Origin of the sequence: Sediminimonas qiaohouensis DSM 21189 (assembly GCF_000423645.1) — a bacterium.
Classification (GTDB): Bacteria; Pseudomonadota; Alphaproteobacteria; order Rhodobacterales; family Rhodobacteraceae; genus Sediminimonas; species Sediminimonas qiaohouensis.
Genome location: NZ_AUIJ01000004.1, coordinates 1 through 55,785, shown reverse-complemented (window position 1 = coordinate 55,785; position 55,785 = coordinate 1). Strand labels below are relative to the sequence as shown.

The window sequence follows — 55,785 nt, the reverse complement described above, 5'->3', positions numbered from 1 at the left end:
GATCAGAGAGATGAGTACATGGACCGCCAAACGTTTTTGGAAAGTGGCCGAAGCCGCGCCAGAAGGGGGCGGATATTCCGTGCGCCTTGATGGACGGCCGGTAAAGACGCCGGCCAAGGCGCCGCTGATCGTGCCGACCCATGCGCTGGCGCATGAGATCGCGCAGGAGTGGGACGCGCAGGACGAAACGATCAATCCCAACGCCATGCCCATGACCCGGTCCGCAAATGCCGCCATCGACAAGGTTGCCAAGCAGCACGCCGAAGTGGCCGACATGGTGGCGGATTACGGCGATACCGATCTGCTGTGTTACCGCGCGGACGCGCCCGAGGAACTGTGCGACCGGCAACAGGCGGAGTGGGCGCCCTACCTTGAATGGGCACGCGGCACCCTTGGCGTGCAACTGGTGCCGGTATCGGGGGTCATGTATGCGCCGCAGCCAGAGGCGTCATTGGCGCGGCTGCGCGCGATGGTGCACAAAATGAACGCATTCGAGCTAACCGCGTTTCACGACCTCGTGGGAATCTCGGGCTCATTGATTCTCGGGTTTGCCGCGGCGCGGGGCCTGCGCCCGATCGATGAGATATGGGCAAGCTCGCGACTCGATGACATCTGGCAGCAGGAACAATGGGGCCAGGACGCCGAGGCGAATGAGGATGCAATGCGCAAGCGCCAAGCATTCGTTCATGCGAAAGTATTTTTCGATCTGGTGCGCACACCAAATTGAACAAATAGTGCGACCTTCCGTATAGTCACCCTGTTTGGCAGGCAGTTTCCCTAGCATATCATGATCAATCACTTGACGTATTGTGATGAATCCGCCCAAACTCGGCGATACTGAGGGGGCAACCCTTTACAGTATCGTCCCCGGTCTTGCTGGCCGGATGAACCGCCAAGCGAAATGGCGGACAATCAGGAAGAGGTAAACATGAAAACATCCGTATTCTTTGCTGCAATGACGGCTGCTGGCCTATCGGCCGGGGCTGCGGCTGCCGGGACCCTTGACGACGTCAAGGCGCGCGGCACCCTGAACTGCGGCGTAACCACCGGCCTTGTCGGCTTTGCTGCGCCGAACGCGAACGGCGAATGGGAAGGCTTCGACGTTGCGGTATGCCGCGCCGTTGCTGCTGCTGTCTTGAGCGATCCGACCGCCATCGAATTCGTGCCGACCACGGGTAAAACCCGCTTTACCGCGCTTGCCTCCGGCGAGATCGATATGCTGGCTCGCAACACGACCTGGACCTTCACGCGCGACGTCGACCTGAAGTTCGAATTTACCGGCGTGAACTACTATGACGGTCAGGGTTTCATGGTTCCCAAGGCGCTGGGCGTTTCGTCGGCCAAGGAGCTGGACGGCGCAACGGTTTGCATCCAGACCGGCACCACGACCGAGTTGAACCTCGCGGATTTCTTCCGCAAGAACAACATGGACTACGAGCCGGTTCCGATCGAAACCAACGCTGAATCGCAACAGCAGTACCTTGCAGGTGCTTGCGACGTATATACCACGGACCGTTCCGGCCTGGCGGCAACACGCGCGTCCTTCGAGAACCCCGAAGAGCACGCCATTCTGCCCGAAACCATCTCGAAAGAGCCGCTCGGGCCGCTTGTCCGCCACGGCGATCACGAGTGGGGCGACGTCGTCCGCTGGACGCTGAACGCGCTGATCGCGGCGGAAGAGCTTGGCGTTACCTCGGCCAATATCGAGGAACTGGCAAAGGGCACCAACCGTCCCGAAGTGAACCGCCTGCTGGGCACCGAAGGAACCCTGGGCGAGATGCTCGGCCTGGACAAGGATTGGGCCAAGCGCGCGATCATGGTGGGCGGCAACTACGGTGAGCTGTTTGCCAAGAACATCGGTGAAAGCACGCCGATCGGCCTGGCTCGCGGCCTGAACGCACAATGGACTGATGGCGGCCTGCTCTACGCACCGCCGTTCCGCTAAGACCAGATCGAAGGGGCGCGCAATGACGCGCCCCTTCGTTTACGTGCGGCAATACCATAAACGGTCCACGGTGCCTTGTGTGCCGGAAAAACAAAGGGCCGAAGACGGGGAATTCCTAGATGACGACGCTCACCGATCCTCCTGAGGAGTCGTTTCGGCTGTCGATGCTGATCAACGACACCCGCTACCGGTCCTACACGTTCCAGTTCATAGCCTTGATGCTGTTGATCGTTTTCATGTCCTATCTGGGCTGGAATCTCGTGCAGAACCTGGCCGAGCAGGGACAGAACATTTCCTATCGCTTCCTGGGGGAGCCATCGGGCTACGACATCAACCAGACGCCGATTGAATACGACAGCCAATCAACGCATCTGCGTGCCTCGATCGTTGGCGTTCTCAACACGATCATCGTTGCGTTTCTCGGGTGCGTGTCGGCCACGATCCTGGGGGTTACGGCGGGTGTGCTGCGGCTGTCTCCGAACTGGCTCGTGCGCAAGCTGATGGCGGCATACGTCGAGGCATTTCGCAACGTTCCGGTGCTGATCTGGATCCTTATCATCTTCTCGATCATGACCGCCGCCATGCCGGCCCCAAGCGCCTTTCGCGGGGACGCGCCGGACGCGTCGATGGTCTTCGGCGCGGTGGCGTTCACCAACCGCGGCGTCTATGTGCCCTCCCCGATCTGGGGCAGTGGATCGTTGATTGTGGTGCTGCTGTTCATCGCGTCGGTGATCGGCGTATTTGCCTACCGCCGCTACGCGACCAAGCTCCTCTATGACACCGGGAAACTGCTGCCGATGGGATGGCCATCGCTGGCAATTCTCGTTTTGCCGTCGGTCATTGCCTATTACATCCTGGGCCAACCGATTAGTCTGGAATACCCCGAGTTGAAGGGGTTCAACTTTGGAGGTGGCATCCATATTCGCGGCTCCTTGATCGCGCTTTGGTTCGCACTGGCGATCTATACCGGTGCATTCATTGCCGAAAACGTCCGCGCCGGTATTCAGGCAATCTCACGTGGGCAAACAGAGGCGGCGGCGTCTCTTGGCCTTCGCCCACGGCGGATCATGAACCTCGTGATCCTGCCGCAGGCCCTGCGCATCGTGATTCCCCCGGTTATTTCGCAGTATCTCAACCTGACCAAGAACAGCTCCCTGGCGATCGCGGTGGGCTACATGGATGTGACCGGCACGCTGGGCGGCATCACCCTCAATCAGACGGGCCGCGCGATCGAGACGGTGCTGATGCTGATGCTGTTCTACTTGCTGATCTCGTTGGCAATTTCCGGCGTGATGAACCTCTACAACAACGCCATGAAGCTACAGGAGCGCTGAGATGTCTGATACTCATTCACAAACAGCGTTCGTGCGTACCGAGGTTCTGCCAGAGGCCCCGCCGCCGGTTTACGAGCAGGGAATTGTCAAATGGCTGCGCGAAAACCTGTTCTCATCGGTGGCCAACACGATCCTGACACTCGCGGCGATATGGGCGGTGTACTACCTGGCGACGGCTACCGGGCCTTGGATATTGAACGGGGTGTGGACAACCAGTAGCCTGACCGAATGCCGTGATGTCCTGCAAGGGGATGTTGGCGCCTGTTTCTCGGTGCTGGCAGAGCGTTGGAACCAACTGCTGTTCGGGTTCAAATATCCCGATGAGCTGTATTGGCGTCCATTGCTGGCTTTTGCACTTTTGTTCGTGGCGCTGGGGCCGCTTCTGTTCTTCAAGGTGTTTCCGCGCAAGTTCCTGGCGCTGACGGCGGTCTATCCGTTCCTTGCGTTCTACCTGATCTGGGGCGGGACGATCATGGTGCCCGTGTTCGCACTTTTGGGGTTCGTCGTCGGAATCATCGTGTACCGCCGCCTGGTTCTACAAAGTGCGGCGATGGGCCTTTTGGGCGCTGTCATTGCCGCGTTCGCGTTCTGGTACGCGACTGGGTTTATTACCGGCCCGATGGCGAACTTCCTGGCGCTGGAGCCCGTCCCCTCCCGCGATATGGGCGGCTTCATGCTGAACATGATGCTGGGGGTTATCTGCGTCTCGCTGTCGCTGCCCATTGGCATTCTTCTGGCCCTTGGGCGGCAATCGAACATGCCGATCATCAAGTGGATCTCGGTCGTCTTCATCGAGTTCATCCGCGGTGTGCCCCTGATCACCCTCTTGTTCGTTGCAAACGTGGTTCTGGCATACTTCCTGCCCCCCGAAAGCAGCCTTGATTTGATCCTGCGGGTGATCATCATGATCACCATGTTCGCGTCGGCCTATATCGCCGAGGTGATCCGCGGGGGCCTCGCGGCGCTGCCCAAGGGGCAATACGAGGCGGCTGATAGCCTCGGCCTGGATTATGCCCAGTCCATGCAGCTGATCATTCTGCCGCAGGCGCTCAAGATCTCGATCCCGGGCATCGTCAACGTGTCGGTGGGCCTGTTCAAGGATACCACGCTGGTCTCGGTTATCTCGATGTTCGACCTGGTCGGCATGATCCGTGGTCCGATCCTCGGCGCGTCCGAATGGAACGGTGTCTACTGGGAGCTGTTCGGTTTCGCCGCGCTGCTTTTCTTCGTCGTCTGTTACAGCATTTCACAATATTCGCAGTGGTTGGAGCGTCAGCTTCAAACCGATCATCGTTAAGGGAGGGCCGGTTTGATGACCGCCAATGCTCAACTAAAAGTCTCGGACGAGGTCGCGATCTCTATCGAGAACATGAACAAATGGTTCGGGGCGTTCCACGTGCTGCGCGAGATCGACCTGACTGTCTATCGCGGCGAGCGGATCGTGATTGCCGGCCCGTCCGGTTCGGGCAAATCGACGCTGATCCGGTGTGTCAACGCACTGGAAGAGCACCAAAAAGGCCGGATCGAGGTGGATGGCACCGTGTTGTCGTCGGACCTCAAGAATATCGACAAGATCCGCTCCGAAGTTGGGATGGTGTTCCAGCACTTCAACCTGTTTCCCCATCTGACCATCCTTGAGAACTGCACGCTCGCGCCGATCTGGGTGCGCAAGACACCCAAGCGCGAGGCCGAGGATGTCGCCATGCATTTCCTCGAAAAGGTGAAGATCCCCGAACAGGCCGACAAGTACCCAGGTCAGCTATCGGGCGGCCAGCAGCAGCGCGTCGCGATTGCGCGATCCCTGTGCATGAAGCCGCGCATCATGCTCTTTGATGAGCCGACATCGGCCCTTGACCCGGAGATGATCAAAGAGGTTCTCGATACCATGGTCGAACTGGCCGAAGAGGGAATGACCATGATCTGCGTGACACACGAAATGGGCTTTGCCCGGCAGGTGGCGAACCGGGTGATCTTCATGGACCAGGGCCAGATCATCGAGCAGAACGAGCCCGAGGAGTTTTTCAACAACCCCAAGAGCGAGCGCACCAAACTGTTCCTGAGCCAGATCCTTGGCCACTGAGGTCTGGGCCACTGAGCCGCTTGTCAGAGGTCTTTGGGAACGGTGAAATCCACCACTGTGCCGCTTTTCTCGGTCAAGTCTGACCACGCGGGGGCCGCGAAATCGCTGACAAGCGTGGCCCCCGTTGGGTAGTCGTCAAATCGCGGATGCGCGGGCCGCGATTTGACGATGTGCTGCGCCAGCCACGCGATCCCTGGGTTGTGCGCCACGACAAGCACGCAATTGGCGCCTTGCACCGATTTGATTACCGACAGGATCGTTGCGGGCTCGGCATTGTAAAGCTGGCGTTCGTACCGGGTTGCAACGTCCAACTCCAAACCCGCCAACGTTTGCCGTGTTCGCAGCGCCGTTGAACACAAGGCCAGGTCAGGGTGATACCCCCGCGCCCGTATCCAGCCGCCCAGTGCCCGCGCCGCCGTTCGGCCACGCGCATTCAGCGCTCTGTCGTGATCGGGCAGGGATGGGGCACTCCAATCCGATTTTGCGTGCCGCATCAGGATCAATCGCAATGTCATAAGAACGCAGCCATGTGAAAGGCGGATTGCTCTTCAATCCTGCCATGCGCTTGACTGACCGGGCAAGCGCGGCGCACTGCGCAGCCGCGTGTCATGCAGGCGGTGCCGCTATCTGATGCGATGTAGCTCTTGCAGGCAGGGACATCGTACCCGTCCGGCGTCAGCGCCCCGGCGGGGCAGGCGGTGCGGCAGGGCTGCTCGGTGCAACTTTCGCAAGGCGAGGCCTGCGGCGGCGTTGGCAAAGCAAGACGCTCGGGCACCGCGATGGCCCCACGATACGATACGAACAGCCCGGCCGCGTCATGCACCAGCAACCCAACCGGCGAGGACCACGCCCGCCCGGTCCGCTTGGCCCATGCCAGAAACGGGTGATACGGTGGCCCGCCAAAGGGAAATAGCGCCTGCCCGCCCATTTGGGCCGCAAGGGCCGTGATGACCCTGTCGGACCAACGATCCATGGGGGCCGGGTCGCCATCGTTGAATTCCGGACTGCGCGTGAACAGCGGCCAGAACTCTGTCGGCTCCGGCCCGAGCATGACGAGCGTTCCAGCCCCATCAGGCACCTGATCGCCCGCCTCGGGGTGGAACCCGCCCATAACCATCAATCCATGTGCGTGCGCCTCTTCCTGCAGCCTGTGCAGCCCGCCCACGCTCATGATCTAGTCAAAGCTCTTGCGGATCAAGGAACCGGCGCCATGCTCGGTGAATAACTCCAGCAGGGTGCAATTGGGCGCGCGCCCATCCAGGATGACAACCGCACGAACACCGCCTTCTATCGCCGCAAGCGCGGTCTCGGTCTTGGGGATCATGCCGCCGGCAATCACGCCCTGTTCCGTCATCTCGCGGATCTGGTCGGCGGTCAGGTCGGTCATGACCTCGCCCGCGGCGTTTTTGACGCCCGCGACGTCCGTGAGCAGCAACAGCCGATCGGCCTTGAGCGCGGCGGCAATCGCGCCCGCGGCCGTGTCACCGTTGATGTTGAACGTCTCGCCATGCCGCCCCGCGCCCAGCGGTGCAATCACGGGGATTATCCCGGCATCGAACAAGGTATGAAGCAGCGAAGGATCGATCTCCGACGGCGTGCCCACAAGGCCCAGCCGCGGATCGGTCTGATCACAGGTAATCAGATGCGAATCCTTGCCCGACAGCCCGATCGCCCGGCCCCCCTGATCGTTGATGGCCTGCACGATCCGCTTGTTCACACGCCCCGACAGGACCATCTCGACCACATCCATCGTGGCCTGATCCGTGACCCGTTTGCCGTCCACGAATTGGGATTCGATCTTCAACTGATCCAGCATCGCGTTGATCATGGGACCGCCGCCATGAACCAACACCGGGTTGACCCCAACCTGACGCATCAAGACGATATCGCGCGCAAAGGTTTCCATGGCGTCATCATCGCCCATGGCGTGACCACCAAACTTGATGACCACGATCGCACCGGCATAGCGTTGCAGATAGGGCAGGGCCTCGGACAGGGTCCGGGCGGTGGCGATCCAATCGCGGTTCATTTTTTGCGTTTTCATCCCTTGTTCCTTTGGGGCGCATCCCGTGTTAGCGGGTCGCGCGCGCGCTGCCAAGGGTGCTCATCCCATCGTGGCGATGATGCTGCGCAGCGTCGCGATCCCGTCGCCCTTTTCGCTTGAGGTCATCACGATCTCGGGAAACGCGGCGGGATGTGTGGCCAGTGCCTTGCGCACCTGTGCCAGAGTGGCCTCGCGGTCCGATTGCTTGACCTTGTCCGCCTTCGTCAGAACGACCTGGAAGGTCACGGCGGCGCCGTCCAGCAGGCTCAGTATCTCGTTGTCGACGGGTTTGACCCCATGGCGCATGTCAATAAGCACAAAGGCACGGCGCAGGGTCTGCCGGCCCGACAGGTACTGCTTCAACAGGCGCTGCCATTTCTCCACGACGGCCACCGGCGCGTTCGCATAGCCATACCCGGGCAGGTCCACGAGGTAATGACTATCCGCCAATGTGAAAAAGTTGATCTCCTGCGTGCGCCCGGGGGTGTTGGATGCCCGCGCCAGCCCCTTGCGACCGGTTAGCGCGTTGATAAGGCTTGATTTTCCAACGTTCGAGCGACCGGCAAAGCATACCTCGATACGATCGGCGGGCGGCAGGCCGGACATCGCGACCACCCCCTTGAGGAAGTCGGTCTGCTGCGCGAACAAGAGCCGCCCCGCTTCGATGCTTGCCGGGTCGGGATCAGCCACAAGAGGAAACGGCAGTTCCATTTACCACCTTCCAGCCGTGCGCGGCGCAGCGCTACCGTGGATCATTCTTTGTCCTCGTCCGGTTTCTTGCGGAAGCTTGAGATAATATTACCAAACACGTTTGGCTTATAGCCATGACTGCGCATGATCAGGTACTGCTGCGTGAACGTGATGGTGTTGTTCGCGATCCAGTACAGGACCAGGCCACTGGCAAACTGGCCCAGCATGAACATGAACACCCACGGCATCCACGCAAAAATCATCGCCTGCGTCTTGTCCGTTGGTGCCGGGTTCAGCTTCTGCTGAAGGAACATCGAAATACCCAGCAGGATCGGCAGCACGCCAAGCGACAAGATCGCAAGGATCGAATTCGGGTCCGGCGGCGCGAAAGGCAGCAGCCCAAACAGGTTGAGGATCGATGACGGATCCGGCGCGCTCAGATCGCGAAGCCACCCGATCCAGGGCGCGTGCCGCAACTCAAGCGTGACAAAGATCACCTTGTAGAGCGAAAAGAAGATCGGGATCTGCAGCAGGATCGGCAAACAGCCCGAGGCCGGGTTGACCTTTTCTTTCTTGTAAAGCGCCATCATCTCTTGCTGAAGCTTCTGGCGGTCGTCCCCGGCGGATTTCTTTATCTCCTCCATCTTCGGCTGAAGCTCTTTCATCTTCGCCATGGAGGCATAGGATTTGTAGGCAAGCGGGAACAGGATCGCCTTGATCAGCAGCGTCAGCGCGATGATCGCCCAGCCCATGCTGCCCGCGATTCCCATGTCCGCCATCGTCGCATTGAGCCAATGAAGAACCGCGAAGATCGGTTTGGTCAGGAAGAAAAACCAACCCCAATCGATGGAATCGAGGAACTTCTGTACGCCGCCCCTGTTCTCGTACTCGCGGATGGTGGCCCATTCCTTTGCACCCGCGAACAGGCGCGTTTGGGCCGTGGTCGACGCGCCCGGGGCGACGGTTTGCGTGGGAAGAACTGCCTCGGTCTGGTAGGTGTCGCCGGCCTGGTCGTACTTGGCGACGGCCTTGAACGGGCTGCCCGGCTCGGGGATTAGCGTGGTCATCCAGTAGTGGTCGGTAAACCCGATCCAGCCATTTTCACTAACCTGTGTGACGTCGGCGCGCGCCCCTTCACGATCATTGTAGGCGAAATCGGGCATATCCGAATAGCCGGTCTCGGTCAGTTCGCCATCGGACATGGCGATCAGGCCTTCGTGCAGAATAAAGAAATTCTTGAGGTTCTCCGGCTCGCCATGGCGGGTCAGGATGCCGTAGGGCGCCAGTGTCGCGGTTTGGTTGCCGGTGTTCTCGACTGTTTGCGTCACCGTGAACATGAAGTCGCGGTCGATGGCGATTTCGCGCTTGAACAGCAGGCCGCTGCCGTTGTCCCACATCAGCGTGACAGGGGAGTTCTGCGTCAGGACATCGCCGTTTTGCACGCGCCACTCGGTGTTGGCGCCGGGCACCTGGTCCAGGGTGACGCCCGCGCCCGGGGCCCAGCCATATAGCGCGTAATACGGGTTTTCGCTGCCCAGCGGCGATAGCATGTCAACGATTTCCGCGCCCGGCTCAAGCGTCTTGCGGTAATCCTTGAGCGAAAGCTGATCGATCCGCCCGCCGATCAACGAGATCGAGCCAGAGACGCGCGGTGTGTTGATCTCGATGCGCGGGGCATCTTGTGCCGTGGCAACCTCCTGCGCCCCGGTGGCCGCGGGCTTGTCAGCCGGTGCCGATGGGGTGCCGGCCGGGGCTTGCTCTGCCGTGTCCTCGCCTTGAACGCTTTCTACCGGGGCGTTGGGATCCGTCGGCGTGGGTTCCGGCGGCGGGAACAGAACAAACCAGATCAGGATCACTGCAAAACTAAGCGCCGTTGCAAGAATGAGGTTTTTGTTCTGGTCATCCATTTCGGGTGCTGCCTGTCCTGTCCAAGGTCAGGCCGGTTCAACAGAGTGTGCCGCCAAACGTCAAGCGGAATATCGAAAAACAAGGGGCTTTGAAGGTGCATCAAGCGCGATTCATCCCGTTGCGCGGCCAATCCCCGTGGGTTGCCCGAGTTTTCGCTCATGGTGCCTGACCCAGTCGGCTGTTTGATCAAGCGGCATCGGACGGGCAATGCCGAAACCCTGGACGTGGCGGCATCCCAATTGCGCAAGAACCGCGTGCTCTCCCGTGGTCTCCACGCCTTCGGCAAGGGCGTCGAGGCCAAGTTGATCGGCCATCGTCAGAATGGCGGTAATCATGCGCTGTTGCTTGGCATCGCGATCGACACCCGCGACGAAGGATCGGTCGATCTTGATTCGCGACACCTTGAACCGCCGAAGCGATGCGATCGATGCGTGTCCCGTGCCGAAATCGTCAAGGTCGATGGTACATCCAAGATCGGCCAAGGCATTGATGTTGCGCGTAACCACGTCACTGCCCGAGGGGACGACAACGGTTTCCAGAACCTCCAGCGTCAGTCGCCCGGGCGACACGTCGAAGCGGTCCAGCTCCCACGCGACACGGTCCGCCAGCGTCGGATTGCTCAGTTCCGCCGCCGACAGGTTCACCGCGACGCGGGGTACTTTGACCTCCTCGCGATCCCAATGCTTTATCGCTTCCATGGATTGCCTCAGGATCTCATGCGCCAACCATTCAAGGTTGCCGGACTTCTCGAGCACGGGAAGAAACACCGCCGGGGGTATGATACCCTGAAACGGATGCTGCCACCGCGCGAGCGCTTCAAAGCCGCTGACGCGCCCGGTATCGGTGCAAAGCTGCGGCTGAAACCACGGTCGAAACTGCCCCGCCTCAAGCCCCTGCGCGGCTTCGTCGCACAGGTCGCTCGCAACTGTCGCCGGCGCGGGCTGCGTGCCGGTGTGGGCGCGTATCGCCGATGGGCCATTGCGGCGCGCATCAGCCAAGGCCGCCCGCGCCGCCTGCAGCAGGTCCGCACCGTCGTCGCCGGGGTTTCGCGACCCAAGGCAGAACCCAACCGACCAAGACGACGAGACCGCCGTCGCATCGACCGACACGGGCTCTTCCAACGCAGATTGCACGCGCGCCGAAAGCTGTATCAGCGTCTCTAAATCGAGGCGGGGCACCGGGGCGAGGGCGATGGCCGTTTCCTCGTCTGCGACCGCGAACACCTGATCGCCCTGCCGCAAGACCCCGGGCAGGCGCGAAAGGCACCGCTCGGTTACCGTGTCGAGGATGTCGCCGCCATAATTGCGGCGCAGGTGGTTCGCGTCATCCATCGCAACCACAAGGCAGGCCGTCGCCTTGCGGTCGCGGGCCGCGTTTTGAATGGCATGATCGAGGGCGTGCGCCGCACACTCCGGGTTGCCGCCCAGCGCCGCCGCCTCGTCTTCTGCGGTCTGGCTGAAGCTGCCGACCAACGCATAGAGCGCGGGCAAGCCAAGCGCGGTCGCAAGCAGCCACGCCTCCCCCCCGAACCAGAACGCCCCCAGCGATAGCGCCGGCATGAAGGCCAACACTTGCGGCCCGGTCAATGCGGCGGCGAGATACCGGCGCGAACGCCCCATAGGCGGGTTGTAGGTACCCTTCATGAACACGACCCCCAAGATGTCATTCAGGGAACGCTAGAAGGGCACTATCAACGAGGGCTTAACGCAAGTTCGGTATATCCGCTGACTTTTCCTCAAAATCACCGGGTTTCAGGGTCAGGCCCGCAAAATCGAATAGCTGGGGATCCAACAGGTGCGACGGGCGCGTGTTCATCAGCGCCCGAAACATGACCTGCCGGCGGCCGGGGCTGTTCTTTTCCCACCCGTCGAGGATTTGCTTGACCTGCTGGCGTTGCAGCCCGTCCTGCGAGCCGCACAAATCGCAGGGGATGATCGGATACCCCATCGCGCGGGCGAACTTGTCGCAATCGGCTTCGGCGACATGCGCCAGCGGTCGGTAAACGAACAGGTCCCCCTCCTCGTTAACCAGCTTGGGCGGCATCGTGGCCAGCCGCCCACCGTGGAAAAGGTTCATGAAGAACGTCTCCAGGATGTCGTCGCGGTGATGGCCCAGCACCACTGCCGAGCACCCCTCTTCGCGCGCTATGCGATAGAGATGCCCACGCCGCAGTCGCGAGCATAGTGCACAAAACGTGCGCCCCTGCGGGATCTTGTCCATCACGACGCTATAGGTGTCCTGATACTCAACCCGGTGGGGCACCTCCATCTGCTTGAGGAACTCGGGCAACACCGTGGCGGGAAACCCCGGTTGTCCCTGATCAAGGTTGCACGCCAGCAAATCGACCGGCAGCAGCCCACGCCATTTCAGCTCATATAAAATGGCAAGAAGGGTGTAGCTGTCCTTGCCGCCCGACAGGCAAACAAGCCATTTCGGGCGCGGCCCATCGGTATCGCGGTGGGCTGCGCGATCGACCATTCCGTATTGATCAATCGCCTCGCGCGTTGCTTGCACCAGCCGTTTGCGCAGCTTCTTGAACTCGGTGCTGCGCGGCGCACCGTGAAACAACGGATGAATGTCGTCGCCCTGGTCGAGCATCTATGCCTCCTTGCGGCATCATGTGCGGGTCTGGCCCAATGATCAACGCTTGTCCGGGCCGCGCTTCTTGTCGGGGACCGGGTCATACCCCTGACCGCCCAACGGGTGACAGCGCCCGATGCGCCGTGCAGCCAGCCACGCCCCCTTGAACGCGCCATGCTTTTGCAAGGCTTCCAACGCATAGGCGCTGCAGGTCGGCTGATAGCGGCAGCCATGCCCGACCCATGGGCTCAGGAGCAGCCGATAAGCCCGCACCGGCAGGGCCAGGACATGGGCGAGGGGGGTCATGACGATGCCCCATGCAGCTTTTCAAGCGCGCGCACCAGGTCGGCGCGTAACTGCTCGAACGGGCATTCGGCGGTCACATCACGGCGCCCGATCAGGACGTAATCCCATCCGGGGCGCCCGTGCACAGGTAGCTCAAGGCGGGCAACCTCGCGCAGGCGCCGCTTGGCACGGTTGCGCGCAACCGCGTTGCCAACCTTTTTCGAACAGGTGAAACCGACGCGGATGGCATTCGAGTCTTGGCCCGCCTCTTCGGCCTCGCCGCGTTTGCGCGCCTGCACCATCATGCCCGGGCGTCCCTGGCGCGTGGCCCGTGCGGCCCGCAGGAAATCGGCCCGCTTTCGGATGGTCCACAGACATGCGGAAACCGCCGGGGGCACGTTCCCTCGACTGGCGCTGCCATTCGTGGGGGCCTCCGGCGGTGTCATTTCCGTATCCGAACCGATAGCGGCGTTTACGCGCTCAGCGACTTGCGGCCACGGGCGCGGCGTGCGTTGAGGATCTTGCGGCCGGCCTTGGTGGCCATGCGCGCGCGAAAACCGTGACGGTTCTTGCGAACACGGTTCGAAGGTTGAAAGGTGCGTTTCATCGCTCCGTCTCCAGATAATATGGCCGTGGCGCGCGGATTCGCCCTCAGCCGGTAAACTTGAACCCGTCCTATAGGCGGCGAATTGGCATAAGTCAAACGAGCGCAGATGGTTTTTGCAACAAATTCCGCCCACGCACCCGCGCAATGTTTCAGTATCGCACACAAAGGCCGTGATCGGATCACCTTGGATCAACGCAGCGTGATGGCCCTATTATCCCGGTGCGGAACACCGCATGTTCCACGTGACGCAGCACAGGACACGCGCACCGATGCAAAACCGACAAAATACAGACGCATCATCACCCCTTGCAAAGGGGGCATGGCGGCGCTTGCCGTTGATCGTTATTCTCGTGGTTGCGGTGATCGGCGCGGTCGTCCTGCGCGACCATATTACCTTCGAGGTCTTGCGCGAAAACAGGCTGGCCCTGCTGGCGTTTCGCGATGCGCATTACCTTCTGACGGTCGCGATTTTCATGGCCGCCTACATCGTGATCGTCGCTTTTTCCCTGCCCGGCGCCACGATCGCCACACTGACCGGCGGCTTCCTCTTTTCCACCTTCCCGGGCGTTGTTTTCAACGTTGGCGCGGCAACTTTGGGCGCGATCTGTATCTACATGGCGGCCCGGTGGGGGCTTGGCGACAGGCTGGCGGCGCGCATGAATGCAAGCTCTGGAACCATCAAGCGAATCAAGGAAGGCATCGATGAAAACCAATGGTCGATGCTGTTCCTGATCCGGCTTGTTCCGGCGGTGCCGTTCTTTGTCGCCAATATCATCCCGGCCCTTGTCGGGGTCAGCCTGCCGCGCTTTGCCGTCTCCACGTTTCTGGGCATAATTCCCGGCGGGCTTGTCTATACCTCGGTGGGGGCGGGCCTGGGCCAGGTGTTTGCACTGGGTGAAACGCCGGACCTCGGTATCATATTCGAGCCGCATATCCTGCTGCCAATCCTGGGGCTGTGTGCGCTTGCGGCGCTGCCCATCTTTATCAAGGCCCTGCACGGGCGTAAGGAATTGTAATGACGCAAATAAAGACGGATCTCCTGGTGATCGGCGCCGGCTCGGGCGGGTTGTCCGTGGCGGCGGGCGCAGTGCAGATGGGCGCCGATGTCACCCTTCTGGAGGGGGGCAAGATGGGGGGCGATTGCCTCAATTACGGGTGCGTTCCATCCAAGGCGCTGCTTGCGGCTGGGCACGCAGCCCATGCCATGCAGGCGGGTGGCAAACTGGGCGTGAACCCTGTCGATCCCACGGTGGACTACGCGGCCGCCAAGGACTACGTCGCAGGCGTAATCGGCACCATCGCCCCGCATGACAGCCAAGAACGGTTCGAGGCCCTGGGTGTGCGTGTGATCCGTGCCTATGGCAGTTTCGTCGGCCCGAAACAGGTACAGGCAGGCGAGTATTCCATCACCGCCCGCAGGATCGTGATCGCGACAGGCTCTTCTCCGCTGGTGCCGCCGATCCCGGGGCTGGACGGGGTGCCATACCTGACCAACGAAACCCTTTTCGATCTGCGCGAGCGGCCCGATCACCTGTTGATCGTTGGCGGCGGCCCGATCGGGATGGAAATGGCACAGGCACATAGCAGGTTGGGCTGCAAGGTCACGGTGATCGAGGGGCTCAAGGCGCTTGGCGGCGATGATCCCGAAATGGCCGCGCTTGTGCTGGATCGGCTGCGCGGCGAAGGGATCGAGATTGCCGAAAATGCCATGGTCGAACAGGTCCGCGGCAAGGCCGGCGCGATCACGGTAACGGCCAAGGACGGGCGCGAATTCAAGGGCTCGCACCTTTTGATGGCCGTTGGGCGCCGCGCCAATATCGACAAGCTGGACCTCGACAAGGCCGGTATCGCCAGCACCGCCGCCGGTATCACGGTGGACGCCCGTTTGCGCAGCAACACCAACCGGCACGTCTACGCGATCGGGGATGTCGCGGGGGGGCTGCAGTTCACCCACGTCGCCGGATACCAGGCGGGCCTGATCATACGTCAGGCGGTTCTGGGCCTGCCGGCCAAGCAAAGCACCGCGCATATTCCATGGGCCACCTATACCGATCCTGAACTGGCGCAAGTCGGCCTGACAGAGACACAAGCGCGCGAGAAATTCGGGGGCCAGGTCGAGGTGGTTCGCTTTGACTACGCCGAAAACGACAGGGCTACCGCGATCAATCAGCGCGAGGGCCTGATCAAGGTGATGGTGGCACGCGGGCGCCCCGTCGGGGTCAGCATCGCAGGGCATCAGGCGGGCGAGCTGATCGCGCTGTGGTCGATGGCCATAGCCAACAACATGAAGATGTCCCAGATCGCGGCGATGGTGGCGCCTTACCCGACCATCGCCGAAATCAACAAGCGTGCTGCCGGTGCCTATTTCTCGCCAAGGCTGTTTGATAACCCTATGGTGAAACGTGTCGTCGGTTTGGTCCAACGCTGGCTACCGTGACGCAATGCCCACGCGGGAGGGGATATGGTCAATACTCTATCAGGGCGCTTTCTGATCCTGACCGTCATCTTCGTGATGCTTGCCGAGGTGCTGATTTTCGTGCCGTCAGTGGCCCGCTTTCGCGAGGATTACCTTCTGTCGCGGCTCGAGCGGGCGCAGATCGCGTCGCTCGCGCTTTTGGCGGACGACATGATATCGCCCGACCTGGAAGAGGAATTGCTGCGCAACGCCGAGGTGTTCAACGTGGTGTTGCGCCGCGACGAGGCCCGTCAATTGGTGTTGTCGGCCCCCATGCCGCGCCCGGTGGAGGGCACCTTTGATCTGCGCGGGGCAGGGGCCTATACCCTGATCCGCGATGCGGTTGCCTGCCTTTTCGACCCGGAGCCAAGGGTGATCCGCGTGATCGGCAACCCCGTGCGCGAGGGCGGATCGCTGATCGAGGTGACGATGGAGGCCCTGCCGCTGCGAAGTGCGATGATCGATTATGGCTTGCGCATCCTGCTGCTGGCGGGGGTGATATCGATCGTGACGGCGGGGATGCTGTTCATTGCGGTCAGTCGCTTGTTGGTCATGCCCATTCATCGCGTCACCAGCGCCATGACAAGCTACGCCGCCAACCCCGAGGATGCGCACAAGATTATTGAGCCCAGTTCCAACATCGCCGAGCTGCGCGAGGCGGAAGAGGCGCTACAAACCCTGCAAACCGAACTGACCAGTGCGCTGAAGCAGAAGGAACGCCTTGCCCAACTCGGCAGTGCGGTCGCAAAGATCAGCCATGATTTGCGCAACATCTTGACCAGTGCGCAACTTTTCACCGACCGGATCGAAGCGTCGGAGGACCCGGGCGTCAAACGCCTCGCGCCCAAGCTGGTGGGCTCCATTAGTCGAGCGATGCACCTGTGCGAATCGACCCTCGCCTTCGGCAAGGCCGAGGAAGCACCGCCGCGCCTGACGCGCGTGGCGCTTTCGGAACTGGTGGAGGACGTGCTGGACAGCGAGCGATTGTCCATCGGGGACGAGGATGTCAGCCTCAGTGCCGATATCCCCGCCACAATGGTTGTGCGCGCCGATAGCGAGCAGTTGCACCGCGTGCTGTCAAACCTTGTGCGCAACGCGCGTCAGGCCATCGCGCAAGCCGGCAGTGAAGGGGAGATCTCCGTTGCCGCTCAGGAAGATAACGACAATTGGATGATCCACGTAAGGGACACGGGGCCGGGCCTTCCACCGAAGGCGCGCGAGCATCTTTTCATGCCTTTTCAGGGGGGCGCACGCAAGGGCGGCACCGGCTTGGGGCTGGTGATCGCGCAAGAGCTTCTGCGCGGCCATGGCGGCGCTCTGGAGCTGGAGCGCAGCGATGAAAACGGCACGTCCTTCGTCCTGACCCTGCCAAAATAGAAGGCGAAACCGACATGTTCCAAAGGGAACGGAGATTTGAGAAATCTCCAGGATTTATCCCTTGCATTGCCCCGGAGCAGAGTCTAAACCCCGCCCTCACGGACCGATAGCTCAGCTGGATAGAGTACCTGACTACGAATCAGGGGGTCGGGGGTTCGAATCCTCCTCGGTCCGCCATCAAATTCAAACACTTGGCGAAAAGCACTGCAGGCGAGTTGGAACGCGTTGGAACGAACCGCTCCGCGCGTGCCGTTTCGATGGGCCCTTGCACCAACGCCTAGCACCGGACGCGCTCCATCTTCGGGTCCAGAAGCGGCTTGAGCGAGGCGGTCGCGTTGATCCGCTGCCCGGCGATCTCGATCTCCCACGCGCCGGTGTTCACGATCTCGGCCGTCAACGGCACGTCGGATTCGGCAAAGCCAATGCCCACGGCACCGCCCAGCGTGTGCCCGTACGCGCCCACCTGGATATATCCCACGGGCGCGCCGTTCAGATAGATCAGCTCGTTGCCATGCAGTAGCGGCGCGGGGTCCAGCAGCAGGAATTGCAGCATCCGCCGTTTCGGCACCCCGGCGCCCTTGATAGCAGTCAGCGCATCGCGGCCGATGAAACCGCCCGGCTTGTCCAGCTTCACGGCAAAGCCCAGCCCCGCCTCGATGGGATTGTCGGTGTTGTCCACATCCACGCCGAAGTCGCGATATGCCTTCTCCAGCCTAAGCGATGACAGCGTCTGCATCCCCGCGTTGCGCGCGCCCAGATCGCGACCGGCCTCAATCAGCAGGTCATAAACCTGAACCGCGTGCAGGGTAGGCACGTGCAACTCCCATCCCAGCTCACCCACATAGGTCACGCGCAGCGCCAGCACCTCGTAAAAGCCCACGTCGATATGCCGCGCCGACATGAAGGGAAAGCCATCATCGGACAAATCCGCCTCGCTCACCTTTTGCATCAGGGCCCGCGCGTTCGGGCCGTGCACGTTGATCTGGGTGACGCCGGGGGTGACATCGCTCAGCGCGACGAACTCGTCCGCGCGGATGTGGCGGCGCATCCATGTCTCGGTGTGGCCGTGGCTGTTTTCGCCGACAACGACGATGAACTTGTCCTGCGCCAGGCGCGTCACGGTCAGGTCGGCCTCGAAGCCGCCCCGCTCATTTGTCCATGCGGTATAGACGACGCGCCCCGGTTCTACGTTCACTTCGTTGCAACTGATCCGGCTGAGCAAGGCGCAGGCATCGCGCCCTTGCACAAGGAACTTGGACATCGCGGACATGTCCATCACGATCACGCCTTCGCGGGCCGCGCGGTGTTCCTCGGCGTGCCAGTCGAACCAGTTCTGCCGGCCCCAGCTATAGCGCTCGACCTCGGCCTGATCGGGCGTGGGCGCGAACCAGTCGGGCAGCTCCCAGCCGTGGCTTTCGCTGAAATATGCGCCGGCCGCCCTGAGGCGCTCATGCAGCGCCGATTGCTTGAGGCCGCGCGCGGTTCGGAAGCTCTCATTGGGGAAATGCGCGCCAAAGCTCTTGGCCAGCAGTTCCGGCGTCCGCGCGCGGCGAAAGGCGGGGGTGTTGTGGCTGCCGTCCGCGAAACGATCGGCGTTGAACGCCGTGTGATCGACCGGGCAATGCCCGTCCACGATCCAATGCGCCAGCGCCATGCCGATGCCGGGGCCGTTGAGAATACCCAGCGAATTCAACCCCGCCGCCACCCAGCAATTGCCAAGGCTGGGCGCCTCGCCCACCAGCGGCGCAAGGTCCGGGGTAAAGCTTTCCGGCCCGCAAAACAGCTTGCGCAGGCCCGCATTGGCCGCCGCCGGCACCCGCTTGAACGCGGCCTCCAGGTGGGGTGCAAGGCGGTCCCAATCCGGCTCGATCTCGCCAAACGTGAAATTCTCGGGGATCGCGTCGATGTGCCATGGCGCGGCGTCCGGCTCGAACAGCCCGACCAGTAGCCCGCCGGTCTCCTCGCGGAAATAGGCCCAACTGTGCGGGTCCTCCACCAGCGGAAGATCGCGGGTGCAGCCCTCCATCGGTTCGGTGATGAGGTAATAATGCTCGGCCGCCTGCAGCGGCAGGTTAACCCCCGCGCGCGCGCCGATCTGGCGCGACCACATGCCCGCCGCGATGACCACGTGATCGGCCGCGATGCAGCCCTTGTCGGTGCGCACGCCGACCGCGCGGCCGTCTTGCGTCAGGATGTCATGGGCGCGGGTATCCTCGATAATGCGGGCGCCGCGGTTGCGCGCGCCCCGGGCCAGCGCCATCGTCGTATCAACCGGGTTGGTGCGCCCCTCCTGCGGATACCAGAAGGCCGCGATCGTGTTCGAAAAATCGCCGATGGGAAAGCGCTCTGCCGCCTCGGCGGGGGAAATTTCATGCACCTCGATGCCGAACCGGCTCATGAATGCGGCGCCGCGGCGCATCTCCTCCAGCCGCTCCTTTGTGTCGGCCGGTTGAATATAACCCGGCTGCCGAAACCCGGTGGCCTGGCCGGTCTCGGCCTCGAGCCCGGCAATCAGGTTCCTGCCATAGGTATAAAGCTCGCACTCCCATTCGCTGCCAAGGACGGCGGGCACGATCTCGCCGGCGGCGTGCCACGTGGTGCCCGATGTTAGCTTGTCGCGCTCCAAAACGATCACGTCGGTCATGCCAAGACTGGTCAGGTGATACGCCAGGTTGCAGCCGATCGAGCCCCCGCCGATGATGACAGCCTGCGCATGCGTTGGAAGAGGAGTGTTCATGAGATGGCTTTCCGTTGCTAGATTCGATGTCTTGTCAAAGGCTAGGATTGACCGGACCTAAAAATCAAGTCATTGATTGAATGACTATTCAATGAGGCGCGACTATGCCCCGAATAAAAAACCAGAAAACGACCAGAACCGCGTCGCCGGAAGTGCGGAAAAATCAGCTAATCGATGCCACGATCATCTGTATCGCAAAGCATGGGATCTCGGGCACCACGCTGCATGACGTGACCAGACAGGCGGGCCTGTCGATGGGCCTCGTGAACTTTCACTTCAAAAGCAAGGACGCCCTGTTCGAGGAAACTTTGATGTCACTCGCGCAGGAGCATCGCGCGCTTTGGATGCGCGCGTTGGAGCGCGAGGAGCTGAGCGCCGCAGACAAGTTGCGCGCCATGGTTGATGCGCAGTTCCATCCGCGCATTTGCAACCGCAGGAAACTGGCTGTCTGGTTCGCGTTTTTCGGAGAGGCCGCGCACCGCAAATCCTATCGCGCCAGCTCGTCCCGGTTCGACATCGAGCGGCAAGAGCTTAGCGCCGAGCTGTGCCGCCTGATCATCGCGGACGGGGAGTATCGCGGTGTCGATGCGCGGGGCGTGTCGCAGACCCTTGAGGCGCTGTTCGACGGGTTCTGGCTGAACATGCTGATGTACCCGACTGATTTCCGCCGGGAGGACATGGCGCAGCGGGTGCTTGCCTATCTCGGCGCGGTGTTCCCGGACCACTTCGACGGCCAGTGAGATAGGCCGGGGCCCGTGGTCCGGGGCAGGGCGCGTGCCTAGCCGGGCGCGGTTGCGCTGTCGTCGGGCGCCGCCGCGCCGCCGTCTTCCATGCGCAGGTAACGCTCCAGCTCATCGCGGATGTCCTGTGACAAAGATCCGGCATGCAGGGTCCGCGCGTAGAACAACGTGAAATATATGACCTTCAGTGTCGTGACCGCGCGTTCGAACACCGCCGCGACGATCTTGCCAAGGAAAATCGCGACCAGCACCGGTAGCCAGTTGAACTCGGTCGTTGCCGTGATCGGCAACCAGTCCAGCACCTCGGGCGGTAGAACCTCACCAACCTGCCCGGCATGGAATGCCGCCGGGAATATCCCCGACAGCCAGGTGCCCAGAACGACACCGCCCAATCCCAGCAGCACGTAGATCGGCGCAAAGATCGTCACGACGACGCGCCCCAAAATGTCGATGCCGAACACCCCCATCAGGGTCTCGGGCACGTTGTCCCTGGCCGAGCGTATCTTGCCCATCGCGTCGCGAAACCCTACGCCGTCGATGGCGAAGGCGGGCAACAGGAAATGGTTCACCAGATCCCAGCCCTCGGTGATCGCCGACAACAAAAGGTTGGTCAGCATCCCGCTTTTGTTGTTGTTCTTGCGCGACGCGATCCACGCCGCCCCCATGTCCAGCAGTGCAAGGCTGCGCGCCTGCGATCGCAGGGTGGCAACATGCTCGGAGGCGTCGGCAAGGCTTCGGTCGCGCCCGAAAGCGGTTTCTGAGACCAGCCAGCTCACCGCCAGCTCTTGCCGGTTGTAATAGAAAAACTTGTAGAGGAAGAGGGCGACAGACAGCAGCAGCAAAACCGTTCCCGTTCCGCTGGCGTCAATTGCGTAGGCCCATATCATCGCAAAAAACACCGTCACCAGGACCGCCGCATATATGGCCATGCGCAGCAGTGGCCGCAGAATGTCGGCATCGCGCCCGATGATCGTGACCGTGTGCTTGAGCAGATAGGCAAGCTGCTTGATGCGCTCCTGTGCGCCTGGACGCCTGAATTTATCCAACGTCTCCTCCCCTCGTTGCATTATGTTTCCCTTTTCCCACTCGCACGGGAACGGCGCGCAATGCAAATTTTCCGTGCAATTGCCCTTGCGGCGTTGGCAATCTCCCTCGGTGCTCACCGAAGGATCGCCGCGTCATCGAAACGCCGTCACGCGCATTGGCACGGGTGGACCGCTGCGTTTTCCTTGCCCCGGCTCATGTCGCGGGTCAGCAAGAAGCCCGACAGCAGCAGCAGGCCGCCCCCCATGATCATGCCGCGCGCGGGAACCTCCGCGAATACGAGGTAGCCCAAGCTTGCCGCCACGACCGGCGACACGATGATATCCACCAGCGCATAAACGTTCGCGTTGATCTGCTTGAGAACCAGCGAGATCCCGAAATAGGCAAAGCCGGTCGAGACAACACCCAGACACATCGCCCAAAGCATCACCGGCAGCGATAGACCCAGCGACGGATAGGCAACAAGCGCGCCGATATCGCCCGGCCCCACCAGGATCAACGAGGGCGAGAGCAGGACCGCACCCGCCGCCATCGACCAGAAAATGTCGTTGCCGGGCTCCTCGCGCCCCTCGTGGCGCATGTAGGTCACCATCGCGGCATAAATCGCCCCATCGCCAAGCGCGACCAGGTTGCCGAACCAGTTGCCCCCCTCCAGCGGCTTGGCCAGGACGATCCCGGCAAGGGCAAGGCCGAAAATCAGGATATAGCTTTTCTTTGCCGGCTCTCCCAGGAACAGCGCCGAGAAGATGAACACGAAGAAGGGCGCCACGCTCCAGAAAACCACCGCGTTGGCAATCGGGACCAAGGTCATGGCGTAGTTGAACACGCTGATTTGCAAGGCAACAAGCGCGCCGATGATGGCCGTATCCTTCAGGTTCCCGCGTGGAAACCTGTGCGGACGATCCGTGGCAAAAGGAAGGGCGACCGCAAGGAACGCCGCCGCAAAGGCCAGCGCATAGAAGGTCAGCGTCTGGATGGGAATGGCGTCCCCGGTCAGCTTGACAAAGACGCCGATGGTGGCTTCGGACAGCGTGATGAGGATCAGCAGCGGAATGGTGTGCATGGTGTGCTATCTTACCTCGGCCCTGTGTCTGCGCGGGGCTGCGCCCGGGCCTTCCAGCACATGTCGCAAACCGGATCCCCGTGCGACAATGTCCGGGCGCGGTGATAATGGCCGCGCTTGCCGTCCCCCGCGATCAGGTCCGCACCGGGCCAATCATACGTGCACCAGCTTTGGCGAAAAGCCTCAAGCATGTCGGGATCGTCCATGTCCTCGGCCAACTGGCGAACGAAGCTTTGCGGCGGGCAGCATGTGAAATGGGTCTCGATGTCATCGCCGGCGCGCTGCGTTTTCACCTCGTAGCCGGGCGCGCCGGGCGCGTGGAACGGAAACACAAGCAGCGCGCGAATGGTCCAGCGCACCCTGCGCCCGGGATCGCGCGTTATCATGCGCACCGGCAAGGACGTCAGCCCAAGCATGCGCCGGTAGACGCGCCACCCCAAATCGGCCACCACGCCGCGCGAGGTCTCGGGCGCGACGCCAAGCTGACGCATGCTACGGTCGGCCGCGGCTGTCCAGACGGCCAGCTCCACCATGACCTGGTTGCCAAGACCGGGCAGCGCTCCGAATTCCGCCTTTAGCCGAAGCGCGCGCGCCTCGGTCTCCATGGCCGCGACGAACTGCGCGATCTCGGGGCCGAGCCACCGGCGCCGGCTTCCGTCCGAAAACACCAACAGACGGCCGTTCAGTTCGCTGCGCGCGGTGCGCGTGACGATCCCGCGCAGGATCCGGCGCGCCAGGCGCAGGCGAAGCGACGGGCGCCACCCCGATCCGCCGGGGGTCCTAATGCCCATCATGGCCGGCCTCTGCTGCTGGCGGTGAGCGGGTGATATCGATCGTCTCGGCGCCCCTTTCGTCAAGGCATCTATCCTCGATCTGTAGCGTGACGAAGAAAAAGCCGTATTGCTCGCGTAGCATGCTGTGCGCGGTCTTCAGCACGGCCTGCGGATCCTGGCCGTCGCTGATCCGGATGTGGCCCGAGAACACGTGCTTGCCGCTGGTAAGCGCCCAGGCATGGATGTGATGGGCGTCCTCCACGCCCTCGATATCCTCCAGCGCGGTCTTGACGTCCGATAGGCTCACCCCTTCGGGCGTCCCCTCCATCAGCAGGTGCATGGAGTCGCGCAAAATCCCCCAACTGGCCCAGACAAGAACAAAGCCGAACGCCATCCCGAGTATCGGATCGATCAGCAGAAAGCCGGTGAACTTGATGACAAGCGCGGTAATGATGATCAGCAGGCTACCGACAAAGGTCTGGATGATATGCCAAAGCGCGCCCTTGACGTTCAGGTTGCTCTTGCTCTGTTTCCAGATCAGGCCGAGCGAGATGAACTCGGTCACCAGTCCCCCGGCGGCCGCCAACAACATCGGACCCGTTGGCAGGTCGATCGGGTGCGACATCCGCATGCCCGCCATGACGATCACGATGATCGCCATGCCCAACAGGAATCCCCCGTTGACCAGCGCCCCGATGATCTCGGCCCGGTACCAGCCAAAACTGCGGTCCTCGTCGGCAGGGCGCCGGGCAAGCCGCGCCGCAATGATCGCCAGAAGAACGCCGCCAACCGCGGAAAAGGTGTGAAACGCGTCCGAAATGACGGCGATAGAGCCGGTCCACAAGCCGATCCCCATTTCGATGACAAAATAGACGCCGGTCAGCCAGGCCGAGATCGCCATTCCGCGCCCGCTTGTGGGCATATGACCGTGATGCGCGTGCGACATACCTCTGGCCTTCCTGTATCAAAGATTGATGCGGCTGAGCCGCAAGGAGTTCGATATGACCGAGACCGAGGACAAGCTCATCGCGGCGGCGGCGATCATCGGCGATAGCAGCAAGCCGATGAACGGATAAAGGATCCCGGCGGCGATGGGGATGCCGGCGGCGTTGTAGGCGAAGGCAAAGAATAGGTTTTGCTTGATATTGCGCAAGGTCATCCGCGCCAGCTTGCGTGCGCGCACAAGGCCCACAAGGTCGCCCTTCAGGAGGGTGATCCCGGCGCTTTCTACCGCCACATCGGCGCCCGTACTCATCGCGATGCCGACATCGGCAGCGGCCAGCGCGGGCGCATCGTTTACCCCGTCGCCCGCCATCGCGATCTGTGCCCCCTTGCTGCGCAGCTCGTCCACAAGGCGTTTCTTGTCTTCGGGCAAAACGCCCGCCCGCACCTCGTCGATGCCAAGTTTTCGCGCTACCGCTTCGGCGGTGCGCTGGTTGTCGCCGGTGGCCATGATGATGGTAAGCCCAAGATCATGCAGCTCCCGGATCGCACCTTCGGTGCTTTCCTTGATCGGGTCGGCCACGGCGATCAGGCCGGCAAGCTGCCCGTCCATGGCCACAAACATGACCGTCTTGCCGTCCTTGCGCATTTCGTCCGCGCGCTTTTCCGCCTCTGCGGGGTCAAGGCCAAGGTCCTCCACCATAGCAGAGTTGCCAAGCGCCACGGGGATGCCGCCAACCGATCCGCGCACGCCTTTCCCGGTGATCGCCTCGAAATCGTCCACCTCTTGCAGGGTCACGCCGCGCGCATGCGCCGCCTGCACGATCGCCTCCGCCAGCGGATGCTCGGAACTGCGCTCAAGCGCGGCGGCATGCGACAGGATCTCATCCTCGTCGCGGTTATTGAGGGCGGTCACATCCGTTAGTTCGGGCTTGCCCTCGGTCAGGGTGCCGGTCTTGTCCACGATCACCGTGTCAACCCGCGCCATGCGCTCCAGTGCCTCGGCGTCCTTGATCAGGACCCCCGCCTGCGCCCCGCGCCCCGCCGCCGTGGTGATCGAGATCGGCGTCGCCAGGCCCAAGGCGCACGGGCAGGCGATGATCAGGACCGAAACCGCCGCTGCGATGGCAAACGCCAGTGCCGGGTCGGGCCCAACCGCGAGCCAGGCGATGAACGCAACAACCGCCACCAACACCACGCTCGGCACGAACACGGCCGCAACCCGGTCGGCAAGCCCCTGGATCGGCGCACGCGAGCGCCGCGCCCCCGCCACCATATCGACGATCTGCGCCAGCACCGTGCCGCTCCCCACTTGCGTTGCCTTAATGGCAAGCGTGCCGTTCTTGTTGATGGTGCCGCCGGTCACGCGGTCGCCCTCGGTCTTTTCAATGGGAACGGATTCGCCCGTGATCATGCTTTCGTCCACTGACGAGCGCCCCTCGGTTACCTCGCCATCCACCGGCACGCTGTCACCGGGGCGAACGCGCAACATGTCGCCCTCGACCACGTTCTCAAGCGGTGCGTCGTATTCCGTCCCGTCGGGCAGGATCCGGCGCGCCGTCTTGGGGGCAAGATCCATCAGGGCGCGAATTGCGTCGCCGGTCCGCTCGCGCGCGCGCAGTTCCAGAACCTGCCCCACGAAGACCAGTGCGATAATGACGACGGCCGCCTCGTAGTAGGTGCCGACGTTTTCGCCCTCGCGGTACTGTTCGGGAAAGACGCCCGGCGCGAATGTCGCGACAAATGAATAGGCATAGGCCGCACCGACCCCCAATGAGATCAGCGTCCACATGTTGGGCGACAGGGTGCGCACCGAGTGCCAGCCGCGTTTGAAAAACGGCTGCGCGGCCCACAAAACGATCGGCGTGGCCAGCACGAACTCGATGTAAACCGATAGCTGGTGCCCCAACCATCCCCGCACGTCCAGCCCCACAAGGCCCCCCATCGTGATGATAACCAGCGGCACCGCCGCCGCCGCGCTGATCCACATGCGCCGGGTGAAATCGGTCAACTCCTCGCTTGGCTCGTCTGACGGCACCAACGGCTCAAGGGCCATGCCGCACAGGGGGCAGCTACCCGGCTCATCGCGAATGATCTCGGGGTGCATCGGGCAGGTCCATTGCGTGCCCGGCGCCTCGGTCCGTTCTGCGTGTTTCGCGTTGCCGGACGCGTAAAACCACGGGTCGGCGTCAAACTTGTCCTGGCACCCCTTCGAGCAGAAATGAAAGGTCTCACCGCCGTATTCGCTCCGGCGCGTGTCGTCGTTCACATCTACTTGCATGCCGCAGACTGGATCGGTTGCCATTGCTTCCCTTTCTATTGTCCCGACTCACCTTGGGGCTTCCAGCAGGTGTAGGGTCAAGGTCGCTTTGAAATGCTATCAAATCGTCAATCCTGATACCGCACCATCGGTTGTGTCAGGATAAGCGTCCCGGACAGCGTGGATGCGCCAAGCTGCCCGAACGGCTGCCAACCGGCCCTGATATGATCGTTCACCTGCTTGGACAGCCTGTCATGCGTGTCGTCCGCGTCGGTTTCCGAATAGAACGCTGATATAACCTTGTATGCCGTGATCTTCGCCATCGCTTTGGTCTCCTCCTCGGCCTGGCTCCGTGATCGCAGCCTAGGGGATGCGGGCGGTTCCATAAAGGCGGAGTGATGAATGCCGGGATTGAACGTCTACCGCGTGGCACGCTCCTGCGGCAGGCGGTGCGGGCGCAGCACATCCCCGTAAGAGCGATTTGGCAGATCGGTTAGGCCAAGCTCTTCAATCCGGCAAAGCGTCGAAGCCCGGTCCGGGTCTTCTATCGCGACCGTCAGCCTGCTGCGGCCCGCAACGGTGGCGCGGCACAGCTCCGCCTGGCACCCGCCTCGGCGAAACACCAGCCGCGCCTTGCGGACCGTCATCGGCACGACGGGCTGCGCGCAGGCGGCCAGGCCCGTCAGCAGATGCGCCGGTGACAGCCCCGCTTCGGCGCGCAATCCCTCGTTTACGCCAAGCGCCTGAGCGATCACCGCCAGCGATTGCCGCGAGAGCGGGAAAGGCGTTGAAACCGGGCAGGTCCAGAACTGCAACAGCCCCATGTCCGGCGCGCGGCGCTTGATCTCAAGGCGTGCACCGCCCCGCAGCTTCAACAGCGTTTGGGGGCTGAACGGCGTGACCAGGTATATGTCGGCGCGCCTTTCCCCGCGTTCAAGTGCCCACCGGCTTTGCAGCCGCGTGGCGGCCCAAGGCCACCCGCGCGGCCAGATGCGGAACTCGAACCGCCCCTGCGGTCCATGGGCGGACGTGGGCGGTGTGCGCACGAAAATTCCTTGCCTCATCGTCCCACCTCCCCTGAAGGGGCAAGCAGATCCTCTGCCGTAATCCCGTCCAGCTCGGCCCGAACAAGGGCTGCGGCCAGGTGCGCAAAGCGCTCGGTCCCGACCATATCGGCAAGGGCCTCCGCAGTATCCGGCAGCCCAAGCCGCCGCGCGGCGTCCCGGGCTTTGCGGTCCAGGAACGGGAAATGCTCTGGCCAGATGATCTGCACCTCCCGGAAGAAGATGTCGGCGCCAACGTCGCCGATGCCCTTGAACGCCTTGAGCCTCGCGCGCTCATCTCGGGGCGCTTCCCCTGCTGCCGCGCGCAACCGGCGCAGATCGCCGCCGTAGTCAGTGCAAAGCCGCTCGGCGGTATCGCCCAGCATCGTCGCGCTGCGCTCATCAAAACGCCCATACCCGGCCTGGTTCAATGCCTTGACGCGATCCTCCCACGCGCTTTCGGCCATATGACCCGCAGTGGTCCACCCCTGATCGGAAAGTGCCCGAGCGGCATCCACCGCGGTCCGGTACGAAATACGCGCGCTCATCAATAGCGCGGCGCAAAGCCACCGAAACAGCGGCGACGGGGTGTTCCTTGCAAGGTCGATTCCCAACTCGTCTGAGAAGAGGCTCCCGCTCCTGTCGAGAAGGGATTGCACAAGGCGTTCCGTATCATAAGACATGCCGGTTCCACCGTTCCGCTTGCCGGGATATTCCCGATTTGGCCAGCGTGGCGGCGACAGGTCAATAACGCGGGTTAAACGGGCCGCGTAGCACGCCCCGGCGTATCGCTATTCCTCGTCAGGGTCCGGGTCCGATCCGCTCACGGCCTCGAACCCCGCGATAACGTCCAGAAGCTCCCGGGTGATGGTTTCCTGCCGCTTGCGCCGGTAGGCCGCGTTAAGCTCGCCCTCTCTTTCCATGATATTCCGCTCGGCGCGCTGCATCGCGGCAAGGCGCGTGGCATGTTCGCTGGCTAGCGCCTCGGCCAAGGCGCGGTATAGGATCACGAAAAGACGCTGCCGCACTAGCCATGACAAAAGCCGCTCGGCCGGCATCCGAAAGAACGGCACGCCCGCGCCGGGCCAGTCGGCACCGGCAAGATCGTTCAGCGTTTGCTCGGGGATCGGCAGAAGGCGGCGCTCGTTCGGCTCGGCGTTGATGCGGCCATTGCGCCGGTTATGCGCCAAGCGAACGCGCGCGATGCCTCGCTCGCGGCTCCATCGGTCGATCTCGACGATCACCTCCTGAACCGTGGCGGTCAACCCCTCCACCGACCCCGGAAGCGCACGGTTCCAATCGCTGCGGTGCCCATCGGCCGCAAGCCGCGCAGACGCCCGCCCGCCGATAACCGCGAGGAACATGGGGCCGCTCGCAAGGCGTTCCGCGCTAAACCGGGCGATCGTCTCGTTGTAGCGCCCGCATAACCCCCGATCCGATCCGATCACGATCAATGCCTCGCCCCCCCGGCCCGGCGCGGTCTGGGGCGGGGACAGGCCGCGCGCGCCGCGATCGCGCAAAAGCGCGACAAGGCCAAGCTCGATCGTGCGCTCATAGCTGGCAAGCGCGGCTTCTGCCTGTTCGTATTGCCGGATCGACACCGCCGAAAGCGCCTTCATCGTTCGCACGATCGTGCGGATGTCGCCCGTCGTGGCAAGCGCGTCGGATAACCCCTCAAGCGTCTCCATCCCGGCCCTTCCCATCCTGCCCAAGCGCGCCGCGCATCGTGCGCAACAGCCTCTCGCGATCTTCGTCTGTCAGCCGCGCACCGCCCGCGATACTATCCACGATCTCGGGCAGATCGTGCAGGACGGCCTCGCGCACCTTTTCTTCGGCGGCTGGCACCTCGTCCCGGCTCAGGCTATCGAACAGGCCCTCGGTCGCCGCCAATAGCACGCCGATCTGCTCGGGCGCGGCAAGGCGCTCATGCTCGCGCTGCTTGAGAACCTCGCGCACCCGCGTGCCCCGGGTCAGCTTGGCGCGCGTCTCGTCATCCATCTGCGTGCCGAAGCGGGCAAAACTCTCCAGCTCCTCGAACTGGGAATACATCAGCCGCAAATTGCCGGTGACTGCCCGAAACGCAGGAAGCTGCGCCTTGCCGCCCACGCGGCTGACGGAAATGCCGATGTCGATGGCGGGCAGGTGGCCTTTGTCGAACAGGTCGGGCGAAAGGTAAATCTGCCCATCGGTGATCGAGATCAGGTTGGTCGGGATGTAGGCCGAGATATTCTGCGCCTGGGTTTCGACCACCGGCAGCGCGGTTAGCGACCCGCCGCCATGATCGCCCCGCAGATGCGTCGCACGTTCCAGAAGCCGCGAATGGATAAAGAAAATATCGCCCGGATACGCCTCGCGCCCCGGCGGCCGGCGCAGCAGCAGCGATAGCTCGCGATACGCGCGGGCATGGCGGGTAAGGTCGTCGTACACGATCAGTGCATCGCGCCCTTGCTCCATGAAATACTCGGCGATCGTGGTGGCGGCGTAGGGCGCGACGAACTGCAGCCCCGGCGGATCATTGCCGCTTGCCACGACGACGATCGTGCGCTCCATCGCGCCTGCCTTTTGCAGGCTCTGCACTACCCGCGCCACCGCCGAGGCGCGCTGCCCGATGGCGCAGTAGATCGAGATGACCCCGCTGTCGCCCTGGTTCAGGATCGCGTTGACAGCGATGGCGGTCTTGCCGGTCTGGCGGTCGCCAAGGATCAGTTCGCGTTGCCCGCGCCCCACCGGGATCGCCGCATCGACTGCCTTGATGCCGGTCTGAAGCGGCACGTTCACCGGCGCACGGTGCATGATCGGCGGCGCGCGCCGGTCAACGGGATGGCGCGCCTCAGCGTCTATCGGCCCCCCGTCGTCAAGCGGACGGCCCAGCCCGTCGATCACCCGGCCAAGCAGCGCCTCGCCAACCGGCACATCGACGACCCGGCCGGTGCGGCGTACCCGGTCGCCGGGCTTGAGGCGCGCGGCATCGCCAAGGACAATCACGCCGACCCGCCCCTCCCGCAGGTTCGAGGCGATGCCCATGATCCCGTGCGGGAAACTGACCAGTTCATCGGCATGCAGGTCGGTGAACCCCCTGACCTGCGCGACTCCGCTGCCGACAGAAAGGACATGCGCGATCTGCGCCATATCCAGCGCGGGTTTGACCCTTTTCAACGCTTGATCGAGTGGCGCAAAGAATCCCTGCTCGTTGTCGATGAAGGATCTCATGTCGCAGACCCCTCCGCTTCGGTCTCTTGGTCGCCTGCGTCACCGCCATCCGCCTTTTCCGTGGCCGGTGCGCGATGCCCCTCGGTATCCAGGATCTCGTCAAGCGCCACCCCAAGCTGCTTGAGGTGCCGCGCCGCCGACCACTCCACGGTCTGCTCGCCGATGATCAACCGCGCGCCCAGAAGGCCCGCTTCGTCGTCTTTGTAGTTTACCGGGATGTCCTGATTGATCGCCTCGCGAAGCGCCCGCGTGATCTTGGTGCGGGTCGCGGGCGCAATCGGGTGGCCGGTCGTGACAACCGCGCTTTCGGCCTCCGCCGCGGCCTCGGCAAGCCTGTCGCGGGTCGCCGCATCAAGCGTCTTGAGACGCGAGAGGAAGGTTTCCGCGATTCGCTCCGACAGATCAGAGCCGGCAAAATCGGCAAGGACCCGTTCCGTGATGTGAAGAACCTGCTGCCCGGCCCGCCGTTGAAGCCGCCGGGCGAAATCGCCGCGTTCTTCCTCCAGTTGCCGCTGCCATGCCGCGCGCTTGCTCTCCATCTCTTCGCGCAACTCCGCGTTCAGATCCCGGCGCAGCTCGGCCGCCTCATCGCGTGCCTGCTCCAGTAATCCCTGCCGTTCCTGATCAAGCGCTGCGCGCTCTTCGCGCAAACGCCTCGCCTCGTCTTCGGCGTCTTCGCGGGCGGCCTTGGCCTCGCTCAGGCGGTCCTCGATCCGCGCCTCGCGGCGGCGCATGGCTTCGCTGATCGGCTGGTACAGGAACCGCTGCAGCAGCCACACCAGGACCAGGAAATTCACGATCTGCGCCGCGACCGTTAGCCAATCAATGCTCACCGGCTCAGCCTCCGGCCGCCTGAGCCGCGAGGTCGATGAACGGGTTGGCAAAGATCAGGATCATCGAAACGACAAAGCAGTAGATCGCGGTGGATTCGATCATCGCCAAGCTGACGAAAAGCGTCCGCGTTATCGTGCCGGACGCGTCGGGTTGCTGGGCGATGGCCTGCAACGCCTGCGCGGCGGCCCGGCCCTCTGCAAGCGCCGGCCCGATCGAGCCGATGGCGATGGTCAGGCCCGCCGTCGCGATCGAGATCACTGCAATCCAAAGGTTTGGGTCCATTGCTCAGTCTCCTGTCTTGTCTCTGTCATCGGTGTCTGGATCGGGGCGCGCCCGGCTTGCCGAGGCGATATAAACCATGGCGAGGATCGCGAATATGTAGGCCTGGATCAGGCCGGTCAGCAGGCCAAGAAGCTGCATCAGAACGGGAAAGAAAAACGGCGCCACGCTGATCAGGATGCCAACGATCACGGTGCCGCTCATCACGTTGCCATATAGCCGCACGGCAAGCGCCAAGGTGCGCGAGATCTCCGAAATCAGGTTGAACGGAAGCATCAGCGGTGAAGGCCGGATATAGGTCCTCAAGTGCGCCCCCAAACCGCGCCGCGTGATCGAGAAAAGCGGCACGGCAATCAGCACGCAAATGGCCAGCGCCGCGGTGGTCGACAGCGACCCGGTCGGCGGCTGGTACCCGGGAATGATGCTCAGGATGTTGGCCGCCGCGATGAAAAGGAAAAGCGTGCCGATGAACGGCAGATAGCGGTCGGGATCGTCGGTGCCCACCTCCTTGATCTGGTCGCGGATCGCGGTCACGATCACCTCCAGCATGACCTGCCAGCGCGAGACGCTCTCGCCGCTGCTCAGGCGCGCGGTGATCGCCCACGACCCAAGCACAAGAAGCGCCATCACCACCCAAGTGAACCCCACCGTCGCAGTAAGGCGCCAGCCGTGCCATTCCGCAAGGACCCAGGTGTCGGGGCTTATTTCCATGCCCCGCCCCTTTCGGCCGCGCCGGCGCGCCGGGTGGCCGCCACGCGAACGGCAATGAACCCCACCAGCGCGGCCAGGATCTGACCCGCCCCGGCGCCCAGGGCGATAGCCCCTGCCAGCGCACCAAGGACCAGCAGCGCCCGCGCCGCCGCCAGCGTTATGAACAACACGGCCGGGCGCGCCCCGTTCAGCGCCCGCACCGCCGCCCACAAAAGTCCCAGATAGACCGCGCCAATCGCCATCCCCGCCGCGAAACACAGGGCCCATATCGCCGGGCCCGCCGTCATGTCGGCCCATTCAGTCATCGCGCCCCTCCCTTTGCACCCAATACCACGCGTTGAGACTACCGAGCGCGGCACCGCCAAGCAGCAGGATCAGCGTCCACGATGCCTCCCCCGGCCAGCGCCTGTCGATCCACAGGCCCAGCGCGGTGCCCGCAATCACCGGCACCGCCACGGCCCAGCCGACCATCCCGAACATCGCCAGCCCGTACCACGCGCTTTCGCGCCGCCGTTTGCGGGCGTCCTCCATCGCCTTTGCCTTGCGCGCGATGGTGTCTATCTCGTCCTCGTCGTTCATGGCCCCGCCAGGTCCAGTTGGCGAAAACGCCTGATCATGCTTGCCTCAAGCCGCGCCAGCGCCGCGCGGGCCTCATGTTCGGTTTCGTCCTGGCGGCGAAATTCCTCTTCCACGCGCTGGCGCAGGCGCGCCAGGTCGTCGCCCTCGACCGCCCCGCGCACGGCCACCATGACCGCATCGCCGCATTTCACCAACGTTCCGGAATTCACCGCGACAAAGCGCTCGGCGCCGTCCTCGGTGGTGTAGACCATGACCCCAGGCACCAATTCGGTCACGAAATCGCCATGCCGCGGAAGAATTCCGAAATGCCCGTCCGGCGCTTCGGTCACGATCTTGCGCACCTCGCGGTCAAGGATGCGGCGCGGCGGGGTCAGCACTTCAAGCCGCATTTACGCCCCCCGCGATCTCGTCGACCGCGCCGATCATGTAAAGATCGCCCTCGTCACGGTCCTTGAACTCGCCCGACAGGATGCGCTCACAGCTCGATAGCGTCTGCTCAAGCGGCACAAAGCGCCCTTTTTGCCCGGTCATCGCCTCGATCGAAAAGAAGGGCTGCGTAAGGAAACGCTCGATCTGGCGCGCCTGTCGCACCGTGGCGCGGTCCTTCTCCGACAGTTCTTCAAGCCCGAGCATGGCAATGATGTCCTTCAACTCCTCGTACTCGGCCAGTGTGTTTCCCACGTCCCGCGCGATGCGGTAGTGGCGCTGGCTGACCGCGCCCGGCGTCAGCATCCGGGAAAACGATTGCAGCGGATCGATCGCCGGATAAAACCCCTCTGACGCCCGCTTGCGCGACAACACGATAGAGGCCGACAGATGCGCGAAGGTGTGCGTCGCGGCCGGGTCGGTGAAATCGTCGGCCGGCACATAGACCGCCTGGATCGAGGTCATCGAGCCGCGATCGGTCGAGCAGATCCGCTCTTCCAGATCGGCAAGCTCGGTGCCCAGCGTCGGCTGATACCCCACGCGCGAGGGGATGCGCCCCAACAGGCCCGACACCTCGGCGCCCGCCTGAACGAACCGAAATATGTTGTCGATCAGCACCAGAACATCGCGGCGCCGCTCGTCGCGGAACCATTCCGCCATGGTCAGGGCCGCGTGGCCTACGCGAAATCGCACGCCGGGGCTCTCGTTCATCTGCCCGAACACCATCACCGTGTTGTCCAAAACGCCCGCCTCGCGCATCTCGCGGTATAGCTCTTCGGCCTCGCGGCACCGCTCGCCGATGCCGCAAAACAGGCTGACGCCTTCGTACTCGGCCACCATGTTGTGGATCATTTCCGTGATCAGAACGGTTTTACCCACACCCGCACCCCCGAAAAGCCCGGCCTTGCCGCCGCGCTCAAGCGGGCTGAGAAGGTCGATGGCCTTGATCCCGGTCTCGAACACATCCCCCTCGGCCCGGCGCTGCGACAATGGCACGGGCGCCCGCAGGATCGGGCGGCGCTGCACCTCGTCCAGGGGCGCGCCGCCGTCGATCGGCTCTCCAAACAGGTTGAACATGCGGCCCAGCACCGCGTCGCCCACCGGCACCTCAATGGGGTGCCCCGTGTCGCGCACAGCCAGTCCAAGGCGTAGCTCGGGCGTCGGATCAAGAACAAGGCCGCGCGCGATATCCGCACCCGGCAGCGCCGCAACCTCGATGCTGATTTCCGGGTCACTCAGCGTTACCAGCCGTGAAGTGATCGACGGAAGCGGGCCGTCGAACCGCATGTCGGCGATTCCGCCTTCGATGGCGACGATATGGCCAATCCGGTCATCGCTCACGGGCATCTGCACCCCCTGATTCCAACGCCAACCATACACCCGGTGAAAGAGAAGTCATTGACCTATATTAAACTATTTAACACGCCCGCGCGGGCATTGACGGCAGTTAAAGCGCCCCCCGGCCCAAACGTGGCATGATACATACCCAAGGTGGCCCCGGTCGCCGGCCCTTGATCCTCCAGCGGCAAGCACGCTGATCTGGGGAAAGGGCGGCGCACCGGCACCAGGAGGGTAAAGCCCGTGCAGATCAACGACCTGATGTCCCGTTTCATCGTCTCGGTGTCGCCCGGTACAAGCGTCCACGATGCCGCGCAAAGAATGCAAAAGCACGGCATCGGGGCGCTTCCGATTCTGGACGGCGGCGATCCCGTAGGCATCATCACCGACCGGGACATCGTCACGCGCATCCTTTCGGTCGGCGATGCACGCGCCGACACGCCCGTGGGCCCGGCAATGTCTCCCCGCCCCGCGTTCTGCCTCGCCGATCAGGATGTCACCGTGGCGGCGGCGCTCATGGGCGATCTGCAGGTGCGGCGGCTACTGGTGCGCGACCGGCGCGGCCGGGTTGTTGGCGTCCTCTCCATCGGGGACATCGCCGAAAAGGCATCAGAGGAATTGGCCGGTCAGGTGCTCGGCGAAGTCACCGAGCGGCGATAATCTCCCTGCGCAGATACGCAAGATCGATACCGGCAATATCGGCCAGCGCGCCCGCGTCGTGGATCACCACGGTCATGTGCCCCTCTGTCGATAACACCCCCCTGCGGCCCAGCCGCCTGAGGGTTCGGCACACGTGCACCGCCGACAGGCCGACGAAATCGCCCAGAACCTGCTGCGTCAGCGGCAGGTGAAAGGTGCCGTTTCTGCACGCTCCCGCCACCTCAAGGCGCATGCAAAGCTCAATCATCGCATAGGCGATCCTGGATTCGGCGGTCCCCTTTCCAAGGCGCAGCATCCGCTCGAAAATGCGCGACAGGGAAACGGCGTTCGTTGCGGTCTGGGCGCTCCGGATCTCGGGGGTCGTTTCCCTGAGCCTTGCCCACACTGCGTGCGGAACGATCGCCACCGCCGCGTGTGAGAGCGTCTCGATTTGGACTGAGCTAGTGTGGCCATACCCCGACGACAGGTCCATGACCTCGCCCGGCAAAACCACGTCGATGATTTGCCGCCCCCCGTCCACCATCGACTTCGACGCGGCCAGCCACCCCGACAGCGCGCAATAAATCGATGCGCTGTCGTCCCCCTCGAACTTCAGGATCGCCGCCACACCATACGCGTGCGAATAGGTGTTCAAGACCTGGCTCACATGATCGGATGCGCGGGGGACGTGCGGACCCGGCTCCAACTGTGACAGTGTATCGAGCGGGGTCGTTTCAACGTCCAGATTGGCCATCGGCACCTCCTGCCAACAAGTGGCAAACAGCCGGCCCTCACGGGTGCCGCCTGCAACTGATAATTGCGCGTACCACCACGCACGATAGCACGGATTAATCCAGAAGTCGTCGCATTTTCCTGTGCGGAATCGGCGCAGCTCAAGCCCCGGATCACCGGCGCGATTTCTCTGCCGTTCTGCGGTGCTTGCCGCAGGTTAATGATCCCCCGCGCCCCGCGCGCTAGGGTACGTGAACCGGTGCCGCAGCAAGGCGCCGGAAGCAGAAGCAAGGAGGGAATCGATGTCCATGCTCAAGGTTGTGGAAGTGCTGGCGGAATCGAACAAAAGCTTCGAGGACGCAGCCCAGAACGCCGTTACCCAGGCGTCAGAATCGGTGCGCAACATTAAATCGATCTATATCAAGGACATGAACGCGGCGATTGAGAACAACAAGATCGTCAGCTACCGTGTGAACGCAAAGATCAGTTTCCTGATCGAGGGGCAATCACTGGGCGGCTGACGCCCCCCGCAACGCACGTGCGAGGATGCAGCGGTTAAGCCGCACCCTTCACCCGTATCATGCGTGGCAGACGCCGGCGCCCACCGGATGCGCCAGCCAGTTCAAGGGGGCACATGTGGTCTGGGAGACAATCAAGAAATCCGCCGCCGACAAGGCGAACGCGTCGTTGCCAGATCCGGATGCCGCGCGCAAGACGTTCACCTGGCAAGAGGCCCGCGAGTCCCTCGATGGCTTGCCGGGCGGCGGGCTGAATATCGCCTACGAGGCGCTTGACCGGCATGTCGCGGCCGGCAGAGGCGATACGCTGGCGATTCGGTGGCTCGGACAGCATGGCGAGACGCTGGATCTGACCTATGACGATGTCCTCAAGGGCGCATCGAAGTTCGCCAACATCCTCGCCGCGCATGGCATCGGCAAGGGCGACCGCCTGTTCTCGATGATGGGCCGCACGCCCGATCTGTATTTCGCGGCGCTTGGCACATTGCGCGCGGGGGCGGTGTTCACGCCGCTCTTCTCGGCATTCGGTCCCGAACCCGTACGCACCCGTATGGAAATCGGCGAGGCAAGCGCGCTGATCACGACCGAATCGATCTACCGCCGCAAGATCGCCGAATGGCGCCGCGATATTCCCTCGCTGAAACTGGTGCTCATCACCGGCGATGATGCGCCCGAGGATTGCGTGGCACTGGCGCCGGAATTCGACAAGGCACCCGACAGGTTCGACCCCGTCAAAACCGGCCCCGAGGACATGGCGCTTATTCACTTCACATCCGGCACAACGGGGCGGCCCAAGGGCGTGGTCCACGTGCACGAGGCGGTTGTCACCCACGCCGCCACCGGGCGCGGCGCGCTCGAATTGCGGCTTGGCACGATCTACTGGTGCACCGCCGATCCCGGGTGGGTCACGGGCACGTCCTACGGCATCATCGCGCCGCTGGTGAATGGCGTCTCGATGATCGTCGATGAAGCCGAATACAACCTCGATCGCTGGTACAGCACGCTGGAGCGCGAAAAGATCGAAGTCTGGTACACCGCCCCGACAGCGATCCGCATGATGATGCGCGCGGGCAGGGAGGCGGCGCAAGGCTACGACTTCTCGGCGCTGCAATTCCTCGCCAGTGTCGGCGAGCCCTTGAACCCCGAGGCGGTCGTTTGGGGCAACGAGGTGTTCGGCCGCCCCTTTCACGACAACTGGTGGCAATCGGAAACCGGCGGGATCATGATCGCCAACACCGCGGCGATGGACATCCGGCCCGGCTCCATGGGGAAACCCTTGCCGGGGATCGAGGCCGGCATCGTGGATACCGAGGCCGAAGGGGACGCCTTGCGCGAATGCGCCGACGGCGAGGTGGGCGAACTGGCCCTGCGCCCCGGCTGGCCGTCGATGATGCGCGCTTACCTGAACGAAGAGGCGCGCTATAACAAGGTGTTCCGCGACGGCTGGTACCTTACGGGCGATCTGGCGATGCGGGACGCGGCCGGGTATTTCTGGTTCATTGGCCGCGCCGATGACCTGATCAAATCCTCCGGCCACCTGATCGGCCCGTTCGAGGTGGAAAGCGCCCTCATTGAACACGACGCCGTCGCCGAGGCCGCGGTGATCGGCATCCCGGACGAGACCGCGGGCGAGGTGGTCAAGGCCTATGTCGTCCTCAACCCCGGGCAGGACGCGACCGAAGACCTTGAACGCGATCTGCGCGGCCACGCCCGCAAGCGCCTCGGCCCCGCCGTCGCTCCGCGCGAGATCGTGTTCCGCGAAAGCCTGCCAAAGACGCGCTCGGGCAAGATCATGCGCCGGCTGCTCAAGGCCCGCGAAATGGGCCTGCCCGAAGGCGACATCTCGACACTGGAAACGGACGAGAAATGAGCACGGCGCATGGCACTGGGCGCACGCCGCCGCGCCCGCACCACACCGACGCAATACCGACGCAATACCGACGCAATACCGCAAGCGCAGGAGCCACCATGACCCGTGATGAAATAAGATCCGCCTTCATCGAGGAACTGATCCGCATCGCACCGGATCTCGACCCGGACAATATCTCGGGCGACGATCACCTGCTTGATGATCTCGAACTGGATTCCATGGATATCCTCAATCTCGTGAGCGCCCTTCACGAGAAACTCGGCGTTTCGGTGCCCGAGCTTGATTATCCCCGCCTTGAGACACCTGACAAGGCGGTGGACTATTTGGCGGGCAAACTCGGCTAATCGCGGGCCGGATTGCCGCGCTTAACACGCGTCAATGACGACTCGGATATGCAGGCATAGCCTTTGACCATTGGCCTTTCGCAGGATGCCTCTCACGCGTCCTGCCAAAGCCAGATTGGGAGGAGGCAATCATGACAAATGAAGACAATGCACACACGTTGCGGTGCGACGATGAAGGGCCACGATCCGAATCGCGGCGTGGGTTCCTCAAGCTGGCCGCGCTCACCGGCGCGGTGGTTTCGACCACCGGCAGCCGTGCCTTGGCCAATGGCGACATCGGCTTTTTCGCCAAGGATCTATCGGACGAGAAACTGATCAACATGTATCGCACGATCCTGCGCATTCGCTGGCACGAGCGCACGCAGGCCGACCAGATGCTGACCAACCCCGATTACCGCGGCTACAACCACTTCTACGCCGGCCAAGAGGCCGTCGCGACAGGCGTTTGCGCCGCCTTGCGCAATGACGGACCGTTCGACCAGATCGACCTTGTCTATTCGACGCACCGGCCCTCCGGGCACGCGATCGCCAAGGGCGTGGATATCCCCAAGATGGTGGCCGAAATGGATTTTCGCGCCACCGGCATGAACGGCGGCTATGGCGCCGAAATGCACATCTCGGACCCCAGCGTCGGGTTCATTGGCGCCGACGGGATGGTCGGCCCGGGCCACGTGACGGCGGCGGGCTCTGCCTTCGCGTTCCGCGCGCGCGGCAGCGACCAGGTAAGCGTCGCGTTCGCCGGTGACGGCACCTATGCCACGCCGCAATTCCACTCGGCGCTCAACAACGCGAAGCTGCTGGATCTGCCGTTCATCTACGTGCTGGAAAACAACCTCTATCACCAGTTCGCGCACTATTCCTATTCCTGCCCGCACAAGAACATCGCCGATGCGGCGGCCGCCTACGGAATAGCGACCGAGGTTGTCGATGGCCAGGATGTCATCCAGGTCTACAACGCCGCGAAAGAGGCCGTGAACCGCGCCCGCTCGGGCGGTGGTCCGACCTTTATCGAGGCCAAGACCTATCGCTACTACAACCATTGGGGCGCACCCGGCGCCAAGGCCGGTGAGCTTGGCGCGTTTGGCTATGATCCGTTGGCCATCACGTCGTTCAGGCCCGAACGCGAGGTGCGCGCGTGGATGCAGCGCGACCCGGTCGACATCTCCCGCAAGATCCTCGTGGATTGGGGCGTGATCGATGACGCGCGCGCCGCGGAAATCGAGGAAGAGGTAAAGGCCGAAATCGCATCAGCCTTCGAATGGGCCCTGAGCCAACCCCTTTGCACACCCGAGGACGGGCTTCGCCATGTCTTTGCCGAAGGCACGGTCCCCGCGCGGCAGTTCGGCTGACTTGAGCCCCCACTTGAAAGGAATACCCAATGGCACAGAAAAGCTGGATGTACTCGGTCCTTGAGGCCGTGCAGTACGAAATGCAGCAGGATCCGGCCATGACCTGGATCTTTGAGCTAACCCCGCCGGTGGCATCGACCCCCGGCAAACCCGTGATCAACCTGGAAACCGAGTTCGGGCGCAAGCGCGTGGTGAACACCGGCATCGACGAATACTGGATGGCCGCGACCGTGTTGGGCGCCAGCCTCGCAGGGTCGAAATCGGCGACCTACATCCCCTACCAGGGCGCGCTGATGCCCTTCGAGTTGATCCAGAACTACGCATCAAAGATGCGCCACAAAACCGGTGGCGTGGCCAGTTTGCCGGCGGTCTGGATCATCGAGATGACAGGGCAGACCCCCGGCTTCGCGCAGCAGCATTCCTGCTATGAGGAGGACAGCTATTACATGCACATCCCCGGGGTGCGCACGGTGATTCCGTCCACGCCCTATGACGCCAAGGGGTTGATGCATGCCGCGCTGCGTTCGCCTGACCCGGTGGTCTACCTCTATCCCGCAGGGCTTCGCACCCTCACGGGCGAGGTGCCGGACGAACCCTACGAGGTTCCGCTCGACAAGGCCGCCATGCGCCAGGAGGGTAGCGATCTGACGATCGTCAGCTCGGGCGGCGGCATGCCCGGCGTGTTGGAGGCCGCCGAAACCCTTACCGGCGAGGGCATGAGCGTCGAGGTGATCGACCTGCGTGTGCTCAAGGAAATGGATACCGAGACGCTCGTCAATTCGGTGGCCAAGACCAAGCGCCTTTTGACGGTGGATCAATCCTACTACACCCTCGGACCCGGCGCCGAAGTCGTCGCACGGGTGGCCGAAAACGTCGAAGGCGCACGCTTCAAACGGGTCGCGTTCCCCGACGCCCCGCCGCCGGCCTCGCCCGAGATGTTCACCTGGATGCGGCCAAATGCCGAAGGTATCGCAGGAGCGGCCCGTGACCTCGCCTGAGGCGGCAGCGGGCACCGCCGGGGCCGATCTGACCTGTACCGGCTGCGACGGGGGCGTCCTTGAGCCCGACCAGGTGCGCACCGCGTTTTGGCGCGGCGACGAGCTGGTCGTGATCGAGGATGTCCCGGCGCTGGTCTGCGAAAGCTGCGGCGAGCGGTATTTCGAGGACGAAACCGCCATGAAGCTCGACATGCTGCATGGCGGCAAGGATGCGGGCCACGCGCCGGTCAGAACACTGTCGGTGCCGGTTTATTCCCTTGCCGCCCCCGGCGCGGCCGCAGGCAAAAGGGGCGGGAAATGATGCGGCGGGGCAAGTGGATAACGGGCGTGGCACTGGTGCCCGCCATGGCCGCGATGGCGCTTTGGGCGGCAGACGACGATCAGTTCGCGTTCATGCCCGATGGCGGTCGCAGCATCCTGACGGGCTTGCTGTCCGCTATGACGCCCGAGGCGGCGCAGGACACCCTGATGCGCGATGATGCGCCCGAGGGATGGGCAACCTGGGCCACATCCCTTGATGCCGGTCTTGACCCTGCCAGCATTGAAACCCTGGCCAGCTACGCCGCGCTCAACCTGCCACTGGGGGGCAAGCCGGTCTCGGGGCTCGGCGCGACGGAGCTGGCGGAGGTGCTGCCGCCCGATGGCAAGGACCTTGCCGTGGCGCAATGCCAGTTCTGCCATGCGCTTTTCTCCGGCTACCTCATGCATGACCGGGACAAGGCCGGCTGGCTTAGCACGTTCAAATCGCCCTTCCACACCGAGATCCCCATGAGCCGCGTCGAACGGGAAACCTTTGCGGGCTACTCGGCCATCAACATGCCCCTGGCCTTCGACGACGTGCCGCCCGAACTGCGGTTTTGACGAAAGCAAGACATGCACAAGGAATGACGCCATGAGACATCGGATTTCGCAGACCCTCGCAGTGCTGGCAGCCCTCATAATGGGCGCCTCGCTGGCGGCGCAGGAAGACGACATGTTCTCGTTCATCCCGCTCGGCGGCCGTAGCCTTCTGGAAGGGGTGCAAGCCGAAGGGTTGCCAAAGGATTTCGGCGAGGCGATCCGTTCCAAATCCGCAGATGCCGAATATTGGCGCCAGGCGCTGGCGCAGGCATCGGAGACCTCACCGGCGATTGCCGAACTCGACACGTGGCAGACGGACACGCTTGCGTATTACCTTGCCGCGCGCGCCCCGCTTCCGGCAGATGAGGACCTGCCGCGCGATGGCCGCGACATGTCGTTGGAACTGTGCCAGTCGTGCCACATCATCACCGTCGTGATCACGCAAGACCGCACGCGCGAGGCATGGTTGGGCACCATGAACTCCCCCAGCCATATCGAGATCGAAACAACACCGGAAGAGCGGCAGCTGCTTGCCGATTACCTGGTGCTGAACGCGGGCATCCCCATCGATGAGGTCCCGCCGGCACTTCGCGCAGGTGGGGCGTCGTACTGAAAAGGGCAGGGGCGCGATACGCCCCCGGCCAGGTTGACGGGGCTGCACCATGTTGTTCACATCTCCCGGGTTTTTGCTGTTCCTGCCGGTCGCCGTCATCTTGTTCTGGTGGCTGCCGGCGCGATGGCGTTTGCCGTGGCTTCTGCTGGCCAGCTTCGCATTCTATGCAAGCTTCGGCATCCTCAACCTTGCCTATTTCGGGGCTGTCGCCGCGATTGCCCTTGCCGCGGGCCGTCTGCTGGCACGCGCCGAGACGCGCCGCCGGTTGGCGGTGCTGTGGGCGGCGATCCTGTTGATCCTGGGCCTGATGGGCGCCCTGAAATACTACGACCCGATCGCGCAGGATATTGCCGCCCTGCCACGCTTGGGCCTGACCGCCCCCGCCGGGTTTTCGTTCTATGCGTTCACGGCGATCGCACTGTTGATCGATCGCTATCGCGCGCCCACCGATACCGCCGCCAGCAGCGGGCAGGATCTTTTGCTGCTGGCCTGGTTTCCCAAGATCCTCGCCGGTCCCATCGAGCGGATCGTGCCCTTCACCGAGGAACTGCGCCGCCGCGCCCCGATGAAGCCGGTTCATTTCGCCCTTGGCGCACAGCTTTTCCTCTGGGGGCTGGTGAAAAAGGTCGTGATCGCCGACAACCTCGCCCCGTTCGTCGATAGGGCCTACGCGATCCCGGGCTATGCCGTCCCGATGGAGCTTTTGATTGCCACCTATTTCTTCGCCTTCCAGATCTATTGCGATTTTTCGGGCTACACCGACATGGCCCGCGGCGCCTCGCAGCTTTTCGGCATTCGCCTGTCCGAGAACTTCCGCCGTTCCTACTTCGCCCATTCGATTAGCGAATTCTGGTCGCGCCGGTGGCACATTTCGCTGGCCAGCTGGTTCCGCGACTACCTCTATTACCCCATTATCGGCGATACCCGCACCGCCCTTCGCATGTACCTGGGCCTGATGATCGTGTTCATCGCCAGCGGGATTTGGCACGCGGGCCTTGGTTACGGGATCGGTTGGGGGTTCCTCGCGTGGGGCGCGCTCAACGGGCTCTATATATGGGTGGAACGCGCGCTCAGTCCCCTGCACCGCCGGATCCGGGGCCGCCTGCGCGGCTCTCGCACGGCGGTGTTCTATCGGATCATTGCCACCTTGTTGGTGTTTCACCTGATCTTGGTAAGCTGGATCTTCTTTCGGGCCGGCGACCTGGCCGATGGCCTGACGGTCATTTCGCGCATCTGGGCGGCGCTGCCCACGCTGCCGGGGCTGTTGGCCAGTTACCCGTTCACGCTTGAGCACGGCTTTCTTGCGGCCCTCATCGTCGGGCTGCTGGCGATCGAGCTGGTGATGGAAAGCAAAAGCCGCCGCAAACGCCTCTCGCGCGCGCCGCGCCTGCTTCGCTGGGGCGCGATCTATGCCGGCCTCTTTGCCCTGTTGCTACTGGGCCGCTGGCAGAACGAGGCGTTCGTCTACATGCAGTTCTGAAGGATCGCACCATGGAAATCTCGGACCGCCCCGTAGTACCGTTGCCCCGCCGCCGGGTCGCGGCGTTCGTTGCGCTGTTTGTGCTGCTCTATGCCGGTGCGGCCGGGATCGCCGAAGTGACCATCGGGCGCTCGGGCCAAGAGACCGCGTTCCAGAAGCTTCTGGCGATGCGGGGCACGCAGGTGGATTGGCTGGTTCTGGGGGCCTCGCACGCCCTGCCTCTGGCGTTTGGCGAAATCCCCAAGCGCCTTGAGGCCGATACCGGGCAATCCATGGCGGTGCTGGCCGAGGTCGGCGCCGGGCCGCTCTATAACGGGTTCGTCTTTCGTCAGGCCAAGCGCGATATCGCGCCGCGCCACCTTCTCTACGTGGTCGATTCCTTTGCCTTCACCTCGCCGCGCTGGAACGAAGAGCGGATCACCGACCGCAAGCTGCTCAGAAAGACGCCGCTGCGCCCCTCAACCGCGGCGATCATGGCCGATCTGACCATTCGCAGGGGCATCAAACCGGCCGCGTTGGCCGACTACCTGACCGCCTTTTCGAAACTCAACCCGCCGGACCGTTTTCCGCAAGAGGGCTGGCGCGGGGCCGAAGATTTCGACAACCAGGTTCGCCTGTCGCGCCACGCCGTCCAAAGCCGGATCGATTACCTCTACCCCGATCAGGCGCAAACGGACGTGCGGAACGCCTATTTCGACGTGTTGTTTTCGGTGTTCGACGCGGCCCGGGCGTCTGGCATGCAGGTCGTGGTCGTCAAGCTCCCCCTGCCGGAACCATTTCGCGAGGCCCTGCCCAACGAGGCGGATTTCGACGCGGCCCTGCGCGCGCGCCTTCGCTCGCATGACATCCCGTTTCACGACCTCAGCACCGCCTTGCCCGATTTGAAGTATTTCTTCGACACGGATCACCTCAACAGGGCCGGGATTGATGCGCTCTACGCGCAATACCTGCGGGACCTCATGACTTCGGCGGGCAGTCCCTAAGACCACCCGCCGAAGCAGAAGTGCCGTTTGATGTCAGGCGCGTGCCAGCCCCGCTATCTGGTCATTGCCCGCGATGCAGAAGCGGCGTGATACGGCGCACTGTCGCGCGGCGGTTGGCGCGCTGCGGCCCCCTCACTTCAACCGCGAGATCGGATTCGCCGTAGCCCTGGATCACCAGGTTCTCTGGCGGCACGTCGAAATATTCCACCAGCGCCAGCGCCACGGATTCCGCGCGCCGGTCCGACAGGGCAAGGTTATAGCTCGCGCTTCCGACGGTGTCGGTGTGCCCTTCGACAAGGAACACCTCGTCAGGGTTATGATCGATTGCCGCGGCCATTTTCTGCCCCAGGGCAGCCAGGTCCTCCGCCTCGCGCGGACGGATCACGGCCGAGTCGGTCCTGAAGTTCACCGCGTCCAGCGTCACGGGCGGCATCAGTTTGCGAACTGCGCTGATCTCGCGCACCTGCCGCAGGGAAAATCGCCGGTTTACATCGGCCGCCAGTTCCGCGTTCAGCGCCTCCTCAAGCGCGGCGCGGTCGCGCCTTGAATAGGTCACGCCACTTTCACGCGGTGGCTCTGGCAGGTTCCTCACAACGACTGGCTCGTGCCTGTGCTGGGTGTCGTCAAAGATCACGACACGCGAGCCATCCGTGCGCTCCCGAACGCGGCGCAGCACCCGGCCATCCGCCGCGCGAATGGTGATGATCTTGCTGCCATCGCCCCGGAAAACCACGGTACGTGTCGAGCCATCATCGAAGGTGCGCGTCCGAACTTCGTTGCCCGGGCGCAGCAGGTGAACGTCGTCATTCTTCAAAACACGAAGCTGGCCATCCTGCCGTACAACGACCCGGTCCCGGGAGCTGGTAACCACCTCGTCATCCGCGCTGAGGATCTCGTTCAACGCAATCGCCCCAAGGCCGAGCGCCGCCGCCTTGCCCAAGGTGCTGAGCCCGTCATCACCATCGCTCTGCGCTTGGGTCTGCGTCGTTGCTTCGGCGCCGGCCTTGAGCTGCGTCTCGAACTCCTCATCGCTGGATCTTGCGTTTTCCTCGGTCACGGTTTGGGTCGTGACCTTGGCATCGCCCTCCGTCCCGGCGTCGCCCGTCGCGGCCATCGGTTTGTCCGCATCCGCGTCTTTCTCGGCGCGGCGGCGGTCAAGTTCCGCCTCGCGTTCGGCCTTGTCCCGGTCGAGCGTTTGCTCAAGCTCGTCAACAGCCCCCTCTGCCGCCTTTTCCAGCGCGTCGCCAAGGCTGTCGCCCGTCTGTTCGGGCCGCTGTTGGGGCGTCGCCTGCATCAGGCCCAGCTCGCGCCCTACCGCGTTCCTCAGATCGCCGGTCCGCTTGCCTTGTGGGTCGATGGCAAGGTTGCGCTGCCGGATAACCTTCAACAGCTGCGTTCGAGACATGCCGCCGATATCGTTCCGCGTCAATTCCCTACGGGTCCGGTCGGATGCCTGCACTTCGGCCTCGGCCTGCGCTTCGGCCTCTGCTTCGACCTGCGCCTGCTGGTTCCCTTCGCCGCCGGTCAGGGCCTGCGCGAGTTCATCCACCACGCCGCTTTCGGCCTCGGCCTTTTCCTCTTCGGGCTGGGGTTCACCTTCGCCCTTAGCCTTGGCACGGGCTTTCATGCCAAGCTCTGCCTTCACCGCGGTGCGCAGGTCGGCGGTTCCAATTCCTTGCGCCTCAATGCCCAGACCGCGCTGGCGGTTCACCTGCAGAAGTCCCTTCCGGTTCAGGCGATCAATATCCTGCCGCGTCAATTCCTTGCGGGGCCTGTCAGATGCCTCTGCCTCGGTCTCTACCTCGGTCAGTGCCTCTGCTCCCACCTCGGCCTGCGCCTGCTGGTCCTCTTCGCCGCCGGTCAGCGCCTGCGCGAGTTCATCCACCACGCCGCTTTCGGCCTCGGCCTTATCCTGTTCGCGCGGGGGTTCATCTTTGGCTTCGGCCTCGGCACGGCCCTCAATGCCAAGCTCTGCCATTACCGCGGCGCGCAACTCGGTGGGCGGCATGCCGCGCGGATCGATATCCAGATCACGCGCCTCGATAAGCTTCTTCAAATCGCCCTTGTTCAGCTGCCCGATCTGGCCCGCCGTTGGGCGCTTGCCTGCCGCGAGCGAGGCCATAACCATGGCCAGCGCACCGCGATCATTGGCATTCTCGCAGGCCTGATCATTGCCGTCCGCGCAAGGGATGTCCGCCTGCGCCAGTCCCGCCCCCGGCGCCGTCAACGCGAGGCAAAGGGTCAAAGCCGTCGTTCGGGTAAGCATTCTGTGGGTCATCTTGGGCCTCCTTGTTCGGTACATACCCAACGCGGCCCGCGCCCTGTGGTTCCCCAGGTTTTGAGAAACCATGCGACGGGCCGCTGCACGCGGGCCGATCAATTTTGCTGGAAAAGCCAATGATCGGGGCAGCGCCCGCGCGCTGCCCCAATGTCATGCATCACCGTGCAATGTGCACGACGGTACGGTTCTCCGGCTCCACCAGGACCGGCGCACCGTTCACGTAGACATAGCGGTACTCCGAATCCGGGATCTCCCGGAGCTTGACAGTGTCGGGCAGTTGAACGCCCGTGACCACTTCGCCCTCCAGGTACACCGGCTCGACCTTGTTGGTGCGTACGTAGCTGACAACCTCTTCTTTCGGCTCCACCGCGGCACCTGCGGCGCCACCGGCGATTGCACCAGCCACGGCCCCGACCGGGCCGCCAACGATCGCACCGGCCAGCGCCCCGGCAGAGCCGCTGCCGATCACCGCGCCGCTGTGATCCTCGTTCTCGTAGGTCACGGTGCCGGTTTCGATAGTGGTCTGTTGGGACACGACCGGAACATAATCCTCGGCTACCTTGCCGGTCAGGTATTCGCCATAGGCCCATCCGGTGTCGCCGTTATAGCTCACCTTGCACCAGCTGCCATTCTCAAGGCAGCCTTGAATTTCGGCGCTGGCCTCCTGGTCGATGACGCTGATGATTTCGAACCGCGGCCCCGGTCCGGCCCGCAGGTTCAGGTCGGTAACGGCCTGAACGGTCGGGGCTGCCAAGGCCGGCGCCGCTGCAAGGCCAAATGCGGTGACGGCAAGGGTAATGCTGCGCGTATACATGGGGTCTCTCCTTCGGGGTTGAACAGGCGGCGCGGTCACGCGCCGCCCTCTCGGTTTGGGGTGTCGGTCAGGTGCCTTGCGCCGCAGGCGTTAGGCTTCGCCTTTCCATTCCGGCATGCTGTCGAGGTCTTCCTCGGTGTGCGCCGTCTCGATGCGCAGCGCGCTGCTTGCCCCGTCGCTGCGCGAAATGGTCAGGTCTTTCAGGGCCACGGCAACGGGCTTTTCCCCTATGCCAAGGAAGCCGCCGACTTCGATCACGACCTCTGTGCTTTCGCCGTCTCCGTTCATCAGGACCTCGCCGATGTCGCCGACCTCGTTGCCATTGGCGTCATAGACCGATTGGCCCATCAGTTGCTCGGCGGTCAGTTGGCTGCGCTCTTCTTCGCTAAGTTCGGTCGCCTGCATGTCCGAGTTTTGGCCGCTCTCGGCCGTCGTGTCGGACTCCTGACTGCTTTCGGTCGTCGTGCTCGACTCTTGGCCGCTCTCGGCAGACGTGCCCGACTCTTGGCCGCTCTCGGCCGTCGTATCGGACTCCTGGCCGGTTTCGGCTGTCGTGTCGGTCTGCTCTTCCGACTGCTCCATCGTGGTCGAGCTTTGCGTGTCCTCCTCGGCAGTGTCGTGCGAGTCGGCCAGAACCGGCGTCGCGGACAGTGCGACGATAGCGCTGTATGCAAGAATTTGTCTCATCACAGATCTCCTTTGCGCTTTGGATCTCTGGCGCCGCCATCAATGCCGCGCCTGGTTCACTCAACGGTTATCTGTCCGGTTTGGTTTCCGTTCGGGGCCGAAATTTTTCCAAGAATTTTTTGGAACTTTTCCCCGCCCTCGTGCGTTAATGGCGCTATTTCTACGACCCTTCCCATGAGGCCCGCGCAAAGAATCTCTTTGCCGTTGGAACAAATCGCCGACCGCCGTGTTGATTGGGTGAAGCTGCGCTATTGGCGTGGCTTTGCTTGGTCTCCCTGTGTCCCCAAGTGGACGATCCAAGCGCACCTTTTCTGTCCCATAGGTGCCTGCCCCCGTCTGAAACATGGCGGGGGCTTTTTTATCGGGGCTGGGGGCGCGACCTACCTGTTTCATTGTTTCGAGGAACCAACCGGACAGTTGGCGCGTTTACCCAATGATCGAACCAAGTAACCTTTGAAGGAGGCGAAATTGCTTTATTGGGCACTTACATTCTTCATCGTCGCGTTTATCGCGGGCATATTCGGGTTTGGCGGCATCGCCTCGGCGTCCGCCGGAATTGCCCAGATCCTGTTCGTGATATTCCTGGCCCTGTTCATCGTGGCCGTCGTCGTCCGCGCCCTGCGCGGTCGAACGCCCTGATCCGCCAGACCAGGAACGAGGCCGCGGCGCAGGCGAGCGCGCTGAGACCATTGCGCGGGATCGGTATTGGCAGCGTATGGCCTATCGCTGCCGTTGAGGCCCGGCACCAATGCGCGGAATAGAGGCGCGCTTGCGCGCCGCCGCGCAGCGCCCGACCGCCCCCGTCGCACCAGAGGTGCGCCGCCCATCATCGGCACGCCTTTGGCGTGACGGGCGGGCGCTTTTGCAGCGTATCAAATGATTGATAGCAAGGAGGTATTTGGCTGGCATAAAGTGCGATCCACACCCGTTGCTGCGCCCACCCGGCGGTCGGGGGCTGCGCGGCTCCTCAACCGGTCATCCAATTGCCGCTCAAAGCCAGCCCAAATCGCGAAAAGACCCCGCGCAATCCGCGCGGGGTTTTCGTCTTACGTGGTCAAATCTTAACCGTCTCGGTGCTGGCAAAGAACATCGCCTGGCTGATCGCCGACTGCACCTGTTCTTCGGAATAGGGCTTCGTGATCAGGAAGGCGGGTTCGGGCCGCTCGCCGGTCAACAGGCGCTCGGGGAAGGCCGTGATGAACACGACCGGCACCTCGCCCATTTCCCGCAAGATGTGGTTGACCGCGTCGATGCCGGATGACCTGTCGGCAAGCTGAATGTCGGCAAGGATCATGTCGGGCGGATCGTGCCGGGCAAGCTCTACCGCTTCGTCGCGGGTGCGGGCGTTGCCGGTCACGCCGTGGCCCAAACTCTCGACGATGGCCGAGATGTCCATGGCGATGATCGCCTCGTCCTCGATCACCATGATCCGGCCGCGGATCGCACCGGCCATCTCGCGCCGTGCGATCGACAGCAGGTCTTTCGCCTCGCCCGCTTCAATACCCACGATGGCGGCGATATCCTCGATCGAGAAGCCCTCGATGCTATGTAGCAACAGCACCTCGCGGGTGTTCGGCGTCAATCCCGAAAGCCGCCATTGCGCGCGGTTCTCGGAAAAATCGGCGGCCTCGTCATCCGTGTCTACCGGCGCGCCCGACGACTCCCATATCCTGTGAAATGCGCGAAAAAGCGCAACCTTGGGGTCCAGGTCCTTGTCGAACATGCCGACGTCCGACAGCATCGCCTCCAGCGTCGCGGCGGCGTAGTTGTCCCCGGTTTTCTGGCTCCCCGTCAGCGCGCGGGCATACCGGCGCAAAAAGGGCAGGTCCTGCGCGACATGCTGTGCGCGATCAGGCCGACTGTCAGTGTCCGTCATGAATAACCTCGAAATTTTTTATGCGTTGCACGGAACCAAACGCAGGGGGCGCGTGTTATGTTCCAGCAACCGCGAAAAAATATTCAGCCGGCGCGCAACCCGCACCGGCAATCATGACAGAAAATATCACGATATGACAACCAAGCGCAGGCCCTCACGACTGAACCAGCAAATCGACGAAAACCTTCGGCGCGTCTACTCGGATGCAGCGGCAGAGCCTTTGCCCGAACGGTTCACGCAGTTGATTGAGAAGCTCCGAGAGCAGGAAAAGCAATCGGAGCAAAGCGAACAACCTTCCGAGGGTGACAAGTGACCGACAGCACGGACCCAAAGGACGAACTGATCGAACACCTGCCCGCCATGCGCGCGTTTGCACTCAGCTTGGCGCCCAATTCGGCGACGGCGGATGACCTTGTGCAGGATGCCGTGGTCAAGGCCTGGAGCAATTTCGACAAGTTCGAGCCGGGAACGAACATGCGCGCTTGGCTGTTTACCATCTTGCGCAACACCTATTACTCGCTCTACCGCAAACGCCGCTGGGAGATCGAGGATCCCGACGGCACGATGTCTAACTCCATGTCCGAAAAGCCGGCGCATGACGGGCACCTGGCGTTGGCGGATTTTCGCGCCGCGTTCGTCCAACTCCCCGATGAGCAGCGCGAAGTTCTGGTTCTCGTCGGGGTCGAGGGGTTCTCGTACGAGGACGCGGCCGAAATGTGCGGCTGCGCCGTGGGCACCATCAAAAGCCGCACCAACCGCGCCCGCAAGCGGCTGGCCGAATTGATGCATCTCGACGAACATGACGACCTCGAGATGACGGATTCGGCGACGCTGGGGGTGGTCAACGGCAAGCCCGCGGCATGAGCGAGCGCCCTACGCCTGCTCCGCGCTCCTCCCGGCTTGGCCTGGCGGTCATGTTGGCGCTCGTTCTCAGCGTGGCAATCCTGCCCCTGGGGCTGATCTCCGTCTACCAGACCTACAATGTCCTTGACGAACGACGGGCGCTGTCCGGACTTGCGCTGCTCGAACAGACGCAGCAGGCCGCCGCGGGGGGCCGCGAGATCATCGGCGCAGCCATCAGTTCGGCCGAAACGTTGGCCGCGCTGATGCCCGTCGTGCAGCGCTCCGATGGAACCTGCCGCCAGGTGATGGACCGCTTGGTCGATGCCTCGAACCTCTCCGTTTTCGCCGGTTTCGTGGATGGCGACGGGGTGTTGGTCTGTGCGTCAACCGACGACCGGACGACCCCCGGCGAGACGTCCTCGATCCTGTCCGACTCGAACAGGCTCACCCGCAAGGTCGAAATGCGCTCGCTTGAGTTCTTGGGCGGGGTCGCGACGGTCACCGTCTCGGTTCCCGCCTTCGACGGCGGGCGCTTTGCCGGCACCGTCTGGATCGCCGTGCCGGTTACCGCGCTCAACACCGCGCTGACCACGGCGGCGCCAGAGCTTGATCTCGCGCTGTTCCAGGACCAGGGCGAGATCGTCGCGACCGAGAGTTTCGCCGAGGACCGGCGCTCTGTCCTGCCCGAAAACAGAACGCTGGAGGAGCTTGCCGCGCGCGAGCGTGACACCTTCCGCGACACCAACCGCAAGGGAGAGATCCGCGATTTCGCGGTCGTCCCTATCGTCGAGGGGCGCGTTTTCGCCATGGGCAGTTGGCTGCCCCAGCACCTCGGCGGCCTCGTCATGCCAATCTACGAAGAGGCAATGGCGCTCTATTTCCCGCTGCTCATGTGGATCATCACGATCGGCGTGGCCTATATCGGTGTGCACCGGCTGGTTATCCGGCATGTGCGGCGTCTGCGCACGTGGATGCACCTCTACGCAAGCGGGCGCGGAGATCTCGAAAACGCACGCCTCGACAACGCGCCCGAAGAGCTTGAAGTGGTGGCCGAGTCGTTTCGCGCGATGACGCGCCGCCTGTCCGAGCTGGACCGCCACCGCGAAGAGGATCTGCAGGAAAAGCGGGTGCTGCTGCGCGAGATCCACCACCGGGTCAAAAACAACCTGCAACTGATCTCCAGCATGATGAACATGCAAATGCGCGCCACCAACAGCCCCGAGGCCAAGCGCCTGCTGCACAGGGTGCGCGACCGCGTGATGGCGCTGTCGGCGATCCACCGATACCTCTACCTGGCGCGCAAGCTGTCGCGGGTGCGGGCGGACGAGTTGCTTGATGAGATCATACAGCAATTGGTGGTCGTGGGGACGGTTGACGAACTCGGCCATCGGATCAATGTCACAACGGAACTTGAGCCGATCGAGATCAGCCCGGACCAGTCCGTGCCGCTGTCACTCTTGGCGACCGAGGCGGCAACAAACGCGGTCAAGCACTGCGGCGCATCCGGCGACGGGACGGCGTGGCTCAACATCGCCCTGACCGCGCCGGATGATGCAACCATGTGCCTGAGCGTGGTAAACTCGCGCGCACCGAACTATGAGGCGGCGCACGATGACGCGGCACAGCAAGAAGAGCGCTCCGACGGCTCGGGCCTCGGCTCCCGCCTGATACAATCCTTCGCAGAGCAGCTCAACGGAACCCTCGAGACCGAGACCCTCCCCAACCGCTATGAGCTACACGTCGTATTCCCCCGCGCATGGCACGATTACAGCCCCGATACCGACTGAATACAGCCGCGATGCTAACGCTGATCCCGGGGGTCGCTACCTGCTTGATAGGAGGTCATTGGCTGGGGTGGTAGGAGCAAGAGTAGTAGGGCATCTAAGGCATTGAATGAAAATAATATTGTTTATTAGTAATGGGTTATGTACCATGGACTTGTACCATCAACCTGTACCATCGGACCAATATGACTGGCGGTTTTCACTATCTCAAGAAGCGCGGACACACCTGGTTTTTCCAACGTGCAGTTCCGAAGGATCTGCGCGAGAAACTGGGAAAAGAACAGATTGTGGAGACATTAGAGACGAGAGATTTAACCGTTGCGATGTCACGTCGAACTGAGCGAGCAGCATATTGGGAAGCTGTCTTCAAAAGCCTCCGAGGGTCATTGAAACCGACAAGCGATGTAGACGCCAGAGAGGTCTACAAGGACACCCTCGAATGCTCTTTGAGCGCAGATATAGAGGCCCGATCAGTTGAAAGTGTTGAAACATCGGCTGACGAGCCGTTGACTGAGTTTGACATCCAGCAAGACCTCTTGCTTGATCAAGCTGCAACCCAATTTGGCCAAGATGAACAAGGACACCCTTTGGCCATGTCGCCGCAGCAGCAAGCCAAATGGGATGGCTTGCAGGATTACCGTAGAATCAAGCGCAACATGCCCGCCTCTAATGCGAGCAAGTATGGGCTCACCATATCTGAAGCGACGGATCGATATCTCTCTAGAGCAGCCCAGAAGGGTGATGCGCAGACGGTCAGACAACACCGTACGACCCTGCAAAGATTGTCTGAATTCGTTTCCGACAAACCATTAAAGACCCTGACGCGGTCCGACGTGGGGCGCTTCATGGGGATCCTTGAAACCTTAGACCCAGCGTGGGGGAAATCGCCGCGTGATAGCTCTAGGACTTTTGGGGAGATCAGACGCCGCTATAGTGGGACAGGTAGGCAGCTTTCAGATATAACCTTGAACCGCCATCTTGGGGCCATTCGCGCTCTTTGGCGTTGGGCGACTACCGTCGGGGAAGTGGAAGGTGATTGTCCCACTGAAGGGCTCGAACGGAAGATTTCCAAGAAGACAGCGCAAGAACGCACCTACTCAGCCTTCGACTTGGGCGAGATCCACCAGTTGTTCTCTGGCCACCTTCCACAGAACCATGACGTCGTCGAGATCTGCATGGTGGGCCTCTTCTCGGGGATGAGGCTTGGCGAGATCTGTGCGTTGAGGTGGGAGGACATACGCGACGATGAAGGCGTTGCATTCTTTGACGTTGATAGGGCCAAAAGCATCGCCGGTGTGCGCCGTGTGCCAGTCCACTCGTATTTGACCTGGTTGCTTGATCGACGAAAGGATGCAGGACCTATATGGCCGCGCTTGGCTGAACGCGAACAGGACAAGGCTTCTAAAGCGGTTACCAAGGCCTTCGGCCACTTCAAGAAATCGAAGGGCTTTTCGAGTAGAAAGAAGGTGTTTCACTCGTTCCGCAAGACCTTCATCACATCGCTAGCAGGCTCTGTTGCACAAAGCGCGTGAGGGATTCATGTCGCGAATCCAGTGTGGTAGCTGGGCGACATGAGCAGACCCACACCCCCAACCTACAAGACCAGGAACTGGCCGGCCTATAACGAAGCGCTCAAGCGCCGTGGCTCGCTGACAGTCTGGTTTGACCCGGAGATGATCTGGGAGGCTGCGCCGACCGGTAAGCGCGGTCGGCAGCAGACCTACAGCGACACCGCTATCCAGACATGCTTGACGATGAAAGTGTTGTTCGGCATGGCGCTACGCCAGACCACAGGCTTCGTCGAGAGCCTGCTGCATTTGGTCGACCTGGACTGGCAGGTGCCCGACTTC

60 protein-coding genes and 1 tRNA gene (1 of these 61 only partly in view) are annotated in these 55,785 nt (G+C 62.9%); 28 read left to right on the top strand and 33 right to left on the bottom strand.

Annotation, left to right across the window (positions count from 1 at the left end):
* From G568_RS0105310 to G568_RS0105285, 6 genes are all read left to right on the top strand, one after another.
* Positions 1-14, top strand: partial view of an HAD-IA family hydrolase gene (locus G568_RS0105310; RefSeq protein ID WP_026757050.1) — the 3' end only. Its footprint begins 670 nt before the window's first position; the window shows 14 of its 684 coding nt (coding positions 671-684); its start codon lies beyond the left edge, outside the window; its stop codon occupies positions 12-14.
* A complete protein-coding gene (locus tag G568_RS0105305) occupies positions 11-727 on the top strand; it encodes an ATP12 family chaperone protein (protein ID WP_026757049.1) in 717 nt (238 codons plus the stop codon). Before G568_RS0105310 ends, G568_RS0105305 begins: the two co-directional genes overlap by 4 nt.
* A gap of 201 nt (positions 728-928) precedes the next feature.
* The gene (locus G568_RS0105300) at positions 929-1,945 is read left to right on the top strand and encodes an amino acid ABC transporter substrate-binding protein (protein ID WP_026757048.1); all 1,017 of its coding nucleotides are present in this window, start codon (positions 929-931) and stop codon (positions 1,943-1,945) included.
* 119 nt (positions 1,946-2,064) lie between these two features.
* Positions 2,065-3,279, top strand: coding sequence for an amino acid ABC transporter permease (locus tag G568_RS0105295; protein WP_026757047.1), 1,215 nt, complete (start codon positions 2,065-2,067; stop codon positions 3,277-3,279).
* A gap of 1 nt (position 3,280) precedes the next feature.
* Positions 3,281-4,576, top strand: a complete 1,296-nt coding sequence (locus tag G568_RS0105290; RefSeq protein WP_026757046.1) for an amino acid ABC transporter permease — start codon at positions 3,281-3,283, stop codon at positions 4,574-4,576.
* 15 nt (positions 4,577-4,591) lie between these two features.
* Positions 4,592-5,359: an amino acid ABC transporter ATP-binding protein gene (locus G568_RS0105285; RefSeq protein WP_026757045.1), complete on the top strand. Its 768-nt coding sequence runs from the start codon at positions 4,592-4,594 to the stop codon at positions 5,357-5,359.
* Positions 5,360-5,382: 23 nt separating this feature from the next.
* On the opposite strand, the gene G568_RS0105280 is transcribed toward G568_RS0105285, so the two are convergent.
* The 10 genes from G568_RS0105280 to rpmH all read right to left on the bottom strand — a co-directional run bounded on the left by G568_RS0105280 (position 5,383) and on the right by rpmH (position 13,473).
* Positions 5,383-5,853 carry a SixA phosphatase family protein gene (locus tag G568_RS0105280; protein WP_245582887.1) on the bottom strand — a complete coding sequence of 157 codons (471 nt, stop codon included), beginning with the start codon at positions 5,851-5,853 and terminating at the stop codon, positions 5,383-5,385.
* 17 nt (positions 5,854-5,870) lie between these two features.
* Positions 5,871-6,530, bottom strand: a complete 660-nt coding sequence (locus G568_RS0105275) for a ferredoxin (RefSeq protein ID WP_051202784.1) — start codon at positions 6,528-6,530, stop codon at positions 5,871-5,873.
* Between the two features lie 3 nt (positions 6,531-6,533).
* Positions 6,534-7,403, bottom strand: a complete 870-nt coding sequence (gene argB / locus G568_RS0105270; protein WP_026757042.1) for an acetylglutamate kinase — start codon at positions 7,401-7,403, stop codon at positions 6,534-6,536.
* A gap of 60 nt (positions 7,404-7,463) precedes the next feature.
* The gene (yihA, locus tag G568_RS0105265) at positions 7,464-8,114 is read right to left on the bottom strand and encodes a ribosome biogenesis GTP-binding protein YihA/YsxC (RefSeq protein WP_026757041.1); all 651 of its coding nucleotides are present in this window, start codon (positions 8,112-8,114) and stop codon (positions 7,464-7,466) included.
* A 41-nt stretch (positions 8,115-8,155) separates the two neighbouring features.
* The gene (yidC, locus tag G568_RS0105260) at positions 8,156-10,000 is read right to left on the bottom strand and encodes a membrane protein insertase YidC (RefSeq protein WP_026757040.1); all 1,845 of its coding nucleotides are present in this window, start codon (positions 9,998-10,000) and stop codon (positions 8,156-8,158) included.
* 111 nt (positions 10,001-10,111) lie between these two features.
* Entirely contained in the window at positions 10,112-11,644 is a 1,533-nt protein-coding gene (locus tag G568_RS0105255; protein ID WP_026757039.1) for a GGDEF domain-containing phosphodiesterase, read from the bottom strand.
* A 58-nt stretch (positions 11,645-11,702) separates the two neighbouring features.
* Positions 11,703-12,599, bottom strand: a complete 897-nt coding sequence (gene ttcA / locus G568_RS0105250; RefSeq protein ID WP_026757038.1) for a tRNA 2-thiocytidine(32) synthetase TtcA — start codon at positions 12,597-12,599, stop codon at positions 11,703-11,705.
* A 42-nt stretch (positions 12,600-12,641) separates the two neighbouring features.
* Positions 12,642-12,887 (bottom strand): membrane protein insertion efficiency factor YidD, encoded by a 246-nt coding sequence (gene yidD, locus G568_RS0105245; RefSeq protein ID WP_026757037.1) that lies wholly within the window; start codon positions 12,885-12,887, stop codon positions 12,642-12,644.
* Positions 12,884-13,312, bottom strand: coding sequence for a ribonuclease P protein component (gene rnpA, locus G568_RS0105240; protein ID WP_026757036.1), 429 nt, complete (start codon positions 13,310-13,312; stop codon positions 12,884-12,886). The genes yidD and rnpA overlap by 4 nt, the downstream gene beginning before the upstream one ends.
* 26 nt (positions 13,313-13,338) lie before the next feature.
* On the bottom strand, positions 13,339-13,473 hold the full coding sequence (gene rpmH / locus G568_RS0105235) for a 50S ribosomal protein L34 (protein ID WP_026757035.1): 135 nt from the start codon (positions 13,471-13,473) through the stop codon (positions 13,339-13,341).
* A gap of 269 nt (positions 13,474-13,742) precedes the next feature.
* Between rpmH and G568_RS0105230 the strand changes: the two genes are divergently transcribed.
* The 4 genes from G568_RS0105230 (at position 13,743) to G568_RS0105215 (ending at position 17,482) form a co-directional block, all read left to right on the top strand.
* Positions 13,743-14,489: a TVP38/TMEM64 family protein gene (locus G568_RS0105230; RefSeq protein WP_026757034.1), complete on the top strand. Its 747-nt coding sequence runs from the start codon at positions 13,743-13,745 to the stop codon at positions 14,487-14,489.
* Positions 14,489-15,910, top strand: a complete 1,422-nt coding sequence (locus G568_RS0105225; protein WP_026757033.1) for a dihydrolipoyl dehydrogenase family protein — start codon at positions 14,489-14,491, stop codon at positions 15,908-15,910. The genes G568_RS0105230 and G568_RS0105225 overlap by 1 nt, the downstream gene beginning before the upstream one ends.
* Positions 15,911-15,934: 24 nt before the next feature.
* On the top strand, positions 15,935-17,305 hold the full coding sequence (locus tag G568_RS0105220; RefSeq protein WP_026757032.1) for a sensor histidine kinase: 1,371 nt from the start codon (positions 15,935-15,937) through the stop codon (positions 17,303-17,305).
* Between the two features lie 100 nt (positions 17,306-17,405).
* Positions 17,406-17,482, top strand: a tRNA-Arg gene (locus G568_RS0105215).
* Positions 17,483-17,582: 100 nt separating this feature from the next.
* On the opposite strand, the gene G568_RS0105210 is transcribed toward G568_RS0105215, so the two are convergent.
* Positions 17,583-20,042, bottom strand: a complete 2,460-nt coding sequence (locus G568_RS0105210) for a GcvT family protein (protein WP_026757031.1) — start codon at positions 20,040-20,042, stop codon at positions 17,583-17,585.
* A 104-nt stretch (positions 20,043-20,146) separates the two neighbouring features.
* Here G568_RS0105210 and G568_RS0105205 point away from each other — a divergent pair, with 104 nt between their 5' ends.
* Entirely contained in the window at positions 20,147-20,782 is a 636-nt protein-coding gene (locus G568_RS0105205; protein WP_026757030.1) for a TetR family transcriptional regulator C-terminal domain-containing protein, read from the top strand.
* 38 nt (positions 20,783-20,820) lie between these two features.
* Here G568_RS0105205 and G568_RS0105200 read toward each other — a convergent pair whose 3' ends face one another.
* The 17 genes from G568_RS0105200 to atpD form a co-directional block, all read right to left on the bottom strand.
* Positions 20,821-21,849 carry a hypothetical protein gene (locus tag G568_RS0105200; protein WP_157084303.1) on the bottom strand — a complete coding sequence of 343 codons (1,029 nt, stop codon included), beginning with the start codon at positions 21,847-21,849 and terminating at the stop codon, positions 20,821-20,823.
* Between the two features lie 125 nt (positions 21,850-21,974).
* Positions 21,975-22,889: a DMT family transporter gene (locus G568_RS0105195; protein ID WP_026757028.1), complete on the bottom strand. Its 915-nt coding sequence runs from the start codon at positions 22,887-22,889 to the stop codon at positions 21,975-21,977.
* A gap of 11 nt (positions 22,890-22,900) precedes the next feature.
* Entirely contained in the window at positions 22,901-23,683 is a 783-nt protein-coding gene (locus tag G568_RS0105190) for a hypothetical protein (protein WP_026757027.1), read from the bottom strand.
* On the bottom strand, positions 23,670-24,563 hold the full coding sequence (locus tag G568_RS0105185; RefSeq protein ID WP_245582886.1) for a cation diffusion facilitator family transporter: 894 nt from the start codon (positions 24,561-24,563) through the stop codon (positions 23,670-23,672). The genes G568_RS0105190 and G568_RS0105185 overlap by 14 nt, the downstream gene beginning before the upstream one ends.
* A 63-nt stretch (positions 24,564-24,626) precedes the next feature.
* Positions 24,627-26,909, bottom strand: coding sequence for a heavy metal translocating P-type ATPase (locus G568_RS0105180; protein ID WP_051202781.1), 2,283 nt, complete (start codon positions 26,907-26,909; stop codon positions 24,627-24,629).
* A gap of 83 nt (positions 26,910-26,992) precedes the next feature.
* A complete protein-coding gene (locus tag G568_RS0105175; RefSeq protein WP_026757024.1) occupies positions 26,993-27,187 on the bottom strand; it encodes a DUF1737 domain-containing protein in 195 nt (64 codons plus the stop codon).
* A gap of 96 nt (positions 27,188-27,283) precedes the next feature.
* The gene (locus G568_RS0105170) at positions 27,284-27,928 is read right to left on the bottom strand and encodes a hypothetical protein (RefSeq protein WP_026757023.1); all 645 of its coding nucleotides are present in this window, start codon (positions 27,926-27,928) and stop codon (positions 27,284-27,286) included.
* Positions 27,925-28,590 (bottom strand): hypothetical protein, encoded by a 666-nt coding sequence (locus tag G568_RS0105165; protein WP_026757022.1) that lies wholly within the window; start codon positions 28,588-28,590, stop codon positions 27,925-27,927. The genes G568_RS0105170 and G568_RS0105165 overlap by 4 nt, the downstream gene beginning before the upstream one ends.
* 108 nt (positions 28,591-28,698) lie before the next feature.
* Positions 28,699-29,595 (bottom strand): F0F1 ATP synthase subunit gamma, encoded by an 897-nt coding sequence (locus G568_RS0105160; protein WP_026757021.1) that lies wholly within the window; start codon positions 29,593-29,595, stop codon positions 28,699-28,701.
* Positions 29,582-31,117 (bottom strand): alternate F1F0 ATPase, F1 subunit alpha, encoded by a 1,536-nt coding sequence (locus tag G568_RS18340; RefSeq protein WP_051202779.1) that lies wholly within the window; start codon positions 31,115-31,117, stop codon positions 29,582-29,584. Before G568_RS18340 ends, G568_RS0105160 begins: the two co-directional genes overlap by 14 nt.
* Positions 31,114-31,950 (bottom strand): F0F1 ATP synthase subunit delta, encoded by an 837-nt coding sequence (locus G568_RS19670; RefSeq protein ID WP_051202778.1) that lies wholly within the window; start codon positions 31,948-31,950, stop codon positions 31,114-31,116. Before G568_RS19670 ends, G568_RS18340 begins: the two co-directional genes overlap by 4 nt.
* Before the next feature lie 4 nt (positions 31,951-31,954).
* On the bottom strand, positions 31,955-32,233 hold the full coding sequence (locus G568_RS0105145; protein WP_026757020.1) for a F0F1 ATP synthase subunit C: 279 nt from the start codon (positions 32,231-32,233) through the stop codon (positions 31,955-31,957).
* A 3-nt stretch (positions 32,234-32,236) separates the two neighbouring features.
* Complete coding sequence (locus G568_RS0105140) at positions 32,237-32,941, bottom strand: F0F1 ATP synthase subunit A (protein ID WP_026757019.1); 705 nt, start codon at positions 32,939-32,941, stop codon at positions 32,237-32,239.
* The gene (locus G568_RS0105135; RefSeq protein WP_026757018.1) at positions 32,932-33,246 is read right to left on the bottom strand and encodes an N-ATPase subunit AtpR; all 315 of its coding nucleotides are present in this window, start codon (positions 33,244-33,246) and stop codon (positions 32,932-32,934) included. The genes G568_RS0105140 and G568_RS0105135 overlap by 10 nt, the downstream gene beginning before the upstream one ends.
* Positions 33,239-33,520 carry an AtpZ/AtpI family protein gene (locus G568_RS0105130; RefSeq protein ID WP_026757017.1) on the bottom strand — a complete coding sequence of 94 codons (282 nt, stop codon included), beginning with the start codon at positions 33,518-33,520 and terminating at the stop codon, positions 33,239-33,241. Before G568_RS0105130 ends, G568_RS0105135 begins: the two co-directional genes overlap by 8 nt.
* Positions 33,517-33,909: a F0F1 ATP synthase subunit epsilon gene (locus tag G568_RS0105125; RefSeq protein WP_026757016.1), complete on the bottom strand. Its 393-nt coding sequence runs from the start codon at positions 33,907-33,909 to the stop codon at positions 33,517-33,519. Before G568_RS0105125 ends, G568_RS0105130 begins: the two co-directional genes overlap by 4 nt.
* Positions 33,899-35,293, bottom strand: coding sequence for a F0F1 ATP synthase subunit beta (gene atpD, locus G568_RS18330; protein WP_037373756.1), 1,395 nt, complete (start codon positions 35,291-35,293; stop codon positions 33,899-33,901). Before atpD ends, G568_RS0105125 begins: the two co-directional genes overlap by 11 nt.
* A 234-nt stretch (positions 35,294-35,527) precedes the next feature.
* Here atpD and G568_RS0105115 point away from each other — a divergent pair, with 234 nt between their 5' ends.
* Positions 35,528-35,944, top strand: coding sequence for a CBS domain-containing protein (locus G568_RS0105115; protein WP_026757015.1), 417 nt, complete (start codon positions 35,528-35,530; stop codon positions 35,942-35,944).
* Here G568_RS0105115 and G568_RS18325 read toward each other — a convergent pair.
* Entirely contained in the window at positions 35,928-36,677 is a 750-nt protein-coding gene (locus tag G568_RS18325; RefSeq protein WP_051202776.1) for a Crp/Fnr family transcriptional regulator, read from the bottom strand. The genes G568_RS0105115 and G568_RS18325 overlap by 17 nt on opposite strands.
* 280 nt (positions 36,678-36,957) lie before the next feature.
* Between G568_RS18325 and G568_RS0105105 the strand changes: the two genes are divergently transcribed.
* The 10 genes from G568_RS0105105 (at position 36,958) to G568_RS0105060 (ending at position 45,650) form a co-directional block, all read left to right on the top strand.
* Positions 36,958-37,176 carry a dodecin family protein gene (locus G568_RS0105105; RefSeq protein WP_026757014.1) on the top strand — a complete coding sequence of 73 codons (219 nt, stop codon included), beginning with the start codon at positions 36,958-36,960 and terminating at the stop codon, positions 37,174-37,176.
* A gap of 115 nt (positions 37,177-37,291) precedes the next feature.
* A complete protein-coding gene (acsA, locus tag G568_RS0105100; protein ID WP_026757013.1) occupies positions 37,292-39,043 on the top strand; it encodes an acetate--CoA ligase in 1,752 nt (583 codons plus the stop codon).
* Positions 39,044-39,141: 98 nt separating this feature from the next.
* Positions 39,142-39,387 carry a phosphopantetheine-binding protein gene (locus tag G568_RS0105095; protein ID WP_026757012.1) on the top strand — a complete coding sequence of 82 codons (246 nt, stop codon included), beginning with the start codon at positions 39,142-39,144 and terminating at the stop codon, positions 39,385-39,387.
* 131 nt (positions 39,388-39,518) lie between these two features.
* On the top strand, positions 39,519-40,736 hold the full coding sequence (locus G568_RS0105090) for a thiamine pyrophosphate-dependent dehydrogenase E1 component subunit alpha (RefSeq protein ID WP_051202774.1): 1,218 nt from the start codon (positions 39,519-39,521) through the stop codon (positions 40,734-40,736).
* A 29-nt stretch (positions 40,737-40,765) separates the two neighbouring features.
* Positions 40,766-41,734, top strand: a complete 969-nt coding sequence (locus tag G568_RS0105085) for an alpha-ketoacid dehydrogenase subunit beta (protein ID WP_026757010.1) — start codon at positions 40,766-40,768, stop codon at positions 41,732-41,734.
* Positions 41,721-42,035: a type II toxin-antitoxin system MqsA family antitoxin gene (locus G568_RS18320; protein WP_169576943.1), complete on the top strand. Its 315-nt coding sequence runs from the start codon at positions 41,721-41,723 to the stop codon at positions 42,033-42,035. The genes G568_RS0105085 and G568_RS18320 overlap by 14 nt, the downstream gene beginning before the upstream one ends.
* Positions 42,032-42,595, top strand: a complete 564-nt coding sequence (locus G568_RS0105075; RefSeq protein ID WP_026757009.1) for a hypothetical protein — start codon at positions 42,032-42,034, stop codon at positions 42,593-42,595. Before G568_RS18320 ends, G568_RS0105075 begins: the two co-directional genes overlap by 4 nt.
* 31 nt (positions 42,596-42,626) lie before the next feature.
* Entirely contained in the window at positions 42,627-43,187 is a 561-nt protein-coding gene (locus G568_RS0105070; RefSeq protein ID WP_157084297.1) for a hypothetical protein, read from the top strand.
* Positions 43,188-43,236: 49 nt separating this feature from the next.
* On the top strand, positions 43,237-44,667 hold the full coding sequence (locus tag G568_RS0105065; RefSeq protein WP_026757007.1) for an MBOAT family O-acyltransferase: 1,431 nt from the start codon (positions 43,237-43,239) through the stop codon (positions 44,665-44,667).
* 11 nt (positions 44,668-44,678) lie between these two features.
* Positions 44,679-45,650 (top strand): hypothetical protein, encoded by a 972-nt coding sequence (locus G568_RS0105060; RefSeq protein ID WP_051202771.1) that lies wholly within the window; start codon positions 44,679-44,681, stop codon positions 45,648-45,650.
* A 61-nt stretch (positions 45,651-45,711) separates the two neighbouring features.
* On the opposite strand, the gene G568_RS20800 is transcribed toward G568_RS0105060, so the two are convergent.
* The 3 genes from G568_RS20800 to G568_RS0105045 form a co-directional block, all read right to left on the bottom strand.
* Positions 45,712-47,928, bottom strand: coding sequence for an OmpA family protein (locus G568_RS20800; RefSeq protein WP_281168979.1), 2,217 nt, complete (start codon positions 47,926-47,928; stop codon positions 45,712-45,714).
* Between the two features lie 160 nt (positions 47,929-48,088).
* Complete coding sequence (locus G568_RS0105050; RefSeq protein WP_026757005.1) at positions 48,089-48,745, bottom strand: DUF1236 domain-containing protein; 657 nt, start codon at positions 48,743-48,745, stop codon at positions 48,089-48,091.
* A 90-nt stretch (positions 48,746-48,835) separates the two neighbouring features.
* Complete coding sequence (locus G568_RS0105045) at positions 48,836-49,432, bottom strand: PRC-barrel domain-containing protein (protein ID WP_026757004.1); 597 nt, start codon at positions 49,430-49,432, stop codon at positions 48,836-48,838.
* A gap of 468 nt (positions 49,433-49,900) precedes the next feature.
* Between G568_RS0105045 and G568_RS0105040 the strand changes: the two genes are divergently transcribed.
* On the top strand, positions 49,901-50,071 hold the full coding sequence (locus G568_RS0105040) for a DUF1328 domain-containing protein (RefSeq protein WP_026757003.1): 171 nt from the start codon (positions 49,901-49,903) through the stop codon (positions 50,069-50,071).
* A 415-nt stretch (positions 50,072-50,486) separates the two neighbouring features.
* On the opposite strand, the gene G568_RS0105035 is transcribed toward G568_RS0105040, so the two are convergent.
* Entirely contained in the window at positions 50,487-51,308 is an 822-nt protein-coding gene (locus G568_RS0105035) for a response regulator (protein WP_026757002.1), read from the bottom strand.
* On the opposite strand from G568_RS0105035, the gene G568_RS20655 reads away from it, so the two are divergent.
* The 5 genes from G568_RS20655 to G568_RS0105010 form a co-directional block, all read left to right on the top strand.
* On the top strand, positions 51,307-51,621 hold the full coding sequence (locus tag G568_RS20655) for a NepR family anti-sigma factor (protein ID WP_245582885.1): 315 nt from the start codon (positions 51,307-51,309) through the stop codon (positions 51,619-51,621). The genes G568_RS0105035 and G568_RS20655 overlap by 2 nt on opposite strands.
* A complete protein-coding gene (locus tag G568_RS0105025; RefSeq protein ID WP_026757000.1) occupies positions 51,618-52,172 on the top strand; it encodes an RNA polymerase sigma factor in 555 nt (184 codons plus the stop codon). Before G568_RS20655 ends, G568_RS0105025 begins: the two co-directional genes overlap by 4 nt.
* 71 nt (positions 52,173-52,243) lie before the next feature.
* The gene (locus tag G568_RS18310; protein ID WP_245582884.1) at positions 52,244-53,938 is read left to right on the top strand and encodes a sensor histidine kinase; all 1,695 of its coding nucleotides are present in this window, start codon (positions 52,244-52,246) and stop codon (positions 53,936-53,938) included.
* 131 nt (positions 53,939-54,069) lie between these two features.
* Positions 54,070-55,467 carry a DUF6538 domain-containing protein gene (locus tag G568_RS0105015; protein ID WP_084627343.1) on the top strand — a complete coding sequence of 466 codons (1,398 nt, stop codon included), beginning with the start codon at positions 54,070-54,072 and terminating at the stop codon, positions 55,465-55,467.
* 39 nt (positions 55,468-55,506) lie between these two features.
* Positions 55,507-55,785 (top strand): IS5/IS1182 family transposase (locus tag G568_RS0105010; protein ID WP_026757168.1); only part of this gene is annotated, 279 nt, incomplete at its 3' end.

Coding starts and splice junctions, on each gene's coding strand:
- G568_RS0105305 (WP_026757049.1), top strand. CDS start 11: ATGAGTACATGGACCGCCAAACGTTTTTGGAAAGTGGCCGAAGCCGCG.
- G568_RS0105300 (WP_026757048.1), top strand. CDS start 929: ATGAAAACATCCGTATTCTTTGCTGCAATGACGGCTGCTGGCCTATCG.
- G568_RS0105295 (WP_026757047.1), top strand. CDS start 2,065: ATGACGACGCTCACCGATCCTCCTGAGGAGTCGTTTCGGCTGTCGATG.
- G568_RS0105290 (WP_026757046.1), top strand. CDS start 3,281: ATGTCTGATACTCATTCACAAACAGCGTTCGTGCGTACCGAGGTTCTG.
- G568_RS0105285 (WP_026757045.1), top strand. CDS start 4,592: ATGACCGCCAATGCTCAACTAAAAGTCTCGGACGAGGTCGCGATCTCT.
- G568_RS0105280 (WP_245582887.1), bottom strand. CDS start 5,853: ATGCGGCACGCAAAATCGGATTGGAGTGCCCCATCCCTGCCCGATCAC.
- G568_RS0105275 (WP_051202784.1), bottom strand. CDS start 6,530: ATGAGCGTGGGCGGGCTGCACAGGCTGCAGGAAGAGGCGCACGCACAT.
- argB (WP_026757042.1), bottom strand. CDS start 7,403: ATGAAAACGCAAAAAATGAACCGCGATTGGATCGCCACCGCCCGGACC.
- yihA (WP_026757041.1), bottom strand. CDS start 8,114: ATGGAACTGCCGTTTCCTCTTGTGGCTGATCCCGACCCGGCAAGCATC.
- yidC (WP_026757040.1), bottom strand. CDS start 10,000: ATGGATGACCAGAACAAAAACCTCATTCTTGCAACGGCGCTTAGTTTT.
- G568_RS0105255 (WP_026757039.1), bottom strand. CDS start 11,644: ATGAAGGGTACCTACAACCCGCCTATGGGGCGTTCGCGCCGGTATCTC.
- ttcA (WP_026757038.1), bottom strand. CDS start 12,599: ATGCTCGACCAGGGCGACGACATTCATCCGTTGTTTCACGGTGCGCCG.
- yidD (WP_026757037.1), bottom strand. CDS start 12,887: ATGACCCCCCTCGCCCATGTCCTGGCCCTGCCGGTGCGGGCTTATCGG.
- rnpA (WP_026757036.1), bottom strand. CDS start 13,312: ATGACACCGCCGGAGGCCCCCACGAATGGCAGCGCCAGTCGAGGGAAC.
- rpmH (WP_026757035.1), bottom strand. CDS start 13,473: ATGAAACGCACCTTTCAACCTTCGAACCGTGTTCGCAAGAACCGTCAC.
- G568_RS0105230 (WP_026757034.1), top strand. CDS start 13,743: ATGCAAAACCGACAAAATACAGACGCATCATCACCCCTTGCAAAGGGG.
- G568_RS0105225 (WP_026757033.1), top strand. CDS start 14,489: ATGACGCAAATAAAGACGGATCTCCTGGTGATCGGCGCCGGCTCGGGC.
- G568_RS0105220 (WP_026757032.1), top strand. CDS start 15,935: ATGGTCAATACTCTATCAGGGCGCTTTCTGATCCTGACCGTCATCTTC.
- G568_RS0105210 (WP_026757031.1), bottom strand. CDS start 20,042: ATGAACACTCCTCTTCCAACGCATGCGCAGGCTGTCATCATCGGCGGG.
- G568_RS0105205 (WP_026757030.1), top strand. CDS start 20,147: ATGCCCCGAATAAAAAACCAGAAAACGACCAGAACCGCGTCGCCGGAA.
- G568_RS0105200 (WP_157084303.1), bottom strand. CDS start 21,849: ATGCAACGAGGGGAGGAGACGTTGGATAAATTCAGGCGTCCAGGCGCA.
- G568_RS0105195 (WP_026757028.1), bottom strand. CDS start 22,889: ATGCACACCATTCCGCTGCTGATCCTCATCACGCTGTCCGAAGCCACC.
- G568_RS0105190 (WP_026757027.1), bottom strand. CDS start 23,683: ATGATGGGCATTAGGACCCCCGGCGGATCGGGGTGGCGCCCGTCGCTT.
- G568_RS0105185 (WP_245582886.1), bottom strand. CDS start 24,563: ATGGCGATCTCGGCCTGGCTGACCGGCGTCTATTTTGTCATCGAAATG.
- G568_RS0105180 (WP_051202781.1), bottom strand. CDS start 26,909: ATGGCAACCGATCCAGTCTGCGGCATGCAAGTAGATGTGAACGACGAC.
- G568_RS0105175 (WP_026757024.1), bottom strand. CDS start 27,187: ATGGCGAAGATCACGGCATACAAGGTTATATCAGCGTTCTATTCGGAA.
- G568_RS0105170 (WP_026757023.1), bottom strand. CDS start 27,928: ATGAGGCAAGGAATTTTCGTGCGCACACCGCCCACGTCCGCCCATGGA.
- G568_RS0105165 (WP_026757022.1), bottom strand. CDS start 28,590: ATGTCTTATGATACGGAACGCCTTGTGCAATCCCTTCTCGACAGGAGC.
- G568_RS0105160 (WP_026757021.1), bottom strand. CDS start 29,595: ATGGAGACGCTTGAGGGGTTATCCGACGCGCTTGCCACGACGGGCGAC.
- G568_RS18340 (WP_051202779.1), bottom strand. CDS start 31,117: ATGAGATCCTTCATCGACAACGAGCAGGGATTCTTTGCGCCACTCGAT.
- G568_RS0105145 (WP_026757020.1), bottom strand. CDS start 32,233: ATGGACCCAAACCTTTGGATTGCAGTGATCTCGATCGCGACGGCGGGC.
- G568_RS0105140 (WP_026757019.1), bottom strand. CDS start 32,941: ATGGAAATAAGCCCCGACACCTGGGTCCTTGCGGAATGGCACGGCTGG.
- G568_RS0105135 (WP_026757018.1), bottom strand. CDS start 33,246: ATGACTGAATGGGCCGACATGACGGCGGGCCCGGCGATATGGGCCCTG.
- G568_RS0105130 (WP_026757017.1), bottom strand. CDS start 33,520: ATGAACGACGAGGACGAGATAGACACCATCGCGCGCAAGGCAAAGGCG.
- G568_RS0105125 (WP_026757016.1), bottom strand. CDS start 33,909: ATGCGGCTTGAAGTGCTGACCCCGCCGCGCCGCATCCTTGACCGCGAG.
- atpD (WP_037373756.1), bottom strand. CDS start 35,293: ATGCCCGTGAGCGATGACCGGATTGGCCATATCGTCGCCATCGAAGGC.
- G568_RS18325 (WP_051202776.1), bottom strand. CDS start 36,677: ATGGCCAATCTGGACGTTGAAACGACCCCGCTCGATACACTGTCACAG.
- G568_RS0105105 (WP_026757014.1), top strand. CDS start 36,958: ATGTCCATGCTCAAGGTTGTGGAAGTGCTGGCGGAATCGAACAAAAGC.
- G568_RS0105095 (WP_026757012.1), top strand. CDS start 39,142: ATGACCCGTGATGAAATAAGATCCGCCTTCATCGAGGAACTGATCCGC.
- G568_RS0105090 (WP_051202774.1), top strand. CDS start 39,519: ATGACAAATGAAGACAATGCACACACGTTGCGGTGCGACGATGAAGGG.
- G568_RS0105085 (WP_026757010.1), top strand. CDS start 40,766: ATGGCACAGAAAAGCTGGATGTACTCGGTCCTTGAGGCCGTGCAGTAC.
- G568_RS0105075 (WP_026757009.1), top strand. CDS start 42,032: ATGATGCGGCGGGGCAAGTGGATAACGGGCGTGGCACTGGTGCCCGCC.
- G568_RS0105070 (WP_157084297.1), top strand. CDS start 42,627: ATGAGACATCGGATTTCGCAGACCCTCGCAGTGCTGGCAGCCCTCATA.
- G568_RS0105065 (WP_026757007.1), top strand. CDS start 43,237: ATGTTGTTCACATCTCCCGGGTTTTTGCTGTTCCTGCCGGTCGCCGTC.
- G568_RS0105060 (WP_051202771.1), top strand. CDS start 44,679: ATGGAAATCTCGGACCGCCCCGTAGTACCGTTGCCCCGCCGCCGGGTC.
- G568_RS20800 (WP_281168979.1), bottom strand. CDS start 47,928: ATGACCCACAGAATGCTTACCCGAACGACGGCTTTGACCCTTTGCCTC.
- G568_RS0105050 (WP_026757005.1), bottom strand. CDS start 48,745: ATGTATACGCGCAGCATTACCCTTGCCGTCACCGCATTTGGCCTTGCA.
- G568_RS0105045 (WP_026757004.1), bottom strand. CDS start 49,432: ATGAGACAAATTCTTGCATACAGCGCTATCGTCGCACTGTCCGCGACG.
- G568_RS20655 (WP_245582885.1), top strand. CDS start 51,307: ATGAATAACCTCGAAATTTTTTATGCGTTGCACGGAACCAAACGCAGG.
- G568_RS0105035 (WP_026757002.1), bottom strand. CDS start 51,308: ATGACGGACACTGACAGTCGGCCTGATCGCGCACAGCATGTCGCGCAG.
- G568_RS0105015 (WP_084627343.1), top strand. CDS start 54,070: ATGGGTTATGTACCATGGACTTGTACCATCAACCTGTACCATCGGACC.